The sequence below is a fragment of the Bradyrhizobium sp. dw_78 genome (assembly GCF_018449525.1).
Lineage (GTDB): Bacteria > Pseudomonadota > Alphaproteobacteria > Rhizobiales > Xanthobacteraceae > Bradyrhizobium.
This window is the reverse complement of record NZ_JAAVUS010000005.1, coordinates 1-57,671: the sequence shown is the minus strand read 5'-3', so window position 1 is coordinate 57,671 and position 57,671 is coordinate 1. Positions and strand designations below refer to the sequence as shown.

At 63.6% G+C, this 57,671-nt stretch carries 50 protein-coding genes and 1 tRNA gene; 22 read left to right on the top strand and 29 right to left on the bottom strand.

Annotated elements, in window-relative coordinates; all coding sequences use genetic code 11:
- Window positions 1-45 precede the first annotated feature (45 nt).
- Both HB630_RS14670 and HB630_RS14665 read right to left on the bottom strand, forming a co-directional pair.
- Complete coding sequence (locus tag HB630_RS14670; protein ID WP_213772987.1) at window positions 46-1,875, bottom strand: hypothetical protein; 1,830 nt, start codon at window positions 1,873-1,875, stop codon at window positions 46-48.
- Window positions 1,876-2,162: 287 nt separating this feature from the next.
- Window positions 2,163-3,359 carry a DUF2125 domain-containing protein gene (locus tag HB630_RS14665; RefSeq protein WP_213772986.1) on the bottom strand — a complete coding sequence of 399 codons (1,197 nt, stop codon included), beginning with the start codon at window positions 3,357-3,359 and terminating at the stop codon, window positions 2,163-2,165.
- A gap of 126 nt (window positions 3,360-3,485) precedes the next feature.
- Here HB630_RS14665 and HB630_RS14660 point away from each other — a divergent pair, with 126 nt between their 5' ends.
- Complete coding sequence (locus tag HB630_RS14660; RefSeq protein WP_213772985.1) at window positions 3,486-4,088, top strand: gamma-glutamylcyclotransferase; 603 nt, start codon at window positions 3,486-3,488, stop codon at window positions 4,086-4,088.
- 171 nt (window positions 4,089-4,259) lie between these two features.
- Here HB630_RS14660 and HB630_RS14655 read toward each other — a convergent pair whose 3' ends face one another.
- The 4 genes from HB630_RS14655 to ftsE all read right to left on the bottom strand — a co-directional run bounded on the left by HB630_RS14655 (window position 4,260) and on the right by ftsE (window position 7,563).
- On the bottom strand, window positions 4,260-5,030 hold the full coding sequence (locus HB630_RS14655; protein ID WP_213772984.1) for a lysophospholipid acyltransferase family protein: 771 nt from the start codon (window positions 5,028-5,030) through the stop codon (window positions 4,260-4,262).
- Window positions 5,030-5,734 (bottom strand): YdcF family protein, encoded by a 705-nt coding sequence (locus HB630_RS14650; protein WP_249780861.1) that lies wholly within the window; start codon window positions 5,732-5,734, stop codon window positions 5,030-5,032. Before HB630_RS14650 ends, HB630_RS14655 begins: the two co-directional genes overlap by 1 nt.
- A gap of 208 nt (window positions 5,735-5,942) precedes the next feature.
- Window positions 5,943-6,911, bottom strand: a complete 969-nt coding sequence (locus HB630_RS14645) for an ABC transporter permease (protein WP_213772982.1) — start codon at window positions 6,909-6,911, stop codon at window positions 5,943-5,945.
- Window positions 6,904-7,563: a cell division ATP-binding protein FtsE gene (gene ftsE / locus HB630_RS14640; protein WP_213772981.1), complete on the bottom strand. Its 660-nt coding sequence runs from the start codon at window positions 7,561-7,563 to the stop codon at window positions 6,904-6,906. The genes HB630_RS14645 and ftsE overlap by 8 nt, the downstream gene beginning before the upstream one ends.
- A gap of 202 nt (window positions 7,564-7,765) precedes the next feature.
- Here ftsE and HB630_RS14635 point away from each other — a divergent pair, with 202 nt between their 5' ends.
- Together HB630_RS14635 and HB630_RS14630 are read left to right on the top strand one after the other, a co-directional pair.
- Window positions 7,766-8,695 (top strand): MJ0042-type zinc finger domain-containing protein, encoded by a 930-nt coding sequence (locus HB630_RS14635; RefSeq protein WP_213772980.1) that lies wholly within the window; start codon window positions 7,766-7,768, stop codon window positions 8,693-8,695.
- Between the two features lie 141 nt (window positions 8,696-8,836).
- The gene (locus HB630_RS14630) at window positions 8,837-9,214 is read left to right on the top strand and encodes a response regulator (RefSeq protein WP_213772979.1); all 378 of its coding nucleotides are present in this window, start codon (window positions 8,837-8,839) and stop codon (window positions 9,212-9,214) included.
- A gap of 139 nt (window positions 9,215-9,353) precedes the next feature.
- Here the strand turns inward: HB630_RS14630 and HB630_RS14625 are convergent, their stop codons facing one another.
- Window positions 9,354-11,912: a TIGR02302 family protein gene (locus tag HB630_RS14625; RefSeq protein ID WP_213772978.1), complete on the bottom strand. Its 2,559-nt coding sequence runs from the start codon at window positions 11,910-11,912 to the stop codon at window positions 9,354-9,356.
- 232 nt (window positions 11,913-12,144) lie between these two features.
- Between HB630_RS14625 and HB630_RS14620 the strand changes: the two genes are divergently transcribed.
- On the top strand, window positions 12,145-13,050 hold the full coding sequence (locus HB630_RS14620) for an NAD(P)-dependent oxidoreductase (protein WP_213772977.1): 906 nt from the start codon (window positions 12,145-12,147) through the stop codon (window positions 13,048-13,050).
- 153 nt (window positions 13,051-13,203) lie between these two features.
- On the opposite strand, the gene lysA is transcribed toward HB630_RS14620, so the two are convergent.
- The 3 genes from lysA to argH form a co-directional block, all read right to left on the bottom strand.
- Complete coding sequence (lysA, locus tag HB630_RS14615) at window positions 13,204-14,469, bottom strand: diaminopimelate decarboxylase (protein WP_213772976.1); 1,266 nt, start codon at window positions 14,467-14,469, stop codon at window positions 13,204-13,206.
- 7 nt (window positions 14,470-14,476) lie between these two features.
- Complete coding sequence (locus HB630_RS14610) at window positions 14,477-14,749, bottom strand: lipoprotein (RefSeq protein ID WP_213772975.1); 273 nt, start codon at window positions 14,747-14,749, stop codon at window positions 14,477-14,479.
- A gap of 90 nt (window positions 14,750-14,839) precedes the next feature.
- Complete coding sequence (gene argH / locus HB630_RS14605) at window positions 14,840-16,237, bottom strand: argininosuccinate lyase (protein ID WP_213772974.1); 1,398 nt, start codon at window positions 16,235-16,237, stop codon at window positions 14,840-14,842.
- Between the two features lie 125 nt (window positions 16,238-16,362).
- Between argH and HB630_RS14600 the strand changes: the two genes are divergently transcribed.
- Window positions 16,363-17,052: a TlpA family protein disulfide reductase gene (locus HB630_RS14600; protein WP_213772973.1), complete on the top strand. Its 690-nt coding sequence runs from the start codon at window positions 16,363-16,365 to the stop codon at window positions 17,050-17,052.
- Window positions 17,053-17,085: 33 nt separating this feature from the next.
- Here HB630_RS14600 and HB630_RS14595 read toward each other — a convergent pair whose 3' ends face one another.
- The 6 genes from HB630_RS14595 to HB630_RS14570 all read right to left on the bottom strand — a co-directional run bounded on the left by HB630_RS14595 (window position 17,086) and on the right by HB630_RS14570 (window position 21,216).
- Window positions 17,086-17,280, bottom strand: a complete 195-nt coding sequence (locus tag HB630_RS14595) for a putative motility protein (RefSeq protein WP_213772972.1) — start codon at window positions 17,278-17,280, stop codon at window positions 17,086-17,088.
- 169 nt (window positions 17,281-17,449) lie between these two features.
- Complete coding sequence (locus HB630_RS14590) at window positions 17,450-18,331, bottom strand: 3-hydroxybutyryl-CoA dehydrogenase (protein ID WP_213772971.1); 882 nt, start codon at window positions 18,329-18,331, stop codon at window positions 17,450-17,452.
- Window positions 18,332-18,425: 94 nt separating this feature from the next.
- Window positions 18,426-19,373, bottom strand: a complete 948-nt coding sequence (locus HB630_RS14585) for an FAD-binding protein (protein ID WP_213772970.1) — start codon at window positions 19,371-19,373, stop codon at window positions 18,426-18,428.
- The gene (locus HB630_RS14580) at window positions 19,373-20,122 is read right to left on the bottom strand and encodes an electron transfer flavoprotein subunit beta/FixA family protein (protein ID WP_213772969.1); all 750 of its coding nucleotides are present in this window, start codon (window positions 20,120-20,122) and stop codon (window positions 19,373-19,375) included. The genes HB630_RS14585 and HB630_RS14580 overlap by 1 nt, the downstream gene beginning before the upstream one ends.
- Window positions 20,123-20,286: 164 nt before the next feature.
- On the bottom strand, window positions 20,287-20,859 hold the full coding sequence (locus HB630_RS14575) for a cob(I)yrinic acid a,c-diamide adenosyltransferase (protein WP_213772968.1): 573 nt from the start codon (window positions 20,857-20,859) through the stop codon (window positions 20,287-20,289).
- Between the two features lie 162 nt (window positions 20,860-21,021).
- On the bottom strand, window positions 21,022-21,216 hold the full coding sequence (locus HB630_RS14570; protein WP_213772967.1) for a twin transmembrane helix small protein: 195 nt from the start codon (window positions 21,214-21,216) through the stop codon (window positions 21,022-21,024).
- Window positions 21,217-21,346: 130 nt separating this feature from the next.
- Here HB630_RS14570 and HB630_RS14565 point away from each other — a divergent pair, with 130 nt between their 5' ends.
- On the top strand, window positions 21,347-22,240 hold the full coding sequence (locus tag HB630_RS14565) for a YhjD/YihY/BrkB family envelope integrity protein (RefSeq protein WP_213772966.1): 894 nt from the start codon (window positions 21,347-21,349) through the stop codon (window positions 22,238-22,240).
- On the opposite strand, the gene HB630_RS14560 is transcribed toward HB630_RS14565, so the two are convergent.
- Entirely contained in the window at window positions 22,167-23,450 is a 1,284-nt protein-coding gene (locus HB630_RS14560; RefSeq protein WP_213772965.1) for an ATP-binding protein, read from the bottom strand. The genes HB630_RS14565 and HB630_RS14560 overlap by 74 nt on opposite strands.
- A gap of 102 nt (window positions 23,451-23,552) precedes the next feature.
- On the bottom strand, window positions 23,553-24,425 hold the full coding sequence (gene gluQRS / locus HB630_RS14555) for a tRNA glutamyl-Q(34) synthetase GluQRS (RefSeq protein ID WP_213772964.1): 873 nt from the start codon (window positions 24,423-24,425) through the stop codon (window positions 23,553-23,555).
- A gap of 144 nt (window positions 24,426-24,569) precedes the next feature.
- Here gluQRS and HB630_RS14550 point away from each other — a divergent pair, with 144 nt between their 5' ends.
- From HB630_RS14550 to HB630_RS14540, 3 genes are all read left to right on the top strand, one after another.
- Complete coding sequence (locus HB630_RS14550; RefSeq protein WP_213772963.1) at window positions 24,570-25,316, top strand: DNA-3-methyladenine glycosylase 2 family protein; 747 nt, start codon at window positions 24,570-24,572, stop codon at window positions 25,314-25,316.
- Window positions 25,313-26,404, top strand: coding sequence for a DUF2855 family protein (locus HB630_RS14545; protein ID WP_213772962.1), 1,092 nt, complete (start codon window positions 25,313-25,315; stop codon window positions 26,402-26,404). Before HB630_RS14550 ends, HB630_RS14545 begins: the two co-directional genes overlap by 4 nt.
- A gap of 81 nt (window positions 26,405-26,485) precedes the next feature.
- On the top strand, window positions 26,486-28,267 hold the full coding sequence (locus tag HB630_RS14540; protein ID WP_213772961.1) for an NAD(P)/FAD-dependent oxidoreductase: 1,782 nt from the start codon (window positions 26,486-26,488) through the stop codon (window positions 28,265-28,267).
- A 131-nt stretch (window positions 28,268-28,398) separates the two neighbouring features.
- On the opposite strand, the gene HB630_RS14535 is transcribed toward HB630_RS14540, so the two are convergent.
- Entirely contained in the window at window positions 28,399-30,153 is a 1,755-nt protein-coding gene (locus HB630_RS14535) for a chloride channel protein (RefSeq protein ID WP_213772960.1), read from the bottom strand.
- A gap of 226 nt (window positions 30,154-30,379) precedes the next feature.
- Here HB630_RS14535 and HB630_RS14530 point away from each other — a divergent pair, with 226 nt between their 5' ends.
- Window positions 30,380-30,937, top strand: coding sequence for an HNH endonuclease (locus tag HB630_RS14530; RefSeq protein WP_213772959.1), 558 nt, complete (start codon window positions 30,380-30,382; stop codon window positions 30,935-30,937).
- Window positions 30,938-31,006: 69 nt separating this feature from the next.
- Here the strand turns inward: HB630_RS14530 and HB630_RS14525 are convergent, their stop codons facing one another.
- Together HB630_RS14525 and yfdE are read right to left on the bottom strand one after the other, a co-directional pair.
- Complete coding sequence (locus tag HB630_RS14525) at window positions 31,007-31,711, bottom strand: YoaK family protein (RefSeq protein ID WP_213772958.1); 705 nt, start codon at window positions 31,709-31,711, stop codon at window positions 31,007-31,009.
- Window positions 31,708-32,886, bottom strand: a complete 1,179-nt coding sequence (yfdE, locus tag HB630_RS14520) for a CoA:oxalate CoA-transferase (RefSeq protein WP_213772957.1) — start codon at window positions 32,884-32,886, stop codon at window positions 31,708-31,710. Before yfdE ends, HB630_RS14525 begins: the two co-directional genes overlap by 4 nt.
- Window positions 32,887-33,074: 188 nt before the next feature.
- Here yfdE and frc point away from each other — a divergent pair, with 188 nt between their 5' ends.
- The 7 genes from frc (at window position 33,075) to HB630_RS14485 (ending at window position 45,812) form a co-directional block, all read left to right on the top strand.
- A complete protein-coding gene (frc, locus tag HB630_RS14515) occupies window positions 33,075-34,325 on the top strand; it encodes a formyl-CoA transferase (RefSeq protein WP_213772956.1) in 1,251 nt (416 codons plus the stop codon).
- Between the two features lie 116 nt (window positions 34,326-34,441).
- Window positions 34,442-36,169 (top strand): oxalyl-CoA decarboxylase, encoded by a 1,728-nt coding sequence (gene oxc, locus HB630_RS14510; RefSeq protein WP_213772955.1) that lies wholly within the window; start codon window positions 34,442-34,444, stop codon window positions 36,167-36,169.
- A 388-nt stretch (window positions 36,170-36,557) separates the two neighbouring features.
- Window positions 36,558-38,375: a di-heme-cytochrome C peroxidase gene (locus HB630_RS14505; RefSeq protein WP_213772954.1), complete on the top strand. Its 1,818-nt coding sequence runs from the start codon at window positions 36,558-36,560 to the stop codon at window positions 38,373-38,375.
- A 335-nt stretch (window positions 38,376-38,710) separates the two neighbouring features.
- Window positions 38,711-42,031: an adenylate/guanylate cyclase domain-containing protein gene (locus tag HB630_RS14500; protein ID WP_213772953.1), complete on the top strand. Its 3,321-nt coding sequence runs from the start codon at window positions 38,711-38,713 to the stop codon at window positions 42,029-42,031.
- A gap of 231 nt (window positions 42,032-42,262) precedes the next feature.
- Window positions 42,263-43,519 (top strand): hypothetical protein, encoded by a 1,257-nt coding sequence (locus tag HB630_RS14495; protein WP_213772952.1) that lies wholly within the window; start codon window positions 42,263-42,265, stop codon window positions 43,517-43,519.
- Between the two features lie 98 nt (window positions 43,520-43,617).
- On the top strand, window positions 43,618-44,589 hold the full coding sequence (locus HB630_RS14490; RefSeq protein ID WP_213772951.1) for a S1C family serine protease: 972 nt from the start codon (window positions 43,618-43,620) through the stop codon (window positions 44,587-44,589).
- 137 nt (window positions 44,590-44,726) lie between these two features.
- A complete protein-coding gene (locus HB630_RS14485) occupies window positions 44,727-45,812 on the top strand; it encodes a phospholipase (protein WP_213772950.1) in 1,086 nt (361 codons plus the stop codon).
- A 54-nt stretch (window positions 45,813-45,866) separates the two neighbouring features.
- Here HB630_RS14485 and HB630_RS14480 read toward each other — a convergent pair whose 3' ends face one another.
- Window positions 45,867-46,766, bottom strand: a complete 900-nt coding sequence (locus HB630_RS14480) for an SDR family oxidoreductase (RefSeq protein WP_213772949.1) — start codon at window positions 46,764-46,766, stop codon at window positions 45,867-45,869.
- 84 nt (window positions 46,767-46,850) lie between these two features.
- Complete coding sequence (locus HB630_RS14475; RefSeq protein WP_213772948.1) at window positions 46,851-47,591, bottom strand: SDR family oxidoreductase; 741 nt, start codon at window positions 47,589-47,591, stop codon at window positions 46,851-46,853.
- A 118-nt stretch (window positions 47,592-47,709) separates the two neighbouring features.
- Here HB630_RS14475 and HB630_RS14470 point away from each other — a divergent pair, with 118 nt between their 5' ends.
- Complete coding sequence (locus HB630_RS14470) at window positions 47,710-48,618, top strand: LysR family transcriptional regulator (RefSeq protein ID WP_213772947.1); 909 nt, start codon at window positions 47,710-47,712, stop codon at window positions 48,616-48,618.
- A gap of 15 nt (window positions 48,619-48,633) precedes the next feature.
- On the opposite strand, the gene HB630_RS14465 is transcribed toward HB630_RS14470, so the two are convergent.
- Complete coding sequence (locus HB630_RS14465) at window positions 48,634-48,774, bottom strand: hypothetical protein (RefSeq protein ID WP_213772946.1); 141 nt, start codon at window positions 48,772-48,774, stop codon at window positions 48,634-48,636.
- Between the two features lie 13 nt (window positions 48,775-48,787).
- Between HB630_RS14465 and HB630_RS14460 the strand changes: the two genes are divergently transcribed.
- Window positions 48,788-48,994: a hypothetical protein gene (locus HB630_RS14460; protein ID WP_213772945.1), complete on the top strand. Its 207-nt coding sequence runs from the start codon at window positions 48,788-48,790 to the stop codon at window positions 48,992-48,994.
- Between the two features lie 69 nt (window positions 48,995-49,063).
- Here HB630_RS14460 and HB630_RS14455 read toward each other — a convergent pair whose 3' ends face one another.
- The 3 genes from HB630_RS14455 to HB630_RS14445 form a co-directional block, all read right to left on the bottom strand.
- On the bottom strand, window positions 49,064-49,747 hold the full coding sequence (locus HB630_RS14455; RefSeq protein ID WP_213772944.1) for a DsbA family protein: 684 nt from the start codon (window positions 49,745-49,747) through the stop codon (window positions 49,064-49,066).
- A 47-nt stretch (window positions 49,748-49,794) separates the two neighbouring features.
- The gene (locus tag HB630_RS14450; protein WP_213773280.1) at window positions 49,795-50,574 is read right to left on the bottom strand and encodes a TSUP family transporter; all 780 of its coding nucleotides are present in this window, start codon (window positions 50,572-50,574) and stop codon (window positions 49,795-49,797) included.
- A gap of 166 nt (window positions 50,575-50,740) precedes the next feature.
- Window positions 50,741-51,211 carry a hypothetical protein gene (locus HB630_RS14445; protein ID WP_213772943.1) on the bottom strand — a complete coding sequence of 157 codons (471 nt, stop codon included), beginning with the start codon at window positions 51,209-51,211 and terminating at the stop codon, window positions 50,741-50,743.
- A 194-nt stretch (window positions 51,212-51,405) separates the two neighbouring features.
- Between HB630_RS14445 and HB630_RS14440 the strand changes: the two genes are divergently transcribed.
- Window positions 51,406-51,651, top strand: coding sequence for a PsiF family protein (locus tag HB630_RS14440; protein ID WP_213773279.1), 246 nt, complete (start codon window positions 51,406-51,408; stop codon window positions 51,649-51,651).
- 234 nt (window positions 51,652-51,885) lie between these two features.
- Here the strand turns inward: HB630_RS14440 and HB630_RS14435 are convergent, their stop codons facing one another.
- Window positions 51,886-52,422, bottom strand: a complete 537-nt coding sequence (locus HB630_RS14435; protein ID WP_346656101.1) for a disulfide bond formation protein B — start codon at window positions 52,420-52,422, stop codon at window positions 51,886-51,888.
- A gap of 239 nt (window positions 52,423-52,661) precedes the next feature.
- Here HB630_RS14435 and HB630_RS14430 point away from each other — a divergent pair.
- Window positions 52,662-52,746, top strand: a tRNA-Leu gene (locus HB630_RS14430).
- Between the two features lie 355 nt (window positions 52,747-53,101).
- Window positions 53,102-53,875 carry a formylglycine-generating enzyme family protein gene (locus tag HB630_RS14425; RefSeq protein WP_213772941.1) on the top strand — a complete coding sequence of 258 codons (774 nt, stop codon included), beginning with the start codon at window positions 53,102-53,104 and terminating at the stop codon, window positions 53,873-53,875.
- 232 nt (window positions 53,876-54,107) lie between these two features.
- Here HB630_RS14425 and HB630_RS14420 read toward each other — a convergent pair whose 3' ends face one another.
- Window positions 54,108-57,401 carry an efflux RND transporter permease subunit gene (locus HB630_RS14420; RefSeq protein WP_213772940.1) on the bottom strand — a complete coding sequence of 1,098 codons (3,294 nt, stop codon included), beginning with the start codon at window positions 57,399-57,401 and terminating at the stop codon, window positions 54,108-54,110.
- Window positions 57,402-57,671: the final 270 nt, after the last annotated feature.

The window sequence follows — 57,671 nt, the reverse complement described above, 5'->3', positions numbered from 1 at the left end:
GCAGCGATTGGAAGGCGGCGGATTTCGAGAGCTGCCGGATATGGGCTACCGGGTGCCGCGTTTTGCGGACGCCTGCTCTTGCGCTTTTTTCAATTCAGTCCATGCCGGGGCCCATTGCAGGGCCTTGTTGTAGGCCTCCACCGCCTCGCTCCATTTCGCCTGGGTGGAAAGGACATCGCCGGTCGCCTTTAGAGGTTCGGCCCAGTGTGGCGACAGCCGATGCGCCGTTTCGAACTGCTGGAGCGCGTGGGTCTGGTCGCCATGACGGGCGCGCGCCAGGCCTTCGCGGTAATACGCAAAAGCAAGGCTTGGAGCCGCCGCTTGCGCTTTGCGGTAAGCGTCCTGCGCCGCGTCCCATTGGCCGCTTCGGTCGAGCGCGTCGGCCATGAAGGCACGGCATCTCACGAATCTCTGGTCATGCAGCAGCGGCAGGGCCCGCTCGACCTGTCCCGCTTCGATGTAGGCATGCCCGAGGCTGCATTCGAAATCCGAATAGAACGCGCGCAGCTGATCCGAGTTTCGCCAAAGCTTCACAGCCGCCTCGAACCTGACGATGGCGGTGTTGAAATCGCCGGCGTCCATGGCTTGATAGCCGGGCAAGGTTTCGGCATCGAAAGAGGTCGTCGCGTCTTCGGGGGGCGACTCCGCCAGATACAGGTAAGCAGCCGCCCAGTCGTGCCGGACCGCTTCCTGCTCCGCGATCCACGAACTCGCATCATATTGCGCGCCTTCGTGCTGAGCCAGTTGACGGTCAGCCAGAAGACCGGCGATGACTGCACCCGGATCCAATGTCATCTGCGCGAAATTTGTCTGGTCGTAGAGGGTCGGCTGCAACCGTGATGAGACATTCCTGGCCTCGGCCATCATCTTCAACCCGGATTGATATGCCGCCTCTTCTCCCTCCGTTTGCGGCAGGATGCCGATCAAATTGTTCCAGGCGCGCCAATAGTGCGGATTGAGGCTCATTGCAAAACGAAAGCGTTCGCTGGCTTCCTTGACGCGGCCAAGGATGAACCACGCTTCGCCCCAGAGGTTGGCTAAAACCGACCGGTCTGCATCGGTCGCCCGCGGGTAGGCCGCGCGGATGAACGCAATGGCGTCGTCCTGGCGATTGGCAGCGACGAGATAACTCCCGAAAAGAACCGGCTGGGCGTAACCATAGACATGCTCCGCGGCTTTTCGGGTGAGGGCATCGATGTCATCCATCTCGCCTTCGAACGTTGTCGGCGGAATGCGATCGCCGCGGATCGAGAGCAGAAGCTTGCCCTTGCTGGTTTTGGTCAACGCGCCGTCGATATGCGTGTCGTGGCCGAAGGTCCGATGCAACGCATTGTTGATCTGATCGAGCGAGATGCCGGCTTCGGGCACTTTGATTTCGATCGAATTGCTCCAGGCGTCCTTGATCTGCCGCTGGGCCGCAGAGAACTTCGTGCTGTCCTGGATTTTCAGGAGTTCGTCGAGAACCTTGCCGGCGACAACGGTGCCGCTAAGTCCGTTTTCCGCCAACGACGTCGGCGTTTCAAATTCATCGACGACGACGGCGTTGGAGAGAATGGCGGTGCCCCACATGGCGGCAACGCCGGCCGCCACCGCAAATCCAATCACGATAAATGCGCACTGCGCGATAATACGCAGAATGTCGCTGATGCGCTTGCGGACGGCGGCGCGCCTTTCCCTGGTCTTTTCCTCTTCGAAATAGGAAACCTGGAGATCGATCAGCTTTTTATTTGCGGACAGGAACGTGTCCGCGATGTCCTTGTCCGGCTCGTTGTTCTGCGACTGGCGCAGGGCGTAGGCCGTCGCCAGATCGGACGACAGGCGCACCGCGTCGGCGTTTTCCGCCTCTATTCCTTCGGGAACGAATTCCGGGGTCACAGGGGGCTCGTTTTGGTTCTAACCTGGACTATTGTCTAGATCTTCTGACTTTCGGTAAAATCGGATTAGTAATTTCGTTCGAACAATTAGCTTTCTATAGAGACTCAGGATGACAGCAACCATTTAGGCTATCAAGAACTGCGAAACGGTGAAGAAGGCGTGACCCGACGGATATTTTGGACCAGCGGGATGCAGGCTATGGCATCGTCATGGCCCGCTCCAGATAGAGCCGCTTTCACGCGGTTAGAATGAGTTTGAAAATGCCCGATGCAGTTTCGGTCGGGCTCTCAAAACAGCGGCGGCACCTGGGCGACCTTCAAGGGCCCGAGAAACACCGCACCATCGACAAAGCGCAACGGAAACGATCGCGCCGGCTTGCCTTCCAGCACCGCTTCCTTGCCGAGGGCATTGAGGCCGGCGGCGACGCCGACCGTGGCGTTCTGCTTGATCGCCTTGCCGAGACCGGGGATCGCGCGATCGAGCGCGCCGAACAGATTGTTGATGTCCTGGGTTTTGACGCCGGGCGCGACGCGGTCGAGCGTCGCCTGCGGCACGCCCTCTTCGAGCATTTTCTCGAGGCCGAGCGCCGAAATCACCTTCTCGATCCCGACGACGGTCATCTGCAATTCGCCCTCGATACGGCCCTGGGCATCGAGACTGAGCGCGCCCGCGGCGACCGCGACGATGTCGCCCTGCTCGATCCGCGACTGCACGATCTCGGCATGGCCGCCAGCGGCCTGGATTTCACGAAACCGCTGCGGCCAGGGCTTTGGCGAAAAATCCTTCAGGCCGCTCAGCCTGGCCCGCACGTCGGCATTGAACGGCTGTGCCAGCAGCGGATGCACCTCCTGCACGCTGCCGCCATCGATTTGCAGCATGGTTTCGATCACGGGATGGCCGGACGGCGATCCTTCGGCGAGGCGGCCGTGCAGTTCGACATGTTTGGCGCCGGCCAGCGGCGTCTCGGTCGATCCGTTGACGCGGGCGACCGAGGGATCGTCGAACACCAGCGAAACGCGCTGCGGATCGCCCGGCAATCCGACGATGCTGCTGCGCGCCGTGCGCCAGTTCGCGACCATCGTAAGCTGATCGGCCTGATCCGAAATCGTCGCCGGCGCGGTGAATTCCGCGATCAGCAATTTCGGATCGTAGACCTGCGCCACCACCAGGATTTCGCCGAGCGTGGCCGTGATCGGCGCCTGCGTGGCGGTCTGGCCGGCGGTCTGCGAAACCAGCTTCACGCTGGGATCGTTGCAGCGGACCTCGAGGCGGAACGGATAACCCGACACCGAATGCCGGGCACAATCATATATCCGGCCCGATCTGGCCTCGCGCGCGCGCCAGGCGTCGGCGGTCTCGTCGACCTTTGAGGCGGAATAGAACCAGAACGCGCTCCAGGCCACGGCGGCGACCAGGAGCAGGACGGGAGCGATGAACAGGCCCCGGAGCGAACGCCGGCGGGGTACAAGGATGGGATCGGACATGGCGCGTCGTTTGACCAGCAATTTTGTCAATTAAGCGATGCAATCCATGCCGCGCCCATTAAGTTCACCCATCTTACAAGTTAACCTAATTTGAGCAAAGGTCAGATTCTGATAGGCGTCGACGCAATGCCCGCGAAAACCGTACCTGACGTGGAATCCGCCAAGGGCGACCTGTGGGTGTTCGGCTATGGCTCGCTGATGTGGCAACCGGGTTTCGAATTCATCGAGCAGGTGCCGGCGCGGCTGATCGGCGAGCATCGCGCGCTCTGCGTCTATTCCTTCGACCATCGCGGCACGCCGGAAAAACCGGGGCTGGTGCTCGGGCTCGACCGCGGCGGCGCCTGCCGCGGCGTCGCATTCCGCGTCGCCGCCGGGCAACGCAGCCGCACCGTGGAATATCTGCGCAACCGCGAACAGACCACCAACGTCTATCGCGAGGTGATGCGCTCGGTCTGGCTCGACAACGAGGCCCGCGAGCGGGTCAGCGCGCTGGCTTACGTGGCGGACCGCGGCCACGTGCAATATGCCGGCCGGTTGCCGTTGGCGGAGCAACTCCGCCTCGTGCAGGAAGGGCATGGCCGTTCCGGAAACAATCGCGACTATGTGCTGTCGACCGTGAAGTCGATCGAGGCGCAGGGTTTTCGCGACAGGGAATTGCATCAGCTGGCGCAGATGCTGCACGACGACGCCCACTCGCTTCGGCCGCCACCGGAGCGCGATCGGTTCTGATTGAATCAGAACCGAAGCTCTGGATTCTTATTTTGACGCGTTTTCTTCACGCGAACCGGTATCCACTTCGCTCGAAAACGCTCTGGATTGTTGTTTTGACGCGTTTTCCTTACGCGAACCGGTACCCGCTTCGCTCGAAAACGCTCTGGAAGGCACCGGACAGGCCTGAAATCAGGCCTTTGCCGTAGTATTGGGTACCCGGCCGAACAATTCGGCCTGCTCCCGCCGCGTCGCCTCGACCAGCCGGCCGGTGGCCTCCTCGATCACGGTGGAGACGCGTGCGATGAATTCGCGGCGCGACAGGCCGGCCGGCAGCGGATCGAGAAATTCGACGACGATAGTGCCGGGATAGCGCATGAAGGTGCGGCGCGGCCAGAACAGACCTGAATTGAGCGCAACCGGCAGGCATGGCACGCCGCAATCGGCGTAGATCTGGCCGATGCCGCTTTTGTAGTCCGGCGGCGCGCCGACCGGCCTTCGCGTCCCTTCCGGAAAGATGATCAATTGGCGGCCGCGGCGAACCGCCTCGCCGGCGCGGCGCGTCATGGCCAGCAGAGCACGGCCGCCGGCGAGGCGGTCGATCCCGATCATGTTCGCCTTCTTCAGGTACCAGCCAAAAAACGGGATCCATTCCAGCTCGCGCTTGAGGATGTAAAGCGGCTGATCGAAGAATTGCACCAGCGCGAAGGTCTCCCACATCGACTGATGTTTCGAGGCGACAATCAGCGGACCGTTCGGGATTTTCTCGAGCCCGCGATATTCCACCTTGGTGCCGCAGATCACGCGCATCAGCCAGATCGTGCTGCGCGCCCACCACCGCGCCACCGTCATGATGGCCGACCGCGGCATCACAAAGGTCGGAAGCGCGAAGATGAGCCAGAATATCAGGACGAGATAGAATAGCAGGTTGAAAACCAGCGAACGCAGGAAGATCAAAACCATCAATAACCCGATCTGTTGGCCTGTGCCGTCGCCGACCTGCGCGGAACCAGGGAGCCGCCCGGCACATCGCCGGCCTCGGGCATCAGATCGAGACCAATATCGGCGAGATGCACCCGCACTTCGGCGGCAACATATTTCACATATTCCGATAGCAGCAGCCGAAAGGTCGCACCACTGGTCCACCACGGTTCGTCGCGCCATTTGTCGCCGACGACCGCGAAGGGAATAAGCGTGATATCGGGCATCGCGTGCGACAATTCGACGATGGCGCGCGGCATATGGTAGTTCGACGTCACCACGATCAGCGACCTGAAGCCGCGCTCATGGGCCCAGCGCCGCGTCTCCGCCGCGTTGCTGCGGGTATTGACCGCCGAATGGTCGAGATCGACGCAGCAGCTCATCAGCGACTGGCTGTCCGGCAGCGAACGGGAGATATCGGCGGCGTCGCTGGTCGGATGCACGCCGGAGATCAATAGCCGCTTGCCATAGCCGCCGGCCAGAAGTTCCACCGCGTCGGAGACGCGCGACGAGCCGCCGGTGAGCACGACGATGCCGTCGGCATGGCCGCCGGGCTTGATCTCGGTGCCGTGCAGCTGCGACAGGAAACCGACAAAGCCCACCGCCGCGCCGACGAACATGATCGCCAGCACGGCCACCGTCGCGGCGCGCAGCCGGCGACGCGGCGCGACGCCCCGCGCTTTCATTGAAATATCGTCGGGCTGTGAACTCATATGGCGCCGGCGCTTGTCCCCTCGAATGTCCGTCGGGTCGATATCCCGGCGGCCGGGCTCCAGGATATAGCGTTTTCGATTCCGATTGAATCAGAACCGAAGCTCTATCCTCGTTGTCTTGACGCGCTTTGTTCAGGCGAAATGAAGGCTGGCCGTCGCGATATCCACGCACAAACCCTTATCATTCGATGTCGTCAAGCGTGGCGAACAGCGTCCGCCGCGAGGCCCAGGCGGTGATCGCCGCGATCAGCACCGCCTGCGCCGCCAGCGCCAGATAACCCGACGGCCGCAACGAAAATGTCCCCAGCAGCGCTGCGAACTGATCCCCGACCGGGGTTCCCGAGAACCAGCCGGTGATCGATTCCGAGAATCCGAAAACCAGCATCGCCGCGCCGCCACCGATCAGACCGCCCTCCAGCCCAAGCCTGAGGAAATGCCGCAGGAAGCGGTTGGCGATATAGCGGTCGCCGGCGCCGACGAAATGCAGGACCTCGACGATCGGGCGATTGGCCGCCATCGCCCCGCGCGTGGCGAACGAAACCGAAATGATGGTCGCGATGATCACCAGCACGAGGATGCCGATCCCGGCCAGCACGGTCGCGCCGGTCATCGACCGCATCCGCTCGATCCAGGCGCGATGGTCGTCGACGCTGGCCGTCGGCGTCACTTGCGTCACCCGGCTGCGCAAGGCGGCCAGATCGAGCACGGTGCCGGGTTGTACCTGCGCCACGATGACGCGCGGCACCGGCAACTCGTCGAACGAAATGCCGGTGCCAAGCCAGGGCTCGAGCAATTTGGCGGATTCCTCCTTGGTGAAGGGCCTGACCTCGATAATGCCGGCCTGCCTGCGCATGACGTCGGCCACCGCCTGGGTGTCGCGGTCAAGGTCGCGCCCGGCGGCGGGCCGAACCTGAACGGTGATCTCGCTGGAGACGTCCGATTGCCACTCCGCCGCCGACGCGCTCACCAGCAGCACCGTACCGGTGGTCATCGAGGCGAGGAAGGTCATGATCGCGACCACGGCGACCAGCGCACGGCCGGCGATCGAGGCCCGCGGCACGATCGGCGACATGTTGCGCGCCTGCGGCGGCAGCTGCGGGCGCTCGTAGCCGAGATCGACCAGCGGCCCATGTTCGTCTGCCCTACTCATAGATATGCAACCGTCCCTGATGCAGCACCAGCCGCCGTGCTTCATACTGGTCCATCAGGGTGATGTCGTGGGTCGCGATGACGACGGCGGTTCCGGACTTGTTCAATTCGATGAACAGCCGCAGCAGGCGCCGCCCCAGCGTCGGATCGACATTGCCGGTCGGCTCGTCCGCCAGCAACAGATGCGGCCGCGAGATCACGGCGCGCGCGATCGCCGCCCGCTGCTTTTCGCCGCCGGACAGGATCGGCGGCAGCGCATCCATCCGCTCGCCGAGCCCGACCCATTTCAAGAGATCGATGACTTCGCGGCGGTAGCTGGATTCCTCGCGGCCCATCACCCGGAACGGCAGCGCCACGTTTTCATAGGTCGTCATGTGGTCGAGCAGGCGGAAATCCTGCAACACGATGCCGATCCGCTTGCGCAGGTCAGCGATCTCGTCCTTGCCGAGCAGCGAGACGTCGCGGCCGAACAGATTGACCAGGCCGCGCGTCGGCCGCAGCGACAGAAACAGCAGCTTCAACAGCGAGGTCTTGCCGGCGCCGGAGGGGCCGGTGAGAAACTGGAAGGAATGCGCGGGGATCATGAAACTGAGGTCGCGCAGAATCTCCGGGCCGAGCCCGTAGCGCAATCCGACGTTTTCGAACCGAACCAAGCTCAGCTCCGTTCGAGGTGTGTCCAGGCGGAAAACCCGAACCGAAGGCCGGCGACCGGCGGCGATTGCCGACAGGTCGAAACGGTTTTGCTTCGGTTATGGTTTCCGATTCGTTAACGGTCGCCTTGTAGCATGCGCCCGCGGGTGCCTGTTTCCGCAGGTCAACTTAACTTTTTCCGGTGCCATTGTGGAGATCGGCTCCATGCAGATCGTCTGCCCCCATTGCGGGACCTCCTACGCCATTGATTTGACGACCCTGGGGACGGCGGGCCGTACCGTTCGCTGTGCCCGCTGCAAGGAAGTCTGGCTGGCACGGCCGGAGGACGCCGTCGAGGCATTGGCCTCGGTATCCGGCGCCGCGGGCGCCGGCCGGCAGGCCACCGAGGAGGATGCGGCCTCGGAATGGGAGGCCTTGGCGCGGGAAGAGGAAACCGAATACGACGCCCCTGTTGTCGACAGCCCCTCGATTTCGGCGGATTGGCCTGCCGACGGGGACGACGTGTCCCGCAGCGAAGACGATTGGCCGTCGGCAGCCCGCTACGATGCCGAAGACGGCGAAGCCGAACCGCCGGGGCGGCTGTCGAAGCTGCGGGCCCTGTTGCAGCCAGGGATGCTGCTTCGGGCGCAGATTCGGGCGCAGCTTCAGAAGCTGCGTCACATGCCGGTCGTCAAATCCCTGGCCAGCCTCCCCTTCACCAGCCTGCCCACAGCCTGCGCGGCGATGGGCGCGCTGGTGCTGGCGCTGATCGTCTGGCGCGTCGAGGTGGTGCGCCTGCTGCCACAGACCGCGACCTTCTACCGGCTGGCCGGACTCGGCGTGAATCTGCGCGGGCTGGCCTTCAGGGACGTCAAGATCAGCCGCGAAACCGTGGAGGGCAAGCCGGTGCTGGTGATCGAAGGCGCGATCACCGGCGAAACGCGCAAGGCCGTGGAACTGCCGCGGCTGCGCTTTAGCGTCCGCGACGCCCAGGGCGCGGAAATCTATGCCTGGAACGCGGTGCTGGAGCAGCCCGTGCTCAAGCCGGGCGAAAGAGCCTGGTTCAAATCGCGGCTGGCTTCGCCGCCGCCCGAAGGGCGCGATATCGATATACGTTTCTTCAACCGGAGAGACATCGCCGGCGGCAGCACATGAACGCAATGCTGCCGGGCTTTCCCATGGCGTTTTCGAGCGAAGTGGATTCCGGTTCGCGTGAAGAAAACGCGTCAAAACCAAGGAGGACAGAGTTTCGGTTCTGATTGAATCAGAACCGAAGCTCTGGAAAACGGTGCCTTGATGCCACGCGTGCTGATCGCCGACGATGAAGACTCGATGCGCGCTTTGGTCGCGCGCGCCATCGCGATGGATGGCCACGAAACCGTCACCGCGCAGGACGGCGCCGAAGCGCTGGAGATCCTGAGCCGCGAAGACGGCGCGTTCGACCTGCTCCTTACCGATATCCAGATGCCGGTGATGGACGGCATCGCGCTGGCGCTGACCGCCGCCCGCGATTTTCCGGAACTGACCATCCTGCTGATGACGGGTTTCGCCGCCCAGCGCGAGCGCGCATCCGGCCTCAACGCCATCGTGCATGATGTCGTGACCAAGCCGTTCTCGGTGGCCGACATCCGCACCGCGGTCGCCGACGCCTTGTCGGCGCGGAAGGGCGATTAGCGCGGCGACCTGCCTCAATTCGTCATTGCCGGGCTCGACCCGGCAATCCATCTCTCCGAAGTGAATCACGCGAAGAAGAACGATGGATACGCGGGTCAAGCCCGCGTATGACGCTGTCCCCGAGTGGGCGCGGTGTGGCCTAATAATCCTTCAGCAGCCGCTCGAGGTAATCGAGCTCGATCTGCGGCCGCGCCGGATCGGCGAGGCGGCGGCGCAGCTCCTCCAGGATCCGGCGCGCCCGCTGCACGTCGATTTCGCCGGGAATCTTCACCGTCAAATCGTCGCTTTCGTGGGGGCGCAGCGGCCGTCCGAGCGGATCGGTGGCATTGCTGGTGCTCTGCTGCCGGCCTGCGCGATTGCCGGGTCCGTTGCCTTGTCCGTCGCCGTCGCCCTGCTGCATGGCCTCGGCCATGCTCTGGGCGCCCCTGCGCAGCGCGTCGAGCGCCTTGCCCTGCGAATCCACAGCGCCGTCGGCGTTGCCCTCGCCGAGCCTGCCGCCGGCATCGTCCATCGCGCTGCCGGCATCGCCGAGCGGATCACCGCTGTCGCCCTGCTGCTGGTCCCCGTCCTGACCCTGCTCGCCTTTCTGGCCGCGCTGGCCCTGACCAGCCATGCCGCGCTTGGCAAGCTCCTGCTGCAACTTGTTGAGCCGGTCGCGCAGGCTTTGCTGATCCTGCTGCAAATCGCCCATGTCCTGGTCGCCCTGCTTGCCGCGCATCCGGTCGCGCCGCGAATCCTGGCCCTGCTTGAACGTCTTGTCGCGCAATTGCTGCTGCTTGCGGATCACGTCGCCGAGTTCGTTCAGCGCCTGCTCCATGTCGCCATCGCCGGACTGGCCGGGCTGCGCCATTTGCAGATTTTCCAGCATCGATTCCAGCTGGTCGAGCAATTGCTTGGCGGCGTCCTTGTCGCCCGAGCGCGACAGCCGCTCCATGCGCTCGATCATGCTGTCGAGATCCTGCTGACGCATCACCCTGGTATTGGGATCGAGCGGGCTGGCCAGGGCTTGCGGATTGTTGCGCATCTGCTCGGCAAGCTGGCGCATGAAATTATCCAGCGCGGCGCGCAGATCATCGGTGAGCTTCTTGATCTCCTCGTCGCTGGCGCCGCGTTCCAGCGCCTGCTTGAGCGCGTCCTGCGCGGCGCGCAGGGCCTTGTCGACATCGGTGATATTGCCGTCCTCGATGGTGACGGCCAGCGCCCACAGGCTGGCGACCACCTCGCGCAGCCCATCGTCGGTATGGGCGGCCTCCAGCTGCCGGGCGACATCGTAGAGCCCGAGATACTGGCCGGTTTCCGGCGTGAACAGTTCCGGCGCGATCATCAGCGCGTCCAGCGCGGCATAGACCTGGCCGCCCTGGTTGGCGTCGAGCGCCAGGATACGGCGCTGCTCGATCAGCGCCCGTGCCAGCGGCTTGGTGAACAGCCGCTCCGGAAGCCGCATGCTGGACGGCTCGCTATGTCCCTCATTGCCGGCCTCGTCTTTCGCCGTCAGCGTCAAGGTGACGTCGGCGCCGGCATAGGGATTCTCGCTGAGATCCTTGACCGTCTGCCCGACGCCGTTGCGCGTCCGCGCATTGGGAAGCACCAGCGCGAATTGCGGCGCGTCGAACAGCGGCCGCGGCTCGGTATCGCCCTTCGGCCCCTCGGCAGGGCGCACGGCAACATGGGCCTGCGCTTCGGTGACGCCGTAATCGTCCTCGATCTTGTAGGAAAGCTGCAGCGAGCCGCGGGCCTGACGCTCCGGATCCTTTGTCAGCGCGATCGACGGCGCATGGTCGGGGATCGCGCTGAATTTCCATTCCGGCTGACCGGAGGGCGCGCGGACATGCGCGGCGCCGTCGCCGGTGACGGTGAAACGCCGCTCATTGGTGCCTTGCGGGGCCTGTTCGGTCGAAGGGGCTTCGGTCAGGCCGCCGGAGACCGCGACGTCGAGCGCGCCGCCGCTGGAGCGCACGATCAGCGTGCTGCCTGCCGGAACCGGCAATGGGGTTGCGCCCGCGGCGTTGCCGGTCCCGGAATCCTTGTTCGCCGCCGACAGGATGATCGGAGGCTTGCCGGTATAGATCGGCGGCGTCACCCAGGCATCGACCCGGACATTGGCCGGCGACAGCACGCCATTCCAGTCAAACGCCGCTTCGGTGCGCAGCAGGCGTTCATCGCCGGCCGCGACATAGGTCGCCACCAGCAGCACCGCGACCAGCGCGCGCAGTGCCCAGGGATCATGGATGGCGAGCCGCGGCGACGGCAGGCCGGCGCGAATGCGCTTGATCGAGGCCAGCGTTCGCTCGCGCTGCGCCTGCCACAGCGCGCGCGCGACCGGATCCTGCGTCACCAGCGTATCGGTCAGCGCGGTGGCGGGGCGATGGCGGATGCCGGTGCCACGGTCGAGACGGCTGAGCGCTTCTTCGCGGTTGGGCCAGCGGAAGCGAACCATCGGCAACAGCGCGCCGAGCGCCAGCAGCACGAACAGGCCAAGCCCGGCGGCGCGGGCGATGAACGGCAAGGCCAGCCACAGGCCGGCCCATGACACCACCAGGAACAGGCCGACGACCGTCAGAAGCCGCGCCAGATGCGGCCAGCCGCGCTCCCACGCGATCACGTAGCTCGCCCGTTGCAGGGCCTGCGTCAGGTGCAGCCGCGCAACGGCGTCGGGATCGCGCATTGGCTCTGGTGAGTCGGGGATGGCGCCGCTCAATAAACTCTCCGTAGTCGCCCGAACAGCAGCCTAGCACGGCGGCGGCAATGAGGCACCCTTTCCGTGGCGGCAACCCACACTCCGGAACCGGCACAACACGAGGCCGTAACTGGCGTTAATCCCGGCACGCCGGCGGGCGTTGACAGCATACGCATCGCGCGCGAAGTTTTCGCGGCAAACGATAAGCCATAATCAAATAAGGCAAAATCAAAAAGGGGCGGGAGGAAACAGCATGGACATCGGATTCATCGGCCTGGGCAAGATGGGTTTTCCCATGGCCCGCCGCCTGATCGCGGCCAAACATCAACTGATCGTGTTCGATACGCGCCAGGAAGCCGTCGGCCGGCTGGTCGCGCTCGGCGCGCAGACGGCATCATCGCCAAGGGATATCGCCGACCGGGTCGAGACGGTGTTCGCCAGCCTGCCTTCGCTTCAGGCCTCGCTTGAGGTCGCGACCGGCCAGAACGGCGTCATCGAAGGCAAGCGCGTCAAGCGCTTCGTCGATCTCTCCACCGTCGGCACGCACATGGCGGTGCGGATCCACGGCCTGCTGGCGAAGCGCGACATCGTGCTGCTCGACAGTCCCGTCAGCGGCGGCGTCGGCGGCGCCGAAAAGGGCACGCTCGCGGTGATGGTGTCGGGCCCGCGCGCCGATTTCGAGACGGTGAAGCCGGCGCTCGATGCGATCGGCAAGGTGTTCTTCATCGGCGAGCAGCCCGGTTCGGCCCAGACCATGAAGCTGGTGAACAATCTGTTGTCGGCCACCGCCGTCGTCGCGACATCGGAAGCCGTCACCATGGGCGTCAAATCGGGGCTCGATCCGAGCGTGATGATCGACGTCATCAATGCGGGGTCGGGCATGAACACCGCGAGCCGCGACAAGTTTCCGCGCTCGGTGCTGCCGCGCAGCTTCGACTTCGGCTTCGCCACCGGGCTGATGGTGAAGGACGTGCGGCTGTTCCTCGAAGAGGCCAAGGCGCTGGGCATGTCGATGGAAGTCGCCGAGGCGGTCGGCCGGCTATGGGAAGTGGTGATGCGCGAGACGGGCGCGGAATCCGATTTCACCTCCGCGATCAAGCCGATCGAAAAAGCGGCGGGCGTGATCGTCGGAGGAAAGGGCAGCCACGCCGCGAAGTGAGTCCGGTCAGGGTCTCCACTTCGTCGTCCCGGCCCAGCCAACGGGTCCGCGCAAAGCGCGGCCCGATGACAAGCTCCGCACGAGCCCTGCGTTCGCAGGGACGACGCCGCATTATGGTCATGGTCACGAAGAAATAGCCTGCAGCCACGAGGCTCACAGCCAGGGCGCGGGCTTGTCCATCGCAATCAGGGCGTCGGCGTCGACACGCGGCCGCACCACCGCATATTGATCGTCCTTGACCAGCACTTCGGGCACCAGCGCACGGGTGTTGTAGGTGCCGGACTGCACCGCGCCATAGGCGCCGGCCGTCATGATCGCCAGCAGATCGCCGGCCTTGGGCTCGGTCATGCGGCGGTCGAGCGCGAGGTAGTCGCCGCTTTCGCAGACCGGGCCGACCACATCGGCCACGATCGCCGGCGCCCCCTTGGCGGGTTCACGCACCGGCACGATGTCGTGATGCGCCTCGTAGAGCGTCGGGCGGATCAGATCGTTCATCGCCGCGTCGATGATGACGAAGTTCTTGGCCTCGCCGTGCTTCACATAGATCACGCGGGCAACGAGAATGCCGGCATTGCCGACGATCATCCGGCCCGGCTCGAACATCAGCGTGCAGCCGAGATTATGCGTCACCCGCTTGACCATCGCCGCATAGACATCGGGCGCCGGTGGCGCCTCGCGGTCCATGTAATAGGGAATGCCGAGGCCGCCGCCGAAATCGACATGCGAGATCGTGTGGCCGTCGGCGCGCAGCGTCTGGACGAATTCGGCCAGGATCCGGAACGCCGATTCCATCGGCCCGAGATCGGTGATCTGGCTGCCGATATGCATGTCGGCACCGGTGACCTCGATGCCCGGCAGCTTCGCCGCGCGGGCATAGACGGCGCGCGCGCGCGACAGCGGAATGCCGAACTTGTTCTCGGATTTTCCGGTCGAAATCTTGGCGTGGGTGCCGGCGTCGACGTCCGGATTGACCCGCACCGAGATTCGCGCCGTCTTGCCGCTCTCGGCGGCGAGCCGCGACAGCAATTCCAGTTCGGGCTCGGATTCGACGTTGATGCACAGGATGTCGGCGGCCAGCGCCGCACGCAGTTCGGCTTCGGTCTTGCCGACGCCGGAGAACAGGATCTTTTGCGGCGGAATGCCGGCGGCCAGCGCCCGCTTGAGTTCGCCGCCCGAAACCACGTCCGCGCCGGCGCCGAGTTTCGCCAGCGTCCGCAGCACCGACTGGTTGGAATTGGCCTTCATGGCATAGCACACCAGCGTCTTCTCGCCGGCGAAGGCCTCGGTGAAGACCCGGTAATGACGCTCCAGGGTCGCGGTCGAATAGCAATAGAACGGCGTGCCGACGGTATCGGCCAAGGTGGAAAGATTCACCGCCTCGGCGTGGAGCACGCCGCTGCGATAGTCGAAATGGTTCATAGCGTGCTCAGTTACCCAGCAGCGGATCGAGAACAAACGATTTCTTCGGGCCTCTCGGCGCGGCGGGCGAAGCGTCGCTGCCGTAAGACGGATTGAACACGCTCGGCGTGCTCGCCTGTTGCTGCGCTGTATCGGTCGGCGCCGCACCGGTCGGCGTCTGCGACGCCGTCGGCGGCAGTTCGAGCGGACCTTTGCGGCCGCACCCGGCCAGCGCCAGCGCGGCGGCCGCGACCAGGATGAGGGCCCATCTCGGCGACAAAGGGCTAGAAATACGATTCACGGCGATATCCCCAAAGCGGCGGCACCATACAAAGATTGCACCGCTCTGGCGAGAGCCGGACGGTGATGAAATTGCGGCACAAATCGCGGCTCAGCCCAATTTCCGCTCTTTTTCCAGCCGCTTGAGCCACGCCTTGGCCTGCGCCAGCACGTTCCTGGGCGCGGTTCCGCCATAGCTGGTGCGGCTCTTCACGGAGGCCTCGACCGACAGCACCGCCAGCGCATCCCGGGTGATTCTCGGCTCGACGGCCTGCATCGCCTGCAACGGCATCTCGTGCAGCGCGGTCCCGTCCTTCGAGGCCTTGGCGACGATACGCCCGGTGACGTGGTGGGCGTCGCGGAACGGCATTTTCAGCGTCCGCACCAGCCAGTCGGCGAGATCGGTGGCGGTGGCGTAGCCCTCGCCCGCGGCCTGTTTCATCCGTGCCTCGTCCGGCACCAGATCGGTGACCATGCCGGTCATCGCCCGGATCGCCAGCGACAGCGCGCCGAACGCTTCCATCGCGCCCTGCTTGTCCTCCTGCATGTCCTTTTGATAGGCGAGCGGAAGACCCTTCATCACGATCAGCAGCGCGCTCAGCGCGCCGATGATCCGGCCGGTCTTGGCGCGGACCAGTTCGGCGGCATCGGGATTGCGCTTCTGCGGCATGATCGACGAGCCGGTGGTGAACTTGTCGCTCAGCCGCACCAGCCCGACCAGCGGCGAGGTCCAGATCACGATCTCCTCGGCGAAGCGCGACAGATGCACCGAGGCGATCGAGGCCGCCGACAGGGTTTCGAGCACGAAGTCGCGGTCGGAGACGGCGTCCAGCGAATTGGCCATCGGCCGGTCGAAACCGAGCGCCCTGGCGGTGGCGTCACGGTCGATCGGAAACGACGTTCCGGCCAGCGCCGCGGCGCCGAGCGGCGATTCGTTCAACCGCTTGCGCGCATCGGCAAAGCGGCCGCGGTCGCGCGACGCCATCTCGACATAGGCCAGGAGATGATGTCCGAACGTCACCGGCTGCGCGGTCTGCAAATGGGTGAACCCCGGCATCACGGTGGCGGCATGTTCGATCGCCCGTTGCACCAACGCATGCTGGAACGCCGCCAGCGCCGCGTCGGTCTCGTCAAGCGTGTCACGAACATAAAGCCTGAAATCGGTTGCGACCTGGTCGTTGCGCGAACGCGCGGTATGCAGGCGGCCCGAGGCGGGCCCGATCAATTCGCCAAGCCGGCTCTCGACATTCATATGAATGTCCTCCAGCGCGCGCTTGAATTCGAACGATCCCTTGCCGATTTCTGACAAAATCGTGTCTAGACCCTTGCCGATATTTTTCGCATCACTGGCGGTAATGATGCCTTGCGCGGCGAGCATGGCCGCATGGGCCTTGGACGCGGCGATGTCCTGGGCATACAAATGACGATCGACGTCGATGGAGACGTTGATTTCCTCCATGATCGCATCGGGACGCTCGGTGAACCGGCCACCCCACATCTTGTTGCTCATGACTTGTCGCTCACACCCTGCCGCTGATTGTCGCGCCCTTCGGAAAACGCCGCTACCGTTTCCGCTTGATCGGCCCGTAACTTCGGGCCCTGCATAGCCGTATCTGACACAGGATGACAAACGATATGCTCGATGAATCCCCGCCCCCTCCGGCAGCCACGCGCCGGATTCCCTTCGGGATCGCTTTGGCCCTCGGGGCCATGCTGATCGGGGCCGGGATCGGATTTGCCGGGATTTACGGGACCGGCGGCTTGAGCCGGACTGCGGCCGGCGATGCCGTTTGCCGGCCTGCGGTCGCGTTATCACGCAAGCTGGCGCCGCTGGCGCAGGGCGAGGTGGCGGCGCTGACCATGGCGACCACGCCGTTGAAGCTGCCGGACCTTGCCTTTGAGGATGCCGACGGCAAGCCGCGAAAGCTTTCGGACTGGCACGGCCGCATTGTGCTGGTGAACCTGTGGGCGACGTGGTGCGTCCCCTGCCGCCGGGAAATGCCCGCGCTCGACAGCCTGCAACGCAAGCTCGGCGGGCCGGGCTTCGAGGTCGTCGCCGTCAACATCGACACCCGCGATCCCGAAAAGCCCAAAAATTTCCTGAAAGACGCCGGCCTGACCCGGCTCGGCTTTTTCAGCGACGATAAAGCCAAGGTTTTTCAGGATCTTAAGAGCATAGGACGGGCGTTGGGGATGCCGACCTCGGTGCTGGTCGACGGCCAGGGCTGCGAGATCGCGACCATCGCGGGGCCCGCGGAATGGGCCAGCGACGACGCCACGAAGCTGATCTCGGCCGCGATCAAGCCGGCCGCGACCGGATCCTAGAGCCTTAAAACGCTATAGAAGAGAAGACCGTCTTCAGGCCGCTATATTCAGATTGCCGCCGATGCCGGGGCCGAGATTGGCCGTCGATGGGCTGCTTGGAATACCCAGAAGGGTCTGGACCGAGGATTTCTCCGCATCCATGTTGGATTTCATGACGGAGGTCGCGATCTGCGTCTGCGTGTTCCCCGCCTGGGCCATCATGACGGCCGCCACCAAACTCATATCCATACGCAATACCCCTGGAGCAGGATCAACTGCGTTGAATCCTGCTCGTCTTCAGCTACTTGTTTGAGCACCCTACCCGCGACGGGTTAACGAATGCTGGAGATCGCCGCGGGGGCCCGTCATCGGGCCGCGCTCCGCACGGACCACCTCGCGTTGTGCGGAATGACAGGGCCTACCGGGTCGGGACCGGCTTGTCGCCGCGATAATCGTAGAAACCGCGGTGGGTCTTGCGGCCGAGCCAACCGGCCTCGACATATTTCACCAGCAGCGGACAGGGCCGGTACTTCGAATCGGCAAGCCCCTCATGCAGCACCTGCATGATCGAAAGGCAGGTGTCGAGGCCGATGAAATCGGCCAGTTCCAGCGGCCCCATCGGGTGATGCGCGCCGAGTTTCATCGCCTTGTCGATCGCCTCGACGTTCCCGACACCCTCATACAGCGTGTAGATCGCCTCGTTGATCATCGGCAGCAGGATGCGGTTGACGATGAAGGCCGGAAAATCCTCCGACACCGCGATCTGCTTGCCGAGCCTGGTGACGAATTCCTTTGCCGCGTCGAAGGTCGCGTCATCGGTGGCGATGCCGCGGATCAGTTCGACCAGTTCCATCACCGGCACCGGATTCATGAAGTGAATGCCGATGAAGCGCTCGGGACGGTCGGTGGACGCCGCCAGCCGCGTGATCGAGATCGACGAGGTGTTGGAGGCGATGATGGCCTCGGGCTTCAGCACCGCGCAGATATCATGAAAGATCTTGCGCTTGACCTCTTCCTTCTCGACCGCGCTTTCGATCACCAGGTCGCAATCGGCGAGTTCGTCGATCGAATCGGCGGAGGAAATCCTGTCCAGCGCCTGCTTGCGGGCGTCTTCGGTGATGATCTTCTTGGCGACCTGGCGCGACAGATTGCCGTTGATGGTCGCCATCGCCGACTTCAACCGGTCGAGGGAGACGTCGTTGAGCACCACGTTGAAGCCAGCCAGCGCCACCACATGCGCGATGCCGTTGCCCATCTGGCCCGAGCCGATCACGCCGATCTTCTTGATCATCACCGCCATGTTGCCATCCACCGGAACGGCGCACATATCGCGCCTGCCCTTCCCCTCAAGAGAAACACCGGCCGGTGTCTGCTGATCCGGCCGGTGCCATACGTTATTTTCCGAGCTTGCCGATCGCCTCGGTCAGTTCGGGAACCGCCTGATAGAGATCGGCGACCAGGCCATAATCGGCGACCTGGAAGATCGGCGCATCCTCGTCCTTGTTGATGGCGACGATCACCTTGGAATCCTTCATGCCGGCGAGATGCTGGATCGCGCCCGAGATGCCGACCGCGATATAGAGTTCCGGCGCCACCACCTTGCCGGTCTGGCCGACCTGCCAGTCGTTCGGCGCATAGCCGGCATCGACCGCCGCCCGCGAGGCGCCGACGCCGGCGCCGAGCTTGTCGGCCAGCGGCTCGATATATTTGGTGAAATTCTCCCGGCTCTGCATCGCGCGGCCGCCGGAAACGATGATCCTGGCCGACGTCAGTTCGGGACGATCGCTCTTGGCGACTTCCTCGCCGACAAAGCTGGAAAGGCCCGGATCGGCCGCGGCAGGGGCGTTCTCCACCGCCGCGCCACCGCCGTCACCGGCCGCGGCGAAGGTCGAGGTCCGCACCGTGATGACCTTCTTGGCGTCCTTCGATTTCACGGTCTGGATCGCGTTGCCGGCATAGATCGGCCGCTCGAACGTATCGGGCGAAACCACCTTGATGATTTCCGAGACCTGCATGACGTCGAGCAGCGCCGCGACGCGCGGCATCACATTCTTGAAGCGCGAGGTGGCGGGCGCGACGAAGGCGTCGTAGCCGGGGGCCAGCGCGACGATCAGCGCGGCCAGCGGCTCGGCGAGGTCATGCGCATAGGCTCCGCCCTCGGCGACCAGCACCTTCTTGACGCCGGCGAGCTTGGCCGCGGCTTCGGCTGCGGCCTTGGTGCCCTCGCCGCCGGCGACGAGGACGTGGACGTCGCCGCCCAGCTGGGTGGCTGCGGTCAGCGCCTTGTTGGTGGAATCCTTCAGCGCGCCCTGTTCATGTTCGGCAATCAACAACGTTGTCATCAGAGCACCCCGGCTTCGTTCTTCAGCTTCGATACCAGCTCGGCGACGTCCTTGACCTTGACGCCTCCCTTGCGGCCCGGCGGCTCGGAGGTCTTGAGGATTTCAAGATGCGGCGTGAGATCCACGCCGTAATCGGATGCGGCCTTCTCGGCGATCGGCTTCTTCTTCGCCTTCATGATGTTGGGCAGGCTGGCATAGCGCGGCTCGTTGAGCCGGAGGTCGGTCGTGACGATGGCCGGGCCCTTCAGCTTGACGGTCTGCAAGCCGCCATCGACCTCGCGCGTCACCTTGAAATCGGAGCCCTCGACCTCGAGCTTGGAGGCGAAGGTCGCCTGCGACCATCCGAGTAGGGCGGCCAGCATCTGGCCAGTCTGGTTGGAATCGTCGTCGATCGCCTGCTTGCCGAGGATCACGAGACCGGGCTTCTCTTCGTCGACGATGGCCTTGAGGATCTTCGCGACCGCCAGCGGTTCGACGAGGCCTTCCGCCTTGACCAGGATACCGCGATCGGCGCCCATGGCGAGACCGGTCCGGATCGTTTCCGATGCCTGCGCAGGCCCAATCGATACCACCACGATTTCGGTCGCCTTGCCGGCCTCTTTCAGCCGCAGAGCTTCCTCGACCGCGATCTCGTCGAACGGATTCATCGACATCTTGACGTTGGCGAGCTCCACGCCCGACCCGTCGCCTTTGACGCGAACTTTAACGTTGTAGTCGACCACCCGCTTTACCGGCACCAGAACCTTCATCGATCCTCTTTCGCTTGAATTTCAGGTTTGCACTTACGCGATTGCCTGTTTTCGGTTGCTTGTTAATTCCGTCGCTTGATTGGCTCGCTTGGGCGCGGAACCTAAAGGTCCCGCCAATCCCGGTCAACGCGCGCGCGCCAAAAATTGGCCCGGACCGCGAGGAATCAGCGGTTCTGGCCAGGCACCCAGAGCACGTCTCCCGCCCCGTTATTATTCACCGAACGGCTGGCCACAAACAAAAAATCCGACAGGCGGTTCATATAATGGATCGCGGCGGCGCCGACCGGTTCATTGGGCTGGGCTGCGAGTTCCACCATCATCCGTTCCGCGCGGCGGCATATCGTGCGCGCCAGATGCAGATGCGCCGCCGCCGGCGTGCCGCCGGGCAGCACGAAGGAAGTCAGCGGCGCAAGCCGCGCGTTCAGGGTGTCGATGTCGCGCTCGAGCCGCTCGACCTGACTCGCGAGCATCCGCAGCCGTTCCGCCTTGCCCTCGCGCTCGGGCACCGCGAGATCGGCGCCGAGATCGAACAGGTCGTTCTGGATCAGCCCCAGCATGGCGTCGAGTTCGGACGCGTCCGCCAGATGGAGCCGCACAATGCCGATCGCCGCATTGGTCTCATCGACGGTTCCATAGGCGCCGATGCGCAGATCATATTTCGGACGCCGTTCACCATTGCCCAGCGCGGTCGTGCCGTCGTCGCCGGTTCGCGTGTAGATCCGATTGAGGACGACCATATCCCGCTCCCGTGTTTCCGACCATCGATGCCTGCGCCTCGCAAGGCGCCGGCTCCCGAGCTAGATCATGATTCGAATAGATCGAATCGGATCATGATCTCATCTCTTTAGTTCGAGCATGATCTTTTCGGAAAACCGGTTCCCACTTTTCCGGATCATGCTCTAGTGCCCCATCGCCCAGACCGTCAGCATGGTGATGGCGATGGCGACGAATTGCAGCAGCACCCGCCATTGCATCAATTTCTGAGACCGGTTCGGCGAACCGCCCCGCATCATGTTGATGAGACCGAGCAGCAGCACGAAAGCGACGGCGCCAACCGCGATGGGAAGGATCAACTTGCTCAGGATTGCAGCCATCGAAACTACATACCACCACACCGGGCGATCCGCCATCGCCGGAATGTGGAAGCTGACCGCAACGATCTGGCTTTTAGGCCCATAATATCAGAAGGTGACGGCCGAGCCGCTTTTTCGGTGCAGGTGAAACGTGAAGCAAATTCGCTACGTCTATCTGGTCGCGATGGACGCGTTCTACACGTTTCTGGCCGATGACGGCTGGGCGATCGCCAGCCATATCGCGCTGTCCACCCTAATGGCGCTGTTCCCGTTCCTGATCGTGTTGACGTCGCTGGCCGGCTTTTTCGGCTCGAAAGAACTCGCCGACCAGGCCGCCGGGCTGTTGCTGCAAACCTGGCCGAAACAGGTCGCCGATGCGCTGTCGAGCCAAATTCACGACGTGCTGACGACCACCCGCGGCGACGTGCTGACCATCGGCGCGGTTCTGGCGGTCTATTTCGCCTCCAACGGCGTCGAGGCGCTGCGCGTCGCGCTCAACCGCGCCTATGCGGTGGTCGAGCCGCGGCGCTGGTACTGGCTGCGGCTGGAATCGATCGGCTACACGCTGCTTGCCGCCTTCACCTCGCTGGCGATGGCGTTCCTGATCGTGCTGGGTCCGCTGATCATCGCGGCGGTGCGGCGCTATATTCCGCTGATCGTCGAAACCAACGAGCATTTCCTCAACCTCGCGCGCTATGGCATCACCATCCTGGCGCTGACCGTTGCGCTGTTCGTTCTCCATGCTTGGCTTCCGGCGGGACGGCGCGGCTTCGCGCAGATCCTGCCCGGCATCATCTTCACCATCGTGGCGTCGATGATTTCGGGCATCGTGTTCGGCCAATATCTCGCCCGTTTCGCCAACAACTACGTCACGATGTATGCCGGCCTGGCGTCGGTAATCATCGCGCTGGTGTTTTTGTATTTCATCGCCGCGATCTTCGTCTATGGCGGCGAACTGAACGCGGCGATCATCAAGTCGCGGCTGCCGCACGGCGTGTCGCTTCAAGCAGCGCAGTCGCTAAAGCCCGCGGACTCACGGGCTTGACCAGAAAAGCGTTGGCGCCGGCCGCACGCGCGGCGGTCTCGTCTTCGCCGCGGCCCGATACGCCGATGACCGCGATGCGGCCATACGGCGCATTCAGCCTTCGAATGCGTTTGATGGCCTCGATACCGTCGATGCCGGGCAACACCATGTCCATCAGCACCGCGTCGAAATCGCCCCGCGCAATCCGTTCAGCGGCCTCCTCGCCCTGGCCGATGAATTCGGCCTGATGGCCGAGCTCGGTCAGGATCGTATTGAGAACCACGCGGCCGAACGGGTTGTCCTCGACGCCGAGAATCCGCAATGCCGGCATCGAAGGCGATGGCTCCTCGCGCGCGCCGCCGCCGCCGGCCACCTTGGCGCGGGCCAGCACCACCGTCAGCGTGAACACGGTTCCGCCGCCGCGCCGCGGCGCAATCGCAATGTCGCCGCCCATCGCGCGCGCGAGCTGTCTCACCGACGCCAGGCCGAGCCCCGCGCCGCCGAAACGCGAAGCGATGCTGACATTGGCCTGCGAAAACGGACGGAACAGGCGCTTGATCTCGGCAAGCGTGAGTCCGATGCCGCTGTCGGACACCGCAAAGGCGATACCGATCTTATCCTTTGCCTTGCCCTTTGCGTTTCCCTTTGAGCCGCGCAGCATCGACACCTTCAGCGCGACGCCGCCTTGTTCGGTGAACTTCACCGCATTGTCGATCAGGTTTTCCAGCGCCGCGCGCAGCCGCACGGGATCGCCGGTCACCAGCGCCGGAAGCCGTTCCGAAATATCGACCGATGACCGCAGCCCTTTCGCCGCCGCGCGGCCGGCCAGCGAATCCCCGGCGTTGCGCGCCAGCGCCCGCAGGTCGAACAAATCCTGGCGGACGCCCGCGTCGCCATAGGCGCTTTTTGCGGCGTCCACGAACAGGGTGGCGAGGCTGGCGAGATGTTCGGCACCGGCCTTGATGGTGTCGACCCAACGCCGCTCGCGCTCGCCCAGATCGGACGTCGCCAGGAGATCGCTGATGGCGAGAATTCCGGTCAGCGGGGTGCGAACCTCATGGGCGAAGGCCGCGAGCGCAACCTCGACCATGCCGGGGGCAGCTTTGGGGGACACATACTTGGAGGAGGCATGGCTGCGCTTTCCACCCGCTGCGGCGGCTGGAGCGCGCTTTTTTGTCGCCCGCTTTTTCGGCGGCCGCTTGCTATGCTGGGCGCGTGATGCTGACGCCATGATTCCCCCGACCCGGCCAAGCAGCATGGCAGGCCGGCCCCACAGAGTCACGCGGCAGAGTATATTTCATCACCGGAACGGGTTGCGGCCGGATAGCCGCGATCAAGCCAGCCCGACCAGCCGGCGGATGTCGGCCGGCGTCGCACCGGCGGCGCGGAGCTCGCGCAGGCCGGTGGCGGCCGTCGACTTCGACAGCTTTTGCCCGGCCGAATCGAGGATCAGCCGATGGTGCCGGTAGACCGGGGCCGGCAGCCCCAAGAGCGACTGCAATAGCCGGTGGACGCTGGTCGACCAGAACAGGTCCTGGCCCCGCACCACATCGGTCACGCCTTGCAGCGCGTCGTCGATGACCACCGCGAGGTGATAGCTGGTCGGCGTCTCCTTGCGCGCCAGGATCACGTCGCCCCAGGCTTCCGGCCGGGCTGCGATGGTGCCGGTTTCCCCGCCTGGCCCTTCGCCGCGCTCGACCCAGGCGAGATCGGCGGCAAGCCTGGCCGCCGCCGCCATATCGAGCCGCAGCGCGTAAGGCGCGCCCGATTCGAGCAGCTCGGCGCGCCGATCAGGCGACAGCAGCTTTGCCGCGCCGGGATAGAGCGGCGCGCCGTCGGGATCGCGCGGCCAGGGGCGATCCGCTTCCTTCTGCGCCACCAGCCTCGAAATCTCGGCGCGGCTTTCGAAGCTCGGGTAAACCAGCCCCCGCGCGGATAGCCGCTCGATCGCATCGCGATAGCCGGAAAAATGCCGGGATTGCCGCCGCACCGGCAGCTCCCAGGCGATGCCGAGCCAGGCGAGGTCTTGATAGATCGCCGTCTCGAATTCCGGCCGGCACCGCGTCGCGTCGATATCCTCGATGCGCAGCAAAAACGTACCGCCGCTCCGGCGCGCGGCATCGAAATTCAGCAACGCCGAATAGGCGTGGCCGAGATGCAAATAGCCGTTCGGGCTCGGCGCAAAACGGAAAACGGGTGGCGGCATTGATTTCTCGATATCAGTCATTGCCGGACATAGTAGCCTGCCTTGCGCCGACTACGTAAACCTGTCTGCGCTTCCGGAAAATCCATCCATCGAGAGTCTGTTCAAGCCCGCGCATGACGATCCAGCGAGTCGACATCTTCCGCAATGACTGTCCACCTTAACACCCAGGCCGATCTCGAAGACGCCGTCCATGCGCTGGTCAGGCAGGACCCGCGTCTTCAGCCGATCCTCGACATGACAGGCATGCCGGCGCTGCGGCGGCGCGAGCCGGGCTTTGCCGGGCTGGCGCACATCATCACCGGGCAACAGCTCTCGACCGCAAGCGCCGCCGCGATCTGGACGCGGCTCAGCGCTGCATTCGATCCGTTCGACTATCAGAGTGTGCGCAAGGCGCGCGCCGATCGCCTCGGCCGGCTCGGATTATCGGCGGCCAAGATCAAGACGCTGAAGAACATCGCGCGCGAACTTGCCGCGGAACGGCTCAATCTCGCCGTGCTCGCCAACGAGGATGCGGACATCGCGCACAACACCCTGACGGCACTGCACGGCATCGGCCCATGGACCGCCGACGTCTATCTGCTGTTTTGCCTGGGGCATGGCGACGCCTGGCCCGCCGGCGATCTCGCCGTGCAGGAAGCCGTCAAGATCGGCCTCGGATTGAAAGCGCGCCCAACCGAGAAGGAAATGGCGCCGCTTGCGGAACCGTGGCGGCCGCTGCGCGGCGCCGCCGCGCATATCTGGTGGAGCTATTACAGGGTGCTGAAGCACCGCGAAGGCGTCATCGGCGGCGAGGCAAAACCGAACGCCGTTTTAAACAAACCGCCGGTCGCAAAACGGTCATCGGCAAGAGTAAGAATCCCGGCGAGGAAAAAGCCGGGAGAGCAAAAATGAAATCGACCGACTTCATTGTCGCCCGCGATGACCTGCAACAATGCCAATTCATCGAGACCGAATTGCCCAGCTCCGATGCACTGCCTGATGACGCCTTGCTGATCAAGGTCGATCGCTTCGCCTTCACCGCCAACAACATCACCTATGCCATGCTCGGCGACCAATTCAAATATTGGCAGCTATTTCCCGCGCCGAATGGCTTCGGCACCGTTCCGGTGTGGGGTTTCGGCGACGTTATCGCCTCGCGGCATCCCGGCGTTCCGGAAGGCGAACGGCTGTTCGGCTATTTTCCGATGGCGACGCATCTGATGATCGAGGCTTCCGAGGTCGGCAAGCGCGGCCTGCGCGACGCCGCCGCGCATCGGCAAGACGTCGCGCCGGTCTATAACGCCTATGCCCGCATCGGCGGCGACCCCGCCTTCGCCGGCCGGCAGGGCGACCATCAGGCGCTGCTGCGGCCGCTGTTCATGCTGTCGTTTCTGGTCGACGACGATCTGGCGGAGAACGGATTTTACGGCGCACGCAGCGTGCTGCTCTCGTCCGCTTCCAGCAAGACCGCCTTCGGTCTGGCGCATCTGCTGCACAGCCAGCGCGAGGGCATCCGGGTGATCGGACTGACTTCGGCCAAGAATGCCGCATTCGTCAAATCGCTCGGCTGCTATGACGAGGTCGTCACCTATGACCGCCTGACATCGCTGCCACCGGACATCCCTGTCGCCTATGTCGACATGGCCGGCAACGGCGAATTGCGCGCGACGCTGCACCGGCATTTCGGCGAGCGGATGAAATATTCGGCGCGCATCGGCTATACGCATCGGAGTTCGTCGCCGGACGAGCCGGAACTGCCGGGCGCCAAACCGGAAAGATTCTTTGCACCCGATCAGATTCGCAAGCGCGCCAAGGAATGGGGGCCGGGCGGCATCGAGAAAAGACTCGGCGCGGCGTGGTCGGGCTTCACCCCGATGCTGCAGCGCCATCTCAAGGTGATCGAGGGCCGCGGACCGGCGGCGGTGCAGCAGACCTATCTCGACACGCTGGCCGGCCGTATTCCGCCTGATCAGGGGCATATGCTGTCGTTGCTGGGCTAATCCGCTTTCTGTGCGATCCCAAAAGGTATAGCGTCGCCACCAGAGGAAGCGCCGCGAAAGACGGCCATTACGAGGTCGCAGATGCTGGACAAGCCCACGCTGGACGGAGCGGAGGACATCTCCGTCGCCGCAGAAAGCTGGCTCACGCAATTCGAAAGCGCGCTTGCCGCCCCCGACGGCGGTTTACTCGAGAACCTGTTTCATCCCGACAGTTACTGGCGCGATGTGCTGGCGCTGAGCTGGAACCTGCAGACCATCAATGGCGCCAGAGCCATCCTGAAAGAATTGAAGGCCCGCGCCGAGTGGGCAGCGCCGTCCGGCTTCTGCATCGATCCCGGCCGCATCGCGCCGCGTCGCATCACCCGCGCCGGCAGCCCTTGCATCGAAGCCATTTTCAAATTCGAGACGGCGATCGGACGCGGCAGCGGAATGCTGCGGCTGACCCCGGAGGCCGACGGCCCCAACCGGCTGAAAGCCTGGACGCTGTTGACGGCGCTCGACGAGTTGAAAGGCTTCGAGGAGCCACAGGGACATTCGCGCCCTCGCGGCCAGGCCTATTCGCGCGATTTCAGGGGCCCGAACTGGCTCGATCAGCGCAAGGCCGCCGTCCAATATGCCGGCCGCGATCCTGACGTGCTGGTGGTCGGCGGCGGTCAAGCGGGCTTGTCGATCGCGGCACGGCTGAAGCAACTCAAGATCGACGCGCTGATCGTGGACCGTGAGGCGCGGGTCGGCGACAACTGGCGCAAACGCTATCACGCGCTGACGCTGCATAATCAGGTACAGGTCAATCACCTGCCCTATATGCCGTTTCCACCGAACTGGCCGGTCTATATCCCCAAGGACAAGCTCGCGAACTGGTTCGAAGCCTATGCCGACGCCCTGGAGCTGAACTTCTGGACCGGCACCGAATTCGAGAGCGGCAGCTATGACGAGGCGGAGGGACGCTGGTCGGTCTCGCTGCGGCGCGCCGACGGCACCACGCGGACGATGCACCCCCGGCATGTGGTGATGGCCACCGGCGTCTCCGGCATCCCGAACCTGCCCAACATTCCCGGCCTGGAAAATTTCGCGGGAGCGGTGCTGCATTCCAGCCGGTACGACGACGGCGAGAACTGGAACGGCAAAAAAGCCGTCGTCATCGGCACCGGCAACAGCGGCCACGATATCGCGCAGGACCTGCATTCAAGCGGCGCCAAGGTGACGCTGGTGCAGCGCTCCCCGACCCTGGTCACCAATATCGAGCCGTCGGCGCAACTGGCCTACGCCGCCTATAATGAAGGCACGCTGGACGACAACGACCTGATCGCGACGTCGATGCCGCTGGTGCTGGCCAAACGCAGCCATGTCATGCTGACCGAACAGTCGAAGAAATTCGACCAGCCATTGCTGGAGGGACTGGAGCGCGCCGGTTTCAAACTCGATTTCGGCGATGGCGGCACCGGCTGGCAATTCAAATATCTGACCCGCGGCGGCGGCTATTATTTCAATGTCGGCTGCTCCGATCTTGTCGTCAGCGGCGCGATCCGGCTGGCGCAGTTCGCCGATATCGACGGCTTCACCGAAGGCGGCCTCCGCATGACGGATGGCGAAACGATACCGGCCGACCTGATCGTGCTGGCGACCGGTTACAAGCCGCAGGAGCATCTGGTGCGCAAACTGTTCGGCGAGGAGGTCGCCGGGCGGGTGGGGCCGATCTGGGGCTTTGGCGACGGGCAGGAATTGCGCAACATGTATACGCGCACCGGCCAGCCCGGCCTGTGGTTCATCGCCGGCAGCCTGGCGCAATGCCGGATCAACTCGAAATATCTGGCACTGCAGATCAAGGCCGTCGAGGAAGGACTGCTGCCGTGTCTTGCATAGAACGGCATCATTCCGGGACCATCGTGATTATGGATTCCGGGTCCACGCGAAGACGCGTGTCCCGGAATGACGAACTGAAGGAGAGACATCTGCTTGATCCGACTCGGCACGAACCCGTCTTTCCCAGCCACTCAGATATCGCCGATGGCCTCGCGCCGCCGTTGTTCGGATTCTTCCGCATAGCGGCGCACCGCGTGGGTCTCGTTGAGAATCCCGATCGGCTCGCCCTCGGCCTCGACCACGGCCAGCGACTCCGCTTCCGCGGTATCGAAAATCGCAATCGCCTCCTGAATGTTCATTTCAGGGCGCAGCACGATGTCCCGATAATGCAGAATGTCGCCGATCCCCTTCGCCGCCTCCAGATCGGGCGCATGCGCCTCCGCCACAAATACCAGCCCGACATAACGTCCCGCGGCGTCGACCGCGACCACCCGGCTCTTCGAGCCCAGCGGAAATTTGCCGCGGAATTCCTCGATCGGCATATCGGCCCTCACGGTCGTGACATCGGTCCGCATCAGACGCCGCACCGTGAGATCGCGGATCCAGCCGACATCCGCCGCGCTACGGATGGTTTCGCCGCGCAGGTGCAATCGCCAGGTCGCGAATGAATAGCCGAACAGTTCGCGGGTCATCTGGGAGGAAATCATGACCGCGACCAGCACGGCGGTGCTGAGCCACAGATTGCCGGTCGATTCCAGCGCGATGAACGACATCGTCAGCGGGCCGCCGATCACGGACGCCGACAGCGCGCTCATGCCGATGATCGCATAGACAGTCGGATCGAGCTTGAGGCCGGGCCAGATCGCATCGAAGCCACCGGCGAACAGATGACCGCCAAGCGCGCCGAGAAAAAGCGTGGCGAAAAACAATCCGCCGCGAAAGCCGCTGCCGAGCGAAATGACGGACGCAATCGCCTTCAGCATAAACATCGTCGCCACAACGGTCAGCGGAATCGAAACGAACCCGGCGAAATGCAGCGCGCCATGCCCTGACGACATCACTTGCGGCGACAGCAAAGCAAGCAAACCCACCGCGACACCGCCCAGCACCGGGCGCAATGGCGGCCAGAGACCGCTTTTCGACAGCAGCGCCTCGCACAGCGCCACGCCGCGCATGATGGCGATGCCGAACAGCGCCGCCAGGACTCCGAGTAGCGCGGCAACGGCAAGATCCCGCCCCAGCACGTCGCCGATTGGACCGACGCCGACACCGATCGACATCACTGTGAAGGCGTGAGCGACAAAATAGCCCGCCACCGCGGCAACGCCGACCGGCGTCAGGCTCGCCGGCGTATAGCTTCCGATCACCAGTTCGAACGCATAGAAGGCGCCGGCGAGCGGTGCGCCGAACGCGCCGGCGATCGCCGCTGCCGCGCCGCAACCGACCATGACGCGCTGATCGGCGCGGCGCAGATGAAAGCCGCGGCCGAGTGACGCGGCGAACCCGCTGGCGAGCTGGGTATATCCGGCTTCGAGTCCGACCGAGGCGCCGACGCCGCTGGACCAGACGGTCTGCAGCGCCACGATCACGCTGCCGCGAAACGACATCCGGCCGCCATGCAGCGCATTGGCCTCGATCGGATCGATCTCCCGCGCAGGCCGCCAGCGCGACAGCCACAGGAACGCCACGCCCAGCACCAAGCCGCCGAGGCCCGGCACCAGCAAGGCGCGCAGCGGCTCGATCCTGAACTGGCTGGAGAGACGATCCCCCATTTCGAGGTTGAACAACAGAACGTGAAGCCCTTCGACCGCGGCGCTCATCGCGGCGACCACCAGCCCGCCGATGGCCCCGATCAGGGCCGCGAGAACGACCAGGCTGGTTTCATGCGCGCGAACGAAGGCCCGCAGCCGCTGCGGCGCCTCGAAATAACGGGACTTGGTGGTCATCTCTCAGGGTCCGTGGACGGCCGGAACTTGCCATCCGCCCTGATTTAGCTGGCTCCGGGCCGATCACGCAAATCCGGATGCCTGCCAGATAGCCGCCGGATACTTGCCGGACATCGGCCGGCGCAGTCCGGATAGGCCGTTAACGCTCTTCACAATCCCGTCACGCTGCCTGTAGTATGTCAACGTCGAGCTGCTTCGCAGCCAAATCGGGAGCCAGGAGCGTTATTTGAACGCACATGTCTCGCAAGGTGGTTGGCCGGTACTGGTGCTGAATGCGGACTTCCGGCCGCTGAGCTACTATCCGCTGTCTCTTTGGTCGTGGCAGGACGCGATCAAGGCGGTGTTCCTTGATCGCGTCAATATCGTCGAATATTACGACCGCGCGGTGCGCAGCCCTTCGTTCGAAATCCAGCTCCCGAGCGTGGTGTCGCTGAAATCCTTCGTCAGGCCGACCACGCATCCCGCCTTCACCCGGTTCAACGTGTTCCTGCGCGACCGCTTCGTCTGCCAATATTGTTTGGCGAGCGACGATCTTACCTTCGACCACATCATCCCGCGCAGCAAGGGCGGGCAAACCACGTGGGAAAACGTGGTCGCCGCATGCTCGCCGTGCAACCTGCGCAAGGGCAACCTGACGCCGCAACAGGCGCGGATGTTCCCCAGGCAAACCCCGTTCGCGCCGACCGTGCATCAATTGCACCGCAACGGCCGGCTGTTCCCGCCCAACTATCTGCATGATAGCTGGCTCGATTATTTGTACTGGGATACCGAGCTCGATCCGTAGCGCCTGGTTGCCTTCAGCGGCGGTTACAGGCTGCCCGGCTTTGGTCGGACGATATCCAGCTTCGAGACGTTACGCCTCCTTCGTCGACGACAACACCAGATCGACGGTCGTGAGCAGCAGGATCACAATCGGGATCAGGAATGGAAGCGAGAAATGGGCGCTGGCAAAGGCAGCGGCGGCGGCGCCCACGACGTAAGTCAGCCATGCGCAGCCCGGCAGAATAAAGTCCGCCACCGGGGTGGGAGTTTCCTGTCGTCGTGGCAGATAGCGGCCGACCAGGGCGTCGGCGCATTTGAGCATGTTGTTCGTCACCACGATGGTCTGGATCGACATCCCGCCAAATCGCGAGATCGTCTGCCCCTGCATCGCCATCGAGACCGCGAGCAATGGCAGCTCGATCGAGACCGGATTCTCAACCGACAGCCGAATGATTTGCGCGGCCAGGATCAGACCCGCCATGATCAGCAGTTCCAGTGCCGGCCGCGGCAAATGGCGCCGGATGAAGCTGGACAGTAATCCGCCGCAAAAGAACGAGCCGAGGGTTATCGCCACCAGGACAAAGTGAGGCCATTCCTGGCGGGCGAAAGTCACGCCCAGCTGCACCGTGTTGCCGGTCATGGCTGCGGTATAGATGCCGCTGAGATCGATGAAACCCAAAGCATCGATATAGCCGGCCACCGAGCCGAGACTGGCAACGCGCCTGACGGCGACGCGGGTGGTTTCGGGCACCGATGTCTTCTGACCGGGAAGTGCCGGGCGCAGCGTATCGGTCATGGCCGTCCTCCGGCCGTGGAGCGTGGCGGGGCCGCGAACTCGGCCCGCAACGCGGCACCGTGCTGATCCAGTTCCGGCGCGCCGGCCCGCACCGCCGGGTCCGGATAGCCGCTGATCTTGATCGGATTGCCCGGCATTTTTATCCCGCCTGCGTCGATCAGCATATTCCTGGCTTTCGATTGCGGATGCTCGATCGCCTGCGCCACGTTGAGGAGCGGCCCGATCGGCACCCCGGCATTATGAATGACCGTCAGCCAATAGGCGGCGGGCCGCAGCTTCAGGCTGGCTTCCAGGGCCTCCCTCAGCGCCACGACGTTGTCGATGCGAGCTGTATTGTCGATGAAGCGCGGATCGGCCGCGAGCTGCGGATTGCTGATCGCTCCGCACAGCGCCTTGAACAGATGATCATTGCCGCAGCAGATCGCCACATGACCATCGGCACATTCGAACACGTCGAACGGCGCCATATACGGATGGCGATTACCAATTCTCTGTGGAACGGATCCGTTCGCCACATAGTCCATGAGGCTGTGTTCGAGAAAGGCAATCGTCGAGTCGAACATCGCGATATCGACATGGGCCCCCTTCCCGGTCTTCTCCCGCGCATACAGCGCGCTCGCGATGCCGCTGAACATGTAGAGACCGCCAAGCAGATCCGAGAGCGACGTTCCCACCCGGGTCGGCGGGCCGTCCGGAAAGCCGGTCACGCTCATGATGCCGCTCATGGCCTGGATGATGGTGTCGTAAGCGGGAAAACTGGCCAGCGGACCGGTCTGCCCGAAGCCGGAAGATGACGCATAGACGAGCCGCGGGTTGATCTTGGCGAGATCTTCATAGGAAAATCCGAGCCGGGCCATCGCGCCGGGCCGGAAACTCTCGGTGAGCACATCGGCCTGCGCCACCATGTTGAGGAAGATCGCGCGATCCCCATCGTCCTTCAGATTGAGAATGATGCTTTCCTTGCCGCGATTGACGAAGCTGAAGTAGAGCGACTTGTCATGCAGATAGGGACCATAGGTCCGCGTGTCGTCGCCGTGCCCCGGCGTCTCGACCTTGATCACCCGCGCACCGAAGTCACCGAGGATGGTCGTCCCGAAAGGACCATTCAGGACATGCGTAAGGTCGATCACCAACGTGTTCGAGAATGGACCAGGACAGAGTTCCGGTTTCGACATCACGACATCTCCCAATTGCATCAAGAATACTTGAACGCCGGCGATCCATCACGTGACGACATTGAACGCCGTGTTCCAGACGCACGCTTGCATCGATAGTCCGACGCCGGGTTTGATCAGCGTCAACATCTGCGCAACAGCCGTCTGTAACTTCGCGCCATCATAGTAGACAGATGGAGCGTCCAAAAATGGCACTGCCACTCGAAGGAATTAAGATCATCGACTTCACCGGTGTTCAGGCCGGCCCTGCCTGCACCCAATTGCTCGCCTGGTTCGGCGCAGACGTGCTGAAGGTCGAACGCCCGGGCGTCGGAGACGTCACTCGCCAACAATTGCGCGACATCCCGGATCTCGACGCGTTGTACTTCACGATGCTGAACAGCAACAAGCGGTCGCTGACGCTCAACACCAAGACTCCGGAAGGAAAACGAATCCTCGAAAATTTGATCCGCGACGCCGACGTTCTGGTCGAAAATTTTGCACCGGGGGCGTTGGACCGCATGGGTTTCACCTGGGAACGCATCCACGAGATCAATCCGAAACTCATCTTCGGATCGGTCAAGGGATTTAGCGAAGGCTCGCCCTACGCGGACATCAAGGCCTACGAGAATGTCGCGCAATGCGCCGGCGGCGCGGCATCGACCACCGGCTTCTGGGATGGCCCGCCCACGATCAGCGGCGCAGCCCTGGGCGACAGCAACACCGGCATGCATCTAGCGATCGGCATCCTGACCGCCTTGATCGGCCGGCAGAAGACCGGCCAGGGCCAGAAGGTCGCGGTGTCCATGCAGGATGCCGTGCTCAATCTGTGCCGGGTGAAGCTGCGCGACCAGGAACGTCTCGAACATGTCGGCTATCTCGAAGAATATCCGCAATATCCGAACGGCAAGTTCAGCGACACCGTTCCGCGCGGCGGCAATGCCGGCGGCGGCGGCCAGCCCGGATGGGTTCTGAAATGCAAAGGCTGGGAAACCGATCCCAACGCCTACATCTACTTCACGGTCCAGGAGCAGAACTGGGGGCCGACCTGCGACGCCATCGGCCATCCGGAATGGAAGAAGGATCCGGCCTACACCACGGCCCGCGCCCGCCAATCCCACATCTTCGACATTTTCGCGGAGATCGAGAAAAAGCTCGCCGACAAAACCAAATTCGAGGCGATCGAGTACCTGCGCAAATTCGGCGTGCCGTGCGCGCCGGTGCTGTCCATGAAAGAGATCGCCTATGATCCGGCGCTGCGCGCCAGCGGCACCATCGTCGAGGTGGTCCAGGAAGAGCGCGGCAAGTACCTGACTGTCGGCAGCCCGATCAAGTTCTCCGCCTTCAAGCCCGACATCACCGGCGCTCCGCTGCTGGGCGAGCACACCGACCAGGTGCTGGCGACGCTCGGCTATAGCGGGGACCAGATCGCCAAGCTCTACCAAGACAAGGTGGTGTGAACCGACACCCATCCGGACCGCGGGCCATTCTGTCTCGCCTGCGGTCCTCGCAAGGCCGAACCGCGCCTGGTGAAATGCCCGGCCCAATCATCGCAACGATCAAAGGGATATGCACGATGGCCGACAAACTGGATTCCCCGATCAAACCGGACAGCACTGAGCTCACTGACGGCTTTCACCTCGTAGTCGAAGCGCTGAAGCGCAATCAGATCGATACGATCTATGGCGTGGTCGGCATTCCGATCACCGATCTGGCGCGGCTGGCCCAGGCCAGCGGCATTCGCTACATCGGCTTCCGCCACGAACAATCCGCCGGCAACGCCGCGGCGATCACCGGTTATCTGACCCAGAAGCCCGGCATCTGTCTCACCGTCTCGGCTCCCGGATTCCTCAACGGAATGGTGGCGCTCGCCAACGCGACCACCAATGGCTTTCCGATGATCCTGATCAGCGGATCGAGCGATCGGGCCATCGTCGATCTTCAGCAAGGCGATTATGAAGAGCTCGACCAGATGAACGCCGCCAAGCCCTATGCCAAGGCGGCGTACCGGGTCGACCGGCCAGAGGACATCGGCATCGGTGTTGCACGGGCGATCCGCACCGCCGTGTCCGGGCGTCCCGGCGGTGTCTATCTCGATCTTCCCGCGCATGTGCTGAGCGCGACGCTCGATGTGGCGACGGCGGCTCAATCCCTGGTGTCGGTAATCGATCCCGCGCCCCGGCAATTGCCTGCGCCGGAGTCGATCCGCCGCGCCCTCGACGTGCTGAGCGGATCCAAGCGGCCGCTGATCATTCTCGGCAAGGGCGCCGCCTATTCCCAGGCCGACGCCGATATTCGCGCTTTCATCGAGCGGACCGGCATTCCATTCATTCCGATGTCGATGGCCAAGGGCTTGCTTCCGGACGATCATCCGCAATCCGCCGCCGCTGCCCGGTCCTATGCGCTGGCCCAGGCCGATGCCGTCATGCTGATCGGCGCCCGCCTGAACTGGCTGCTTGGCCACGGCAAGAGCCCGCAATGGTCTGCCACGGCGAAGTTCGTCCAGCTCGACATTCTGGCCTCGGAAATGGACAGCAATCGCGCCATCGCCGCCCCGGTGGTGGGCGACATCGGCTCCAGCATGAAGGCGTTGCTCGCGGGTTTGCAGCCCGGCACGATACGCCCTGATTCGAAATGGCTGGGCGAACTCGCGCAGCGCAAGGAACGCAATGTTGCTCGCATGGCCGATCATCTGGCGAAGACGCCGCAGCCGATGGATTTCTACAGCGCGCTGGCGGCGATCAAGGATGTCCTGGCCGGCCAGCCCGAAATCTATCTCGTCAACGAGGGCGCCAACGCGCTCGACATCACGCGCAATGTCATCGATATGCCGCTGCCGCGCAGGCGTCTCGACAGCGGCACCTGGGGCGTCATGGGCATCGGCATGGGCTACGCCATCGGCGCGGCCGTGACGAGCGGAAAGCCGGTGATCGCGATCGAGGGCGATAGCGCATTCGGCTTCAGCGGCATGGAGATCGAGACCATCTGCCGGTACAAGCTGCCGATCATCATCATCGTACTCAATAATGGCGGCATCTATCGCGGCGACGAGGTACCGCACGGCAATAATGGCGATCCCGCACCAACGACATTGATGCCGCAGGCCCGGTATGAGCAGCTGATCGAGGCCTTTGGCGGCAATGGCTATGCGGTCGCCGACCGTCTGAACCTGGCAACAGCTCTTGCAGAGGCATTGGCCTCCGGACGGCCGTCATTGATCAATTGCGCCATCGATCCCAAGGCCGGGACGGAGAGCGGCCACATCAGCAACCTCAATCCGAAAAGCGCGCTCGCGAAACAATGATCGCGGGGCAATTGCCTCGGAAAGGCCCCTGCTGACGTAGCCGCTTTTTGTCGAGTGGTTCGCGTGGACGAAAGCCGCGGCCTGAGCTGAGAACAGTAACGTTTCCGGCGACAGGAGCGCGACGGTTGTTCGCATTCCTTGCCGCAAGCACGCGGCCGTTGTCGCGCTTGCAGATTTACGAATTTACCTCCCGACCGTTACATTCTGGTGAGAACGGCGTAACAATCCTGTGGGACTTATGGCGCGCGCCAGGGTCGGAAGCGTTGGCGTTTGTTGGCCGATATGACATTCTTGTACGTCCATTATCGGGCTTGAGTCGCGCACGCGCGACGCTGCCCGCAGACAATTGCCGAATTTCAGAACTTAAAAACTTTGATGGGGGACGACGATGCGCGCCATTTTGATTCCGGCTCTCGTTGTTGCGCTGGTGGCGGGCTCCGCCGTCCGGGCCGCAGATCCGGTTTTCACCGATCAGGGCCCGAACTGGACACAGGCCACCCGGGACGATTTTTATACCCGGGATCAGGGCTCGCGGATGATTCCGCTGGCCTGGCTACAAGCCTTGAAACAGCCGGACGGCCAACCGTTCCTCGACGGCAGCCTCGCCCGATACGGCTATCTGCCCAATCCCGCCAACAGCAACGGCCTTCCGGTCGGCTTTGCCGCATCGGGCGCGGCCGGCGTGCAGATCGTGGGCATGACCTGCTCGGCCTGCCATACGCGGCAGATCATGGCGAACGGGCAAGCCTACCGTATCGACGGCGGCCCGGCGATCGTCGATTTTCAAAGCTTCCTGACCGACCTCGACGCATCGGTCGGCCAGGTGCTCGCGGGCGACGCCGCGTTCAACAGCTTCGCGGCGACGGTTCTCAGTTCGACCACCCCGGATGCCGACGATGTCGCGGCCTTACGCAAGGACGTCAGCGCCTGGTATCAGCGCTTCCATACGCTGATGACCCGCGCCTTGCCGACGCCGGGCTGGGGGCCGTCGAGGCTCGACGCGGTCGGCATGATCTACAACCGGCTGAGCGGCCTCGATCTCGGACCGCCGCCAAGCCTGCTGATCACCGGCAATATCCAGAAGGCGGACGCGCCGGTCCGCTATCCCTTCATCTGGAACGCCCCGATTCAGGATCAGACCCAGTGGACCGGCTTCGCCGATAACGGCAGCGACGTGCTGGCGCTGGCCCGCAATCTCGGTGAAGTGTTTGGCGTGTTCGGCGTGTTCGATCCGAAAAATGACGGCCTGATCGTCAACTTCCTCAATAACAATTCGGCCAATTTCGACGGCCTGGGCGCGCTCGAAAACCTGGTCAAGCATATCGGCCCGCCGAAATGGCCGTGGCCGGTCGATGCCGCGCTCGCGGCACAGGGACAAGCGATCTATCTCCGCGCCCAGGCCGACGGCGGCTGCGCCGGTTGCCACGGCATTACGCCCGGCAAGGTGCGTTTCCCCGGCGTGCAGACCTGGGCGACGCCGGTCGACAATGTCGGCACCGACACCCACGCCTACGACATCCTGTCATGGTCCAGCAAAAATACCGGCGTGCTCAAGGGCGCCTTCATTCCATTCGCGACCAAGCCGTTGGAGACCACCGATCTGGCGTTCAACATCCTCGCGACCTCGGTGATCGGCTCGATTGCCGAACAGGCGCTGAGGGGCGGCGCTTCGCCGGACCCGGCTGCCGTGGTGGCGACGGGCGTACACAGCCGGATTCAAAACGCACAGAAACAAGCGCCCCGTCTCGGTCTCAACAAGCTGCCGCCTGCGCTGAGAGACCTGCAAGGCGCTTTCCACGCGCCGGCGCGGTCGGCCCCGAACCCGTTGTCCGAGCTGCGCATCCAGGGCAAGCTGATTCCAGATCTGATCGCCCCGGCTACCCCGCTGCCTCCCAAGGGGGCCTATGAGGCGCGCGTGTTGCAGGGAATTTGGGCGGCTGCGCCGTATCTGCATAATGGGTCGGTGCCGACGCTGGCCGAGTTGCTCAAGCCTGCGGCTCAACGCGTCGCGCAGTTCAAGATCGGACCGGCCTATGACACCGACAATGTCGGCCTCGCGGCCGACCAAACCCAGTTCGATTACACCGTCACGACGACCGATTGCAGCCATCTCGGTTCAGGCAACAGCAATTGCGGCCATGAATTCGGGACACAACTGACAGACAGCGAGAAGAAGGCGCTTCTTGAGTATCTGAAGACGCTGTAAGGCGCGAAGGCGATTGCGGAGCCGGAGGAGCCTTATCGGTTCTGATTGAAACCGATCCCGGACCGCGTCCGGGACAGGCTTTCGGGGACCGCTTTCGCACGAAAACGCCGGAGAATTTCCGCCGCGCGAACTACGCCATTTGGCGAAGTTCACTTGCGATGAAAAATAATATTAATGGAGTGTTACCGCGGTCCTGCTCATGAAGGCGCGCGGCCAGGAATCGGTCCCAAACTTAGAAAAATGACGATGATACCGGCCTCCACGGCGTGCAGTTCTGGACAGCGGGTTTGCTCCGGCCCATCATCGATCCCATGCTAGTCAGGGGTCGAGTTCGCATGGATATCGGAACTTGGCTGAACGGTCTTGGTCTGGAGCAATACGAAGCCGTTTTCCGCGACAACGCAATCGACACCGACGTCCTGACCGAACTGACCGATCGGCATCTGCAGGATCTCGGCGTTGCGCTTGGGCACCGGCTGAAGATGCTTCGCGCGATCCGCGAGCAGCAGCCGAAGGCGCAGGACGTCGCCGACCGGCGCCAATTGACCATCATGTTCTGCGATCTCGTCGATTCGACGGCGCTGACGGCGCAGCTCGATCCCGAAGACATGGCGGACCTGATCCGTGCGTTTCAGCATACCGTCGCGGGCGCGGTCGCACGCTTCGACGGCCATGTCGCGCGATGGCTGGGCGACGGCGCCACGGTCTATTTCGGTTATCCCCGCGCGCATGAGGACGACGCCGAACGCGCGGCGCGGGCGGGCATCGCGCTGGTGGCTGCGGTCGGCGAACTGCGGCGCGAGCGCGGCGTCGAGCTCAAGGTGCGGATCGGTATTTCGACCGGTCTTGTCATCGTCGGCGAACTGATCGGCGAAGGCGATGCCCGTGAGCGGGGCGTGGTCGGGGACACGCCGAATCTGGCCGCGCGGCTGCAAGCCCTCGCCGAGCCCGATACGGTCGTGGTCTCGGAATCGACGCGCCGGCTTTTGGGCAGGGCGTTCGAACTGAAGGCGCTGGGTCTGCAAAAGCTGAAGGGCTTCAAGACGCCGGTGCCCGCCTGGTCGGTGATTCACGAAATCGAAAACGTCACCCGATTCGAGGCCTCGCGCTCGGAAACGATGACGCCCTTTGTCGGCCGCGAGCACGAGGTGGGGGCCCTGACCGATTGCTGGCACAAGGCCACCCTCGGAGAGGGGCAGGTCGCCCTGCTTTCGGGTGAAGCCGGCATCGGCAAATCGCGCGTTCTAGCGGTGCTGCGCGAACGGATCGGCGACGAACGGCTGATGGTGCTGCGTTATCAATGCTCGCCGCATCATACCAACGACGCGTTCTATCCGGTGATCGGCCAGATCTGGCGCGGCGCCGGCTTTATCACCGGCGAAACACCGGCCACGCGCTTGCAGAAGCTGGAGACGATGATCGCCCAAAGCGGTCTCGATCGCGGCGACATCGTCCCGTACCTGGCCTCGCTGCTGGCGATCCCGACCGAGGGGCGCTATCCCGCGCTCGAAATGGCCCCGAGCGAAGTCAAGGAACGGACCATCTCGGCGATGATTGCGGTGGTGGTTGCGGTAGCGAAAGCGGTGCCGGTGCTGCTGATGCTCGAGGACGCGCACTGGATCGATCCCACCTCGCTGGAACTGCTCGGCCGGCTGATCGAGAAAGTACAGCGCCTGCCGGTGCTGGTCGTGATGACATTCCGTCCTGAATTCGCGGCGCCACCGTGGCTCGAGCACGTCAACGTCACCGCCCTTTCGCTCAACCGCTTCGGACGAAGCCAGGCCATCACGATGATCGACCAGATCGCGTCGGGAAAAGCCTTGCCCGCCGAGGTGCTCGATCAGATCGTGGCGAAAACCGACGGCGTGCCGCTGTTCGTCGAAGAGCTCACCAAGAGCGTGCTCGAATCCGGCCTGTTGCGGGAAGAGAACGGCGCCTATGTGCTGGCCTCCGCGCTGACGCCGCTGGCGATCCCCTCGACCCTGCACGATTCGCTGACGGCACGGCTCGATCGCCTGTCGCCGATCAAGGAGATCGCGCAGATCGGGGCCGCGATCGGGCGCGAATTCTCCCGCAGCCTGCTGGAGGCGGTATCCCCGATCAAGGGGCAGGCTTTGCAGGACGCGCTGCACCAGCTCATGGAAGCCGAACTGATCCATGAGCGTGGCACAGCGCCGATGACGAGCTACATCTTCAAGCACGCGCTGGTGCAGGACACCGCCTATGTCTCGCTGCTGCGCGGGCGGCGCCAGCGCATTCATGCCGATATCGCCCAGGCGCTGAAACAGCGTGACGCCACCGAAGAGTCGGTGCCCGCCGTCATTGCCCACCACTTCACCGAAGCGGGCCTTGCCGAACCGGCGGCATCCTACTGGCTGGCGGCGGCGGAGCAGGCGCTCTTGCAATCGGCCCCGGTGGAAGCGGAACATCACGCCAGCACCGGCCTCGCCTTGATTCCGCGGATCGAACCGGGATCGGAACGCGACGCGCTCGAACTGGCGCTGCTGGTGGCCCGGGCCAACGCCCTGGTGCCGCTGAAAAGCATGTCGGCGTCCGAAACCTTCGAGGCCGTCACGGCCGCCAAGAAAGTGCTCGACCGCGGCATCGGCACGGATTTGCAGCGAGTCTCCATCCTGTACGGCCTTTGCACCGGCAACACGCTGCGCGCGCGCATGGTGCCGGCGTTCGACCTGGCGCGGCAGATTATCGAAATCGCGGAACGGCTGGACGAGCCGACCTATTATCTCATCGGCTATCGCCTGCTTGGCACGCTGCAATTTTATGCCGGACAGAACCGGGAGGCGCTGGCGAACCTGCAAAAGAGCGGCCGATACCGCGATCCGAAACGGCAGCGGGCGCTCAGTTACCGGTTCGGATGGGATCCCAGCCTTTCGGTGCTGTGCTTTGAGATATTGGTACGGCTATCGCTCGGTCTGCTGGATAGCGCCGCGGAAATCAGCACCAAGGTGCTGGCCGAACTCGAGGGCCACCCGCACGCCCCGACCGTGGCGACGGTCAGATTCTGCGGCAATACCTGGCCCAGGGCGGTGCTGGCCGACCTCGAAGGGCTGGAGCGCCACAGCGCCGAGCTTGTCACCTATTGCGCGGAGAAGAAGGTCGAACAAATCCGCCTGCTTGCCGGCCTTCACCGCGCCTATGCCCGCGCGGTGCGCGAACCGGTCGAGGCCAATGTCGCTTTTATTCACACAGCCCTCGAGGCGGTGCGCAAATCGGGCAGCAACGCCGGCAATTCCATCCTGATTTCCAATCTCGCGGAAGCATTGCTGGTGGGCGGAGATCTGGCCGCGGCCGAGGCGGCTTTGAAAGATGCGTTCGCCTTCGTCGAGCAATCCGGCGAGGGATACTGGCTCGCCGATATGCACCGGCTGAACGGGCATGTCGCGCTCAAGCAGCCGGAACCCGATTTGTTGCGCGCGGAAGCCTGCTTCGCCAAGGCGATCGAGGTTGCCCGGCGCCAGGAGGCGCGCTTGCTTGAACTACGCGCGGCAACCGACCTCGCGCGGCTCTGGCGGGATACCGGGTCATCCGACGGCGATCCGCGCGCGTTGCTGGAGCCCGTTCTGGCCAGGATCGAGGGCGGCGAATCGACGCGCGATGTCCGCAACGCCCGCGCATTGCTCGCCGAACTTGCTTGAATCCGAACTCGTTTGAATCATTGCGATTGTGTGACGTAAATTACGCGCCGCCGGCAATTTACATTGCAAAGATCAATCTCCGCTTGCACACTGCGAAGCAATCGCCTCAGAATCAAACCAATTTATATCTCGTAGGCCGGCGCGGCAGCGTTCGCCGCGTCTTTGAAGCCATCACGATTGACCGTATGCGGGCGCGCTCGACGCGGCCCGATAACTTTGCAGGAGACCACCATGTCGTCCGATACCGATGGATCGAAACTTTTCAGCACACTGGGCAGCGTTGCACGAACCCAGGTCAAGGGCCTCAGCGCGATGTGGGGCATGATGCTCGATCAGCTCTCGACAAACCATGCCAGGGCCGTTGCGGCCGGGACCGTCAATCCGGAAGGCGGCGTCGCGCGCACCGCCGATGGTGTCGTCGTCACCAGCAAGGAGCTGGTCATGCAGGTGTTCCTCAACGCCGACGAAAATTATTCCGTCAAAGGCTATAACGAGCGCGCTGCAAACAGCATCGGACCGATTTATCTCGGGCTGGACTGGGGCCCGCAATACGAACAGCAATCGACAAAGGCCAACGCCGCCATCATGGGCGTCACCCGGCGCGAGGCCTTCGAGTTCGCGCTGAAGGAAACGCGCGCCGCGCTAAAGGCGTTGCCGGATCCGGCCGCTTTCGACATCCAGAATATATCCGATACCGTTCTGGCCGCCGTCTGCAAGAACTGGTTCGACGTGCCCGACGGCGAGTTCGTGCAGGCGGGCGGATTTGCGCTGTCGAATATTCTTCCGCCGGCACGCTGTCCGGCCGACTACACCTATCCGTCGGCCTATATTTTCCATCCCGACCCGGATGTCGCGCTGACCATGCTTGGAGAAAGAACCGGCCAGTTGCTGCGCGAAGCGGTCGGAAAATTCCTGGCTTCGCTGCGCGCGGCCGGAAAGATTCCGCAAGGCGCGCTCTCGCGTGCTTTCTTCGAAGCCTTTCCGAGTCCCGAAGACAATGATTTGCTGGCGCGCGTCATCATCGGCGCGATGATGGGGATGTTGCCGACGGTGAACGGCAACCTGAACGCCACCGTGAAAGCCTGGCAAAGAACCTCGACCTTCATGGCCTTGCAGGGGAAACTGAAGAATAGTTCACAAACCGACGAGTTCGCCCGCGCCCAGGAGGTGATCGAGCCGGCGCTGCAACAGGAGATGCAGATGGCGCCGACGCCCGATGCGGTGTGGCGCACCGCCGTCAAGGCGCATACGCTCGGGAGCAAGAATCCGGTACAGGTCAATCCCGGCGATAAAATCTATGTCAGCATCATCCAGGCGATGCAGGAGGATCTCCGCGCCGGCGTCACCGATGTCTGTCCGGTCTTCGGCGGCAACCGGCGCGCGGCGCCGCATCCGGTTCACGCCTGTCCGGGGCTGGAGATGGCGATGGGCATTCTGCTCGGCATCACCTATGCCGTTGTGGACCAGCAATCCGGATCTGGGCGTTGAAATCCGGGCTGCGAATGACAAGATAGGGCCTGCGATAGCGGCGATCGAAAAGCCATTTGGCCATTCCAATCTTGCGCCGATTGAACGGGAGAGCCTGTATGCCCTCTTTGACTGAATGGAAAGTGCCGCCGGCATGCCAACCCCGCTCCGGCGATTACAGCTTCGATCTCGATCGAGCGCTTTCCTCAGTGGTCGGCCTGCATTCCATCATTCCGCCCGACGCCTTTAGCGCGGACAATCTGGGCACCGAACGGGCCGGCAACGGTGTCGTGATCGACGACGGCCTGGTGCTGACCATCGGCTACCTGATCACCGAGGCCGAAGCGGTCTGGCTGCATCTCGGCGACGGCCGGGTGATGCAGGGCCATACGCTCGGCTTCGATTCCGAAACCGGCTTCGGCCTGGTGCAGGCGCTTGGCCGGCTCGATATCGAGCCGCTGCCGCTGGGTTCTTCGGCCGCCGCTAAAATCGGCGATCGCGTGGTGCTGGGCGGCGCGGGCGGACGCACGCGGTCGGTCGCCGGACGGATCGCCGCCAAGCAGGAATTCGCCGGCTATTGGGAATATCTGCTCGACGAGGCGCTGTTCACTTATCCGTCCCATCCCAATTGGGGCGGCGCCGGACTGATTTCAGAGCGCGGCGAGCTGATCGGCATCGGCTCGCTCCAGCTTGAGCGCGAGAGCGGCGGCAAGAGCGAACATGTCAACATGGTCGTGCCGATCGACCTGCTGAAGCCCGTGCTCGGCGATCTGCGCAAGTTCGGCCGCATCAACAAGCCGGCGCGGCCCTGGCTCGGGATGTATTCGGCCGAGATCGAAAACAAGGTCGTGGTGGTCGGTGTCTCCGCGAAGGGACCGGCGGCGCGCGCCGAGCTCAAGGCCGGCGACGTTATCCTGGCCGTGAACGGCGAGAAAGTTTCCAGCCAGACACAATTTTATCGGAAACTCTGGTCGCTTGGCGCCGCTGGCGTCGACGTGCCGCTCACCGTCTACCACGAAGGCGTCACCTTCGACGTGGTGCTGGCCTCGACCGACCGCGTCAAGCTTTTGAAGGCGCCGCGGCTGCACTGAAGCCCGATCGGTTCTGATTGAATCAGAACCGGGCTTTAGATTCCTGTTTTGACGCGTTTTCTTCACGCGAACCGGTCTCCACTTCGCTCGAAAACGCTATGAACGCGGGAAAATTCTCACGGAAGGAGAGGCGGGCGATGAGCGAGGCCGTGGTGGACGACATCGTGGCCGTGCTTCCGCCATTGCTGCAATCGCTGGAGGCGCTGGCCTTCGTCGCCCGTTATTTAAATCCACCGGATTTCGATCGTGTCATGGAAGCCGCCGGCGCGCCGGACCAGACGTTGCGCGCCGTTCGCACCCGTCTCACCGATTGGCCTGAAGGGTTCGCCGACATCCGAAGCGCGCTGGAAACCGCAAGCGACGCCGCGCTCGCGGCATTCGACGGGCTGCGCACGGTCCAGCAGGGCCATGGCGACTTGATCGCCGTGTGGCGCGCGCTGCGTCACGCGCCGCGGGCGCAGGAAGCGTTGTATCCATTTGCCGCCAGGTTTCCACCGGTGGGCAGCTTCTTCCTCGATCCCACGTTGCGCGAGGACGCCGGCCTGCTGGCGAAGCTTGCATCGCCGGCGCAACCAGACACCGGCATCTTCCACGACCAGAGCGGACCAGGCCGCCGTGGCGGCTTTTCGCTCTACGTCCCGGAATATTATATGCCCGACCGCGCCTGGCCGCTGGTGATGGCGCTGCATGGCGGCAGCGGCAATGGCCGCGATTTCCTCTGGAACTGGCTGCGCGACGCGCGCAGCTTCGGCGCCATTCTGGTGGCGCCCACCGCAACCGCCGGCGCGCCGAACAAAACCACCTGGGCGCTGATGGGCGAGGACACCGACACGGCGAACCTGATCCGCATTCTCGACCGGGTGCGGTCGCGCTGGAACATCGACCCGGAGCGGCTGCTGTTGACCGGCATGAGCGACGGCGGAACGTTCTGTTACGTCTCGGGGCTCGAGGCCGCGTCGCCCTTCACCCATCTGGCGCCGGTTGCCGCGACCTTCCACCCGCTGATGGCAGAGACGGCGGACGCGGAACGGCTGCGCGGATTACCGATCTATCTCGCACACGGCCGGCTCGACTGGATGTTTCCGGTCCAGGGGGCGCGGCAGGCGCAGGCCGCGCTATCGGCGGCAGGCGCCGACGTCACCTACCGCGAGATTGAAGATCTCAGCCATTGCTATCCGCGCGAGATCAACCCGGCGATCCTGGACTGGCTGCGCGGCGGATAATGATCCTGCATGACGGCACGGCACGCGCCGCGCCGTCATGGGTTTCTTACGCATTCACGCTTTCACTCTCGGCGAGAGCAGGTCGGCGAGGCCGATGCGCCGGAACATTTCCGCGCGGACGCGGTCGGCAACGCCGTTGACGATTTCCGCGCCGTCCTGCGACGGATCGATGTGGATCCGGAACGGCCGCTTGCCAAAGGGCATGTCGACCACCCGGACGATTGCGTCGGCGACACTCCCGGCATCGGCATCGGCGGGCTCCAGCGAAGCGAGACCCTTCAGCGCCTGATCCGGCACACCTGCATAAGGCCCCTCGTCATATTCCGCGGCGCGCGCCTTGTCGACGGGCGAACCGGAATGCGCGAAGTGGTTGGTGCCCTTGGTAAAGGCGCCCGGCACGATGATCGAGGTCTCGATACCCCAGCGCGTCAACTCGCCGGCGTAGGACACCGCGAGCGAGTCCATCGCCGCCTTCGCCGCGAAATAGGGCGACAGATAAGGCGGCGTGCCGCCACGCGCGCTGCTCGACGACACCCACACCACGAGGCCGCGGCCCTGCTTGCGCAGTTGCGGCAACGCCGCCCGGTTGACGCGTTGGGTCGACAGCACGTTGATATCGTAGAGCTGCGCAAATTGTTCGGGCGTGAACGCTTCCGCCGGACCGAACGACATGTGGCCCGCATTGTGGATCACCACATCGAGCCGCCCATTGTCGGCGACGATCTTCGCGATACCGGCTTTCGCCGATTCGTCGGAGGCGACGTCGAGTTCGACGCTCCTGAGATCGACACCGTGCTCGGCGGCATAGCGCGCGACTTCGGCGACTTGCGCGGCGTTGCGGCCGGTCGTCTCACGCATGCTGGCATAGACGACGTGGCCGGCGCGGGCCAGTGCGCGGGCGGTCAAGGCACCGAAGCCGCTGGAAGCGCCGGTGATGACGATAACCTGTTTCATGGCATATCTCCTTTGATCGAAGATTAGGACGGATGGTCGAATGGGAACGCGAAGCCCGGCTGGCGTCGGGCTTCGCCGTTTGATTCAGACCATGCCGCCATTGGCGCGCAGCACCTGGCCGTTGATCCACCCGCCATCGGGACCGACCAGGAAGGCGACGGCGGACGCGATATCCTCCGGGGTACCGAGACGCTCCAGCGGATTCATCTTGGACATTCGCTCGATCAGTTCCGGCGATTTGCCGTTGAGGAACAGTTCGGTCGCGACCGGGCCGGGCGCCACCGCATTGACCGTGATGTTGCGGCCGCGCAATTCCTTCGACAGGATCGCCGTCATCGTTTCGACCGCCGCTTTGGTGGCGGCATAGATGCCATAGGCTTCGAGCTTGATCCCGACCACGCTGGTAGAGAAATTCACGATCCTGCCGCCGTTACGCAGCCGTTTCGCCGCTTCGCGCATCGTGTTGAAGCTGCCCTTGAGATTGACGGCGACCTGCTGGTCAAACAGCGCATCGTCGCTGTCGGCGATTTTTGCAAGCTTCATGATGCCGGCATTGTTGATGAGCACATCGACCCCGCCGAACGCGGTCTCAGCCGCGTCGAACATGCCGCGCACCGCGCGGGGATCACCGACATCGGCCTTGGCGGTCAATGCTCGGCCGCCCTTGCTTTCGATGTCGCGCGCCACCGCCTCGGCGGACTTCGCATCACCGGAATAATTGACCACGACGGTGAAGCCGGCTCGGCCCAGCCGCTCCGCGACCGCAGCTCCGATTCCGCGAGAAGCCCCTGTAACAATAGCTACCTTATTGGTTTCACTGGTCATTTTCAGTCTCCTGTGGTTTCGCGGCAAGCCCGCGTCTATGGGAGAAAGCTAGCCTCTTTTATTTTTCGGATAATCATCCATTATCCGACATCATTATCCGGATTTTACGAACAAAAGCATGGACCGATTCGACGCGATGCGGGTGTTTACGCGGGTGATGGAGCGTCGTTCCTTCACCCTGGCGGCGGACGATCTCGGCCTACCGCGCTCAACCGTCACCGATGCCGTGAAACAGCTGGAAGCCCGCCTCGGCGTGCGTCTGCTGGAACGCACCACGCGGCAGGTCAATCCGACGCTGGACGGCGAGGCTTATTACAAACGCTGCCTGTCGTTGATCGCCGATCTCGAGGACGCCGAGGGTGCATTCGGCGGCGCCAAGCCGAAGGGGCTGCTGCGCGTGGACGTTCACGGCACGCTCGCGCGTCATTTTGTGATGCCGCGCCTGCCGGACTTCCTCGCCGAATATCCCGGCCTCGAACTCTATATGAGCGAGGGCGATCGGCTGGCCGATCTGATCCGCGAAGGAATCGATTGCGTGCTGCGGGTCGGCGATCTCGAGGACAGCGGCATGATCGCACGCCGGGTTGCGATGCTCGAGGAGGTCACATGCGCCGCACCGGCCTATATCGACCGCTTCGGCCAACCCGGGAGCGTCGATGCCCTGAAGGCTCACATCATGGTCGGCTTCCATTCGTCAGGAACCGGAGCCTTGTTGCCGCTTGAGTTCGTCGTTGATGGCGCCGTGCGCGAGATGACGTTACGCGCGACGGTCTCGGTCAACGGCGCCGAGAGTCTCGTCGCCGCAGCGCGCATCGGTCTCGGATTGATCCAGGTGCCGCGCTACCACGTCGAGGACGACCTGAAACGAGGGATCCTGGTCGCGGTCCTGCCGGACTGTCCACCCTCGCCGACGCCGGTGTCGCTGCTCTACCCGCGCAGCCGGCAGCTCTCGCCGCGCCTCCGCGTGTTCATCGACTGGCTGGTGCGGGCGTTCGGTCAAAGCCAGGGCCTGATCGGTTCTGATTGAATCAGAACCGGGCTCTCATATTTTATTTGACGCGTTTTCTTCACGCGAACCGGCATCCACCCCGCTATCCAAGTCCGGGGCAGGCTTTCGCTCGTAAACGCCATAGGCTGTCTCCAGCCGGAACCATCCGACGCCGGCCACGTTGTCAGCGGTCATTGGAGGGTTCGTCATGCAGACTTTTTTGGGAATGATACTGGGTGCGCTGCTGTTGATCAGCGGCGTCTATGTCTATGATTCGATGCAGACCTCGACGGTCGCCAATGGCCAGGTCGCGGAATCCCGTCGCACCATCGTCAATTGGGATGTCGCCTCAACCGACTGGAACGCGATGAAAACGCGCGCTCACGAAGACTGGATCAGAATCTCGTCGAGATAATCGCTCGGCTGTTCGGCTCGGCATCTCCGCCCCCGTCTTCGACGGGGGCGATCATTTGTCGGCTGGAGCTTATTTTTTGCTCGCCGCCGCTTTCCGCGCATCGGCGATGACCTGACCGAATTCTTCCATGGTCAAGACACCGGGCACGCGGAATTTGCCGACGATGAAGGATGGCGTACCCTTGAATCCGAAGGCGGTCGCCTGCTCATTATTGCGCACCACGATCGCCTTGATCGCCGGCTCATTGGCGACGAGATCGCGGTTGAGGCGATCGATGTCGATGCCCGCCCCGGCGAGCAATTCGCTGATACGTGACTCGGTCAGCTTCGAATTGGCGGACATCAGCGCGTCATGCGCCTGAATAAACTTGTTCTGGTACCGGCTCGCCAGCGCCATCCGCGTCGCGACGATCGACATCGGCCCAAGAATGGGCCAGTCCTTCCAGATCAGCCGGACCTTGCCGTCGTCTTGCACCACCTGCCGCAATTCGGGCTCCAGCTTGCGGCAATACGGGCATTGATAATCAAAATATTCGACGATCGAGACATCGCCGTTCGGATTCCCCGCCGCCGGAATATCAGGATCGCGCAGCACCAGGGCTTCCGTCAGCACCGTATCCTCGCCGGGATCGGCGAGCGCTTTTCCGGGCGCCATCGCCATGCCGAACGCGGCCGAGCCGGCGCCGAGCAGGGCCAGCGCCTCGCGCCGCGTCCTGGCCGGGTTCAGCCGCGCGGGATCGGTCAAATGGGTCATGTCTGGCCTCCCGGCCGGCCTGAGGTCTGGTGCGATGAATATACGCATCACAACAGGGATAAGTTACGCACCAGCATATAGATCGCCACCGCCACAATGACAGAAGCGAATACGATGTTGAGCGCGCCGCGCCGGGATGCCAGCAGCCGCGCCGAACGGGTGCCGATCAGGCCGCCGGCGATGCCGCCCGCGATGAACAATCCGGCCAGCGGCCATGAGACCAGGCCGGAATAGGCGTAACTGGCGGCCGTCGTCAGGCCGAATGCGGTCACCGCGACCAGCGATGAACTGACCGCATTCATGATCGACATGCCGGTCGCGAGCATCAGCGCCGGCACGATCAGGAATCCGCCGCCGATCCCAAAGAAGCCGGACAGCGTCCCCGTCGCCAGGCCAAGGCCGACGACGGCAGGCATGTTGGCCCAGCTCATCTTCACATCGGGCAGGCCGACCTTGGACCTTGCCTTCAGCATCAAGACGGCGATCACCAGCATCACCAGCGCGAACAGCGCCAGCAGCTTTTGGCCGTCGAGCATCTTGCCGAAGATCGATCCGATGAAGGCACCGACAATCCCGGCCGCCGCGAAGGTCAGCGCGCAGGACCATCGCACGGTGCCGCCGCGCGCATGATTGGCCAGATTGAAAGCCGCGTTGGTGGCAACCGCAATGGCGCTGGTGCCGATCGCCAGATGCGCGTCCGGCACCCCGACGACATACACCATCAGCGGCACCGCAAGCACCGAGCCGCCGCCGCCGACAAGGCCGAGCGAGAAACCGACCAGCGATCCCGACACCAGTCCCAACAAGCCTTGCATCGCAGAGATGATCACGCCGGAGCCTCGTTTGCGCCGGCGCGATGCTGGAGCACGATCCGGAAAACCGGGCACCGGCATTCCGAAAAGATCATGCTCAAACTGAAGGGTACAGCGCGATCAGCAGGAGTGGAAACGCGGGCATGACAAGAACGTGACGCCCGCGTCTGTCAAGCCCCGATCAGGCCGGTCCCTTCAGGCGCTTGTTGCATTCGCTGTAATAGCCGCCGCCCTTCTGGATCCATTTCAGGCCGCCATTGGTGTTGGTTTCCTTGTTGGCCTTGTATTGATCCACGCAGGTATGCATGCGCGCCTTGCCGGCGGATTCCTGCGCATATTTCGGACTGACGGCGGACGGGAACACCGCATTCCCGACCGCGACCGGCGCCGCAGGCGCTGCCATCGGACTCGGCGCGGGCGCCGGTTTTGCTTCGGCGGCCGCGGGTGCCGGAGCAGCCGTGGCGGTTGCGCCGCATTCCGCCTTGCGGAAGTCGTTCCATTTCTGACCGTTGAGGGTACCGGCCGATTTGGCGTCCTTATATTTCGCACTGCATTCCTGCATCGTCAGGGCCTGCGCCGGCGATACGGCGGCGAACGCTGCAAAACCCGACATGGCAACGGCACATAGTAAAAATTTTACTTGAACAGTCATCCTTGGTCTCCTTGGGGCATAAGATCGAAGGGCGTCCATCCTACCGCAGCAACCGCGCACGATAAACGGAAGCAAGCCGTATCCCAGCTAAAATATCGTGCCGCGAAAGGCCGATCCGGACCTGCTTCATTCATCCGAGGTTCAGCATCGCGAGCCGACCTTGCGCGCCTCTTCAACCTGAGGTGATCCCCATGATGAGCCTTTCCTCCCGCGCCGCCGCGACGGCCGTCGCATCCCTGCTCCTGATGAGTTCCGCTTTCGCGCAAACGCCCGCACCGGCGGCATCGACGCCGGCTGCGGCCACAACGCCCGCGGCCAAGAAGCCGCACACCGCAGCTTCGCTCGAATGCTCCAAGGAAGCCGATGCCAAGGGGCTTCACGGCAAGGAGCGCAAGAAATTCCGCTCCGAATGCAAGAAGACGGCCGCCGATAAGAAGTGATTCGCCTGGTCCTTCCCCCGAAGGGAAGGACCAGGATAGTTGCTATGGCTTGAATGAGCCGGCTTGCACCGATCCGCGAACTCGCGGTCGGGCAAGCCGGTTTTTGTGTGCGATAGCAATTGAAAACACGCCCTGCTGCAATTGCGACGGCGCATTTGCATCCCTTACCCGGATTTGACGTAAGACGGTGTGAGACGAATTCTTCGGAGCGACAATCGGGGCAGGCTGAAGATGTCAGGCGCGGCGGGCCGTTTTGACGGCACCCCACGCCGCAATCGCGGCCATCAGCAGCGAGATCAGCACGTTGTAGCCGGCGAGCGATAGGCCGAGGAAACGCCACTGCACTTCGTCGCAGCGGATCACCTTCACCGTATCAAGGCGTTCCAGCAGGCTGCCGGCGCTGCCGAGATTTCCGACCGGGCCAGTGCAATCGGTCGGCCCCTGAAAGAAGTGCCATTCGACACCAGAATGATAGGCCCCGAGCCCGGCATTGCCGAGCGTGGCAAGCGCGAGAACGGCAAGGCCGGCCAGCAGCAGCGGGCGCGGCGCGTCCTTTGCCGCGGCGAGCGCCACCAGCGCCCCGAGCGGCACCGCCAGGTAATAGGCGTAGCGCTGCTCCAGGCAGAGCGGACAGGGCAGGATATCGAGCACGAGCTGGAAGAACCACGCCCCCGCCAGCGTCGCCGCCGCAATGACCGTGACCGCGAGCGATGCCGTCAGCGCCGGATTGGCCGTGAATTGGCTCTGGGACGGGTTCGCGGCGGCCTGAATCGTCACGGTACACTCCTGTTTGAAAGCGTCCTATCCCGGCCGCCCGATGCTGTCGAGGAGGCCATGATCACAGCGGGGTGTTCCGGCATCCGGATAATGCCGCCAGGATGGATTTTCCTGGCCTCCTTCGGTCATCGGGGAAACAATCGTCCGGCCGTGACACTCGGGTTGACCGGAAGTTCCTGCCCGCTATATTCCGCCGGCTTCGTGACCTCCGCCTTTGGGCTGGGCGACCGAGAGCCCCTGTGGCGGAACTGGTAGACGCGCTCGACTCAAAATCGAGTTCCGCAAGGAGTGCTGGTTCGATTCCGGCCAGGGGCACCAAAGATCTTTCGGCGAAATTCGGAACACCCATCGCCGGGCGGCCGCGGATACGTCGAGCCTACCGACGCGGCAGATTTTTTTGCCTCAGAGCCAGAGCGGACTTTTCTTATACATATGCGCTTTGAGGCCTTGAGCCGACGCCTCATTCGCGCGTGTCCGACACGTCGGAAGAGTTTGCCAATGTTGCGTGCTTTATGGCTTCCGACCTTGCGGGCGATGTGACCGGCAGATCCATTAATGCAACTCACAATTTCGTTTACCGGCATGGCGTGGTGATCGCGAAGTTGAAATTTGCGAAATTACTGGTGATCGGCCAAGCGAGCACAACTCGAAAACCAATGCCACCGGAGAAACCATGCTTTTCAGGGAATACAAGCGCTTCCACGTGCTGGGTCTGCTGGCCGGGATGTTCGCATCGGGGATGGCACAGGCCGAACCGGCGGCGGGCACGACGTGGACGGAGCCGACGACAGGTATGGAATTCGTCTGGGTGCCGAGTGGTTGCTTCAACCAGGGCTCGACGGATGGGTACGCAAACGAGCAGCCGGTGCATCGGGTTTGTGTCGCAGGTTTTTACCTGGGCAAATACGAGGTAACCCAGGCCCAGTACGAAAAGATCATGGGAAACAACCCCAGCGCTTTCAAAGGGCCAAATCACCCGGTGGAGCAGGTGAGCTGGACCGATGCCGGATCGGCCGCAGAGAAACTAAGCTCCCAAAGCAACACCAAGATGCGCCTGCCCAGTGAAGCAGAATGGGAATATGCCTGCCGGGCCGGCGGACAACACGATATTCACTGCGGTTCAGGCAGCTTGCCGGACATGGCTTGGTACTCGGACAACAGTGCCGACACCACTCACGACAAGGGGGGCAAGAGCCCGAACGCCTGGGGCCTGTACGACATGAACGGCAATGTGTGGGAATGGACGCAGGACTGCTATCACAGCAGCTATCAGGACGCGCCGGCGGATGGGAGCGCCTGGGAAACGAGCGAGTGCCAAAACAGGGTGACGCGAGGCGGAGGCTGGAATCGCGCCGCGTCGCGCGCGCGCGCGACCTATCGCGGCGGCGACGGGTCCAGTCATCGCGACAACAACATCGGGTTTCGTCTCGCCAGGACAGCCCCGTAGGGAATTTGCGCTCCCCGGGCTGGCTATGAACGGCAGATCGAGCCGCGCGCCGACTTTCGGCCTCCTGGGCCTGCAACTCAACCACCGTTGCGGGCCTTATCGGCTGGTGCCAACCAGCAGATACATGTCCGCATTCCCGCGGCGCGATAACGCCCGAGGCTCGAACATCGTCCCTCGAAAGACAGAGGGTGCAGGGAAAGCCGGGTGACGATCCTATGATCCCTGACCCCGATCAGGGCGTCTCGATGGACGTTCCCGGCGATTGGCGGCTCCGTCGCCGGATGCTCCGCTGCCGGAGACGATCGAGATACAGATAGACAACGGGGGTGGTGTAGAGGGTCAGGATCTGGCTTAGGACCAGCCCGCCGGCGATGGCGATGCCGAGCGGCTGGCGGAATTCGCTGCCCTCGCCCAACCCGATGATCAGCGGCACCGCGCCGAGCAGCGACGCCAGCGTGGTCATCATGATCGGCCGGAAGCGCAGCAGGCAGGCTTGGTAAATCGCATCGGCCGATGACAGACCGCGCACGCGCTCGGCATCGAGCGCAAAATCGATCATCATGATCGCGTTCTTTTTCACGATGCCGACCAGCAGGATCACCCCGATCATCGCAATGATGTCGAACTCGGTATGAAACAGCATCAGCGCCAGAACCGCGCCGACGCCGGCCGATGGCAGCGTGGACAGGATCGTCAACGGATGGACAAAGCTCTCGTAGAGCATCCCGAGCGAAATATAGATCGTCGCGAGCGCCCCAATAATCAGAAACGGTTCGCTGCTGATCGATTCCTGAAAGTACCTGGCAACGCCGGCAAAAGAACCGGCAACCGTTCGCGGCACCCCGATCCGGCTCATGGTCGCTTCGATCGTCGCAACCGCCGTGCTCAGGGAGACGCCGGACGGCAGATTGAACGAGATCGTGTTCGCGACCAGGCCATCCTGATGGTTGACCACCAGCAATGACTGGCCTTGCCCGAACCGGGCGACGCTCGACAGCGGAATCATCCGCTCTTCGCTGGTGCTGACCGCGGTCCCGGTCGACGATCCGCCCTTGCCGGTAGCGCTGATCGAGTTGGTGGCGAGATTCCGGACCGCGCTGGCCGCGACCGAATTCACCGACTCGGCATACGCCGACGACACCACCGTGCCGGGTACGGCGTTAGTGGTTTGCGAACCGCTGGCCGATCCGCCCGAGGTGCTGACATAGACATCCCTTAGCGTCTGCGGATTCTGCCAATACTCGGGTGCCACCTCCATGATCACGTGGTACTGGTTGCGCGCCACGTAGATGGTCGAGACCTGGCGCTGACCGAACGCATCGTAAAGCGTGTTGTCGATCTGGCTGACCGTGATCCCGAGCCGCGCGGTGGCATCGCGGTCGATGACCAGATTGGCCTGGAGGCCCTTGTCCTGCTGGTCGCTGCTGACGTCGGCGAGGGCCGGCTCGGTCTGAAGCGCGGCGACGATCTTCTGCGTCCATTCATTCAGCTCTTCGAACGTCGATGCCTGCAGCGTGTACTGATACTGCGCGCTGCTCGATCGCCCGCCGCCGCCGAGATCGCCCACCGACTGCAGGAACAGCGTGGCGCCCGGCACGGCGGCAAGCTTGCTCCGCAGCCGGCCGATCACCTGATCGGCGGACAGTTTGCGGTCGTGAAGCGGCTTCAAGGAAACGAATACCGTGCCGGTGTTGGTCGAGCCGCCGCCCGGTCCGACGCCGCCGCCGGTGAAGCCGACGGCGGTATCGACCGCCGGGTCATCCCTGACGAGGTCGACGAGCTGGGTCAGCTTCCGCTGCATCAGTTGAAACGAAATGCTTTGGTCGGCCTGGATCGAGCCGACCAGCAGCCCGGTATCCTGTTGCGGAACGAAGCCCTTCGGAACGATTCCGTAGAGATAGAAATTCAGGCCGAGGACGGCAGCCAGGGCCAGCATCACCGAGCGCGGATGGCGCAGCGCGACATTCAGCGTCCGGCGATAGCCGCTCAGCATCGCCTCGAAGATTCGTTCGCTCACCTGATAGATCCGCCCATGCGGCCGGCCGCGCTCCGCGCGCAGCAGCACCGCGCACATCATCGGGGTCGTGGTCAGCGAAACCACCAGTGAGATCACGATCGCGACGGTGATCGTTACGGTGAACTCGCGGAACAGCCGGCCGACCAGACCGCCCATCAGCAGGATCGGGACGAACACGGCGATCAGCGAAACGCTCATCGACAGCACCGTGAAGCCGACCTCCCTGGACCCGTCCAGGGCGGCCTCTAGCGGCGGCTTTCCTGCATCGAGGTGGCGGGTAATATTTTCCAGCACGACAATGGCGTCGTCGACGACAAACCCGGTCGCAACCGTGAGCGCCATCAGCGAAAAAATGTTGAGGCTGTAGCCGAGCAGATACATGACCGCAAAGGTCGCGACCAGAGACACCGACACGGCCACCACCGGCACCAGCGTCGCGCGCCCGCTGCGCAGAAAGGCGAACACCACGAGGATGACCAGAATCACGGCGATGACGAGCGTGATTTCGACATCCCGCAGCGAGGCCCGGATCGTGGTCGAACGATCGACGGCGAGATTGACGTCGATCGCGGGCGAGACCGAGGCCTGCAATTGCGGCATCAGCGACTTCACGCGGTCGACCATCCCGATGATGTTGGCGCCCGGCTGCCGGTATACGATCATCATGACGGCCAGCTTGCCGTTGGAAAGACCCAGGTTACGCAGGTTCTCAACCGAATCGACCACGTCGCCGACGTCGGTCAGGCGCACCGCCGCGCCGTTGCGATAGGCAACCACCAGCGATTTGTAATCCGCCGCCCTGATGGCCTGATCGTCGGAATAGATCTGGTAGCGCTGCTCTCCGTCGTCGACGCTCCCCTTCGGACTGTGGGCGTTGGCGCTGCCGAGAGCCGCGCGGATGTCTTCGAGGCCGATGCCGTATTTGTACAGCGCCTGTGGCGCGAGCTCGACGCGCACCGCGGGCAGCGATCCGCCGCTGACGCTGACTTCGCCCACGCCTTCGACCTGCGACAGCTTCTGCGCCAGCACGGTCGAAGCGGCATCGTAAAGTTCGGTGGGCGTCAGCGTATCCGACGTCAGCGTATAAATCAGGATCGGCGCCGAGGCGGGGTTGAACTTGCGGTAGGTGGGATTGCTCCGCAGCGCGGCCGGCAAATCCGCGCGCGACGCGTTGATCGCCGCCTGAACGTCCCGTGCGGCGCCGTTGATGTTGCGGTTGATGCCGAACTGCAGATTGACGCGCGCGGAGCCGAGCGAGCTTGACGAGGTCATCTCGATGACATCGGCGATCTGGCCAAGGCGCCGTTCCAGCGGGCTTGCAACCGTGGTCGCCACATCCGCCGGGCTCGCGCCCGGCAAGGTCGCCTGCACCGAAATGGTCGGAATATCGACATCGGGCAGCGGCGAGACCGGCAGCTTGAAAAACGCGACGGCGCCGGCGGCGACCAACCCGAATGTCAGCAGCGTTGTGGCGACGGGCCGACGGACGAACGGGCTTGACAGACTCATGATGCGCGAACTTGATCCTCATTCACCTTACAAGGCGCCATTCGATCCGTCCAACGATAGGGATCGGAAGCGTCGCAGGCCGCATGCCATAGTTCGACCGCATTTGAGGATCGTCGGCTGCCTTCAGCCGGCGCGGATAGACCAGCGATGCTGGTCAGCGCGGGAGCGCATCAGCAAATAGCATCTGGTACGTGTTGGAAGAGAGCGTCAAATTGACGCCAGCAAGCGATCGGCTCCCGGCAATCGATCTGCCAACAATCGGGCCACGTC

Bases quoted from the DNA above. Each gene is read 5' to 3' on its own strand.
- HB630_RS14445 (WP_213772943.1), bottom strand. From the start codon at position 51,211: ATGACTGTTCAAGTAAAATTTTTACTATGTGCCGTTGCCATGTCGGGT.
- HB630_RS14645 (WP_213772982.1), bottom strand. From the start codon at position 6,911: ATGAGTAGGGCAGACGAACATGGGCCGCTGGTCGATCTCGGCTACGAG.
- lysA (WP_213772976.1), bottom strand. From the start codon at position 14,469: ATGAACCATTTCGACTATCGCAGCGGCGTGCTCCACGCCGAGGCGGTG.
- HB630_RS14655 (WP_213772984.1), bottom strand. From the start codon at position 5,030: ATGGTTTTGATCTTCCTGCGTTCGCTGGTTTTCAACCTGCTATTCTAT.
- HB630_RS14660 (WP_213772985.1), top strand. From the start codon at position 3,486: ATGCCCGCGAAAACCGTACCTGACGTGGAATCCGCCAAGGGCGACCTG.
- HB630_RS14425 (WP_213772941.1), top strand. From the start codon at position 53,102: ATGCTTTTCAGGGAATACAAGCGCTTCCACGTGCTGGGTCTGCTGGCC.
- HB630_RS14535 (WP_213772960.1), bottom strand. From the start codon at position 30,153: ATGACCACCAAGTCCCGTTATTTCGAGGCGCCGCAGCGGCTGCGGGCC.
- HB630_RS14620 (WP_213772977.1), top strand. From the start codon at position 12,145: ATGGACATCGGATTCATCGGCCTGGGCAAGATGGGTTTTCCCATGGCC.
- HB630_RS14630 (WP_213772979.1), top strand. From the start codon at position 8,837: ATGCCACGCGTGCTGATCGCCGACGATGAAGACTCGATGCGCGCTTTG.
- HB630_RS14550 (WP_213772963.1), top strand. From the start codon at position 24,570: ATGACTGTCCACCTTAACACCCAGGCCGATCTCGAAGACGCCGTCCAT.
- yfdE (WP_213772957.1), bottom strand. From the start codon at position 32,886: ATGTCGAAACCGGAACTCTGTCCTGGTCCATTCTCGAACACGTTGGTG.
- HB630_RS14545 (WP_213772962.1), top strand. From the start codon at position 25,313: ATGAAATCGACCGACTTCATTGTCGCCCGCGATGACCTGCAACAATGC.
- HB630_RS14600 (WP_213772973.1), top strand. From the start codon at position 16,363: ATGCTCGATGAATCCCCGCCCCCTCCGGCAGCCACGCGCCGGATTCCC.
- HB630_RS14540 (WP_213772961.1), top strand. From the start codon at position 26,486: ATGCTGGACAAGCCCACGCTGGACGGAGCGGAGGACATCTCCGTCGCC.
- HB630_RS14560 (WP_213772965.1), bottom strand. From the start codon at position 23,450: ATGGCGTCAGCATCACGCGCCCAGCATAGCAAGCGGCCGCCGAAAAAG.
- oxc (WP_213772955.1), top strand. From the start codon at position 34,442: ATGGCCGACAAACTGGATTCCCCGATCAAACCGGACAGCACTGAGCTC.
- HB630_RS14470 (WP_213772947.1), top strand. From the start codon at position 47,710: ATGGACCGATTCGACGCGATGCGGGTGTTTACGCGGGTGATGGAGCGT.
- argH (WP_213772974.1), bottom strand. From the start codon at position 16,237: ATGAGCAACAAGATGTGGGGTGGCCGGTTCACCGAGCGTCCCGATGCG.
- HB630_RS14495 (WP_213772952.1), top strand. From the start codon at position 42,263: ATGTCGTCCGATACCGATGGATCGAAACTTTTCAGCACACTGGGCAGC.
- HB630_RS14570 (WP_213772967.1), bottom strand. From the start codon at position 21,216: ATGGCTGCAATCCTGAGCAAGTTGATCCTTCCCATCGCGGTTGGCGCC.
- HB630_RS14590 (WP_213772971.1), bottom strand. From the start codon at position 18,331: ATGGCGGTGATGATCAAGAAGATCGGCGTGATCGGCTCGGGCCAGATG.
- gluQRS (WP_213772964.1), bottom strand. From the start codon at position 24,425: ATGCCGCCACCCGTTTTCCGTTTTGCGCCGAGCCCGAACGGCTATTTG.
- HB630_RS14475 (WP_213772948.1), bottom strand. From the start codon at position 47,591: ATGACCAGTGAAACCAATAAGGTAGCTATTGTTACAGGGGCTTCTCGC.
- HB630_RS14455 (WP_213772944.1), bottom strand. From the start codon at position 49,747: ATGACCCATTTGACCGATCCCGCGCGGCTGAACCCGGCCAGGACGCGG.
- HB630_RS14420 (WP_213772940.1), bottom strand. From the start codon at position 57,401: ATGAGTCTGTCAAGCCCGTTCGTCCGTCGGCCCGTCGCCACAACGCTG.
- HB630_RS14440 (WP_213773279.1), top strand. From the start codon at position 51,406: ATGAGCCTTTCCTCCCGCGCCGCCGCGACGGCCGTCGCATCCCTGCTC.
- frc (WP_213772956.1), top strand. From the start codon at position 33,075: ATGGCACTGCCACTCGAAGGAATTAAGATCATCGACTTCACCGGTGTT.
- HB630_RS14460 (WP_213772945.1), top strand. From the start codon at position 48,788: ATGCAGACTTTTTTGGGAATGATACTGGGTGCGCTGCTGTTGATCAGC.
- HB630_RS14580 (WP_213772969.1), bottom strand. From the start codon at position 20,122: ATGAAGGTTCTGGTGCCGGTAAAGCGGGTGGTCGACTACAACGTTAAA.
- HB630_RS14585 (WP_213772970.1), bottom strand. From the start codon at position 19,373: ATGACAACGTTGTTGATTGCCGAACATGAACAGGGCGCGCTGAAGGAT.
- HB630_RS14480 (WP_213772949.1), bottom strand. From the start codon at position 46,766: ATGAAACAGGTTATCGTCATCACCGGCGCTTCCAGCGGCTTCGGTGCC.
- HB630_RS14665 (WP_213772986.1), bottom strand. From the start codon at position 3,359: ATGTCCGATCCCATCCTTGTACCCCGCCGGCGTTCGCTCCGGGGCCTG.
- HB630_RS14505 (WP_213772954.1), top strand. From the start codon at position 36,558: ATGCGCGCCATTTTGATTCCGGCTCTCGTTGTTGCGCTGGTGGCGGGC.
- HB630_RS14500 (WP_213772953.1), top strand. From the start codon at position 38,711: ATGGATATCGGAACTTGGCTGAACGGTCTTGGTCTGGAGCAATACGAA.
- HB630_RS14485 (WP_213772950.1), top strand. From the start codon at position 44,727: ATGAGCGAGGCCGTGGTGGACGACATCGTGGCCGTGCTTCCGCCATTG.
- HB630_RS14595 (WP_213772972.1), bottom strand. From the start codon at position 17,280: ATGGATATGAGTTTGGTGGCGGCCGTCATGATGGCCCAGGCGGGGAAC.
- HB630_RS14575 (WP_213772968.1), bottom strand. From the start codon at position 20,859: ATGGTCGTCCTCAATCGGATCTACACGCGAACCGGCGACGACGGCACG.
- HB630_RS14465 (WP_213772946.1), bottom strand. From the start codon at position 48,774: ATGACCGCTGACAACGTGGCCGGCGTCGGATGGTTCCGGCTGGAGACA.
- HB630_RS14490 (WP_213772951.1), top strand. From the start codon at position 43,618: ATGCCCTCTTTGACTGAATGGAAAGTGCCGCCGGCATGCCAACCCCGC.
- HB630_RS14650 (WP_249780861.1), bottom strand. From the start codon at position 5,734: ATGAAAGCGCGGGGCGTCGCGCCGCGTCGCCGGCTGCGCGCCGCGACG.
- HB630_RS14525 (WP_213772958.1), bottom strand. From the start codon at position 31,711: ATGACCGATACGCTGCGCCCGGCACTTCCCGGTCAGAAGACATCGGTG.
- HB630_RS14635 (WP_213772980.1), top strand. From the start codon at position 7,766: ATGCAGATCGTCTGCCCCCATTGCGGGACCTCCTACGCCATTGATTTG.